This is a genomic window from Seonamhaeicola sediminis (assembly GCF_004358095.2).
Taxonomy (GTDB): domain Bacteria; phylum Bacteroidota; class Bacteroidia; order Flavobacteriales; family Flavobacteriaceae; genus Seonamhaeicola; species Seonamhaeicola sediminis.
Window position 1 is genome coordinate 1 of record NZ_SMZJ02000012.1, and the last position, 53845, is coordinate 53845.

Below are 53845 nucleotides of genomic sequence, written 5' to 3' on the forward strand. Positions count from 1 at the left end.
CTTAGTCTGTAGATAGGTTATGTCTGCTACCCAAAGCTGTTCTGGTTTATTGAGATTAAAAGATTTTGTGAGATTTGGATACTTTTTCATCCAATGTTTAGAGTTTGTGGTTTTTGTATATTTTCTTCGCTTTCTTACCAGTAGCCCTTCCTGCCTTAAAATGTCAAAGAGCTTATCCCTTCCCACTTTTATGCCTTGACGCTCTATTTTTGGCTGGATTAAATGATAGAGTTTTCTTGTGCCTAATCGAGGTAGTTTACATCGTATATCTATAACCATAGACTTAACTTGAGCGACAACAAAGCTTTGGTGTAATTGTTTGTTCTCTCGCTTATAATAAGCTTGTTTGCTATAACCAAGTAATTTACACATGCCATTGATCGATAACCGATTCTGCTGCTGCGTATACTCTTGAACTACTTGGTGCCAGACTTTTTTACAATCTTAATCTTTAGTTCTCGCTCAGCGACTTTGATAAAGTGCTTGAAAAAATCCAACTCCTGATCTTTCTTTTTTAACTGTGCTTCTAGCTCTTTTATGCGTTGTTTATCCGGATTTTTCATCGGTCGACCAATACTTGTGTGATTTGGATAAGTAAAGGTACCATATTTTCGTAACCAATTGGTAATGCAACCATTGCCTCGAATATCATATTTACGTTGCAGCTGGTCTTTGTTTAAAAAACCTTGCTCGTATTCAGATACAACCAAACGTTTGAAGTTCTCACTGTAATTTCTTGGGGGCTCTTGCTTTTTTCTTAACTGCCTTTTGTTTCCCATTGTTCTAAATGTTATGGTCAACTTTTTTCAGGACGAGACAATACTGTCAAAAGCCACCTTTAAAGGGTGGCTTTTTTTGTTACATTTGTGTTATGCAATTACATTTTTCTTTTATAATTCCCGTATATAATAGACCAGATGAAATAGAAGAACTTTTACAAAGTTTTTTGGCTATGGAAACTACTACGGATTATGAAATTGTTATTGTAGAAGATGGTTCGTCAATATCCTCAAAGGAGGTTGTTAAACGTTTTTCAGAAAAACTTAATATTTCATATTACTTTAAGGAGAATTCTGGACCTGGAGATTCTAGAAATTTTGGAATGCAACATGCCACAGGTAATTATTTTATTATTTTAGATAGTGATGTTATTTTGCCTAAAAACTACTTAGCTGAGGTTGAGAAAAGTTTGTCAGATTTTTATGTAGACTGTTTTGGTGGCCCCGATGCAGCTCACGAATCGTTCACCAACGTTCAAAAGGCTATTAATTTTACCATGACTTCGTTTATAACTACAGGGGGAATAAGAGGTAATGAGAAAAGTATAGATAGGTTTCAGCCCAGAAGTTTCAACATGGGAATATCCAAAAAAGCCTTTGAAGCTTCTAAAGGTTTTGGACGTATACATCCAGGAGAAGACCCCGATTTATCTATTAGACTCTGGGATTTAGGCTTTAAAACCAAACTAATACCAGAAGCTGTAGTCTATCATAAACGCCGAATTTCTTGGTCTAAATTTTATACACAGGTAAATAAGTTTGGTCTAGTAAGGCCAATTTTAAACAAATGGCATCCTTCAACAAAAAAAATAACTTACTGGTTCCCAAGTTTGTTTATAATAGGATTTGACATATCAATTTTGTTAGCAATTTTTGGTTTTAACAAGTTCTTGTTTTTATATATTTTGTACTTTTTCGTAGTATTTTTAGTAGCTCTATTTACTACAAAAAATATAAAAGTAGCTGCTATGTCTTTGTTGGCAATTTGTATCCAGTTTATGGGATACGGGCTAGGGTTTTTAGAATCTACTTGGGCGTTAACTATTTTAAATAATGATCCTGAGACACATTTCCCAAAGTTGTTTTTTAAAGAAAAATGATAAGAAAATTAAAATCGAAAATATCGGCATCATTTAAGAGTAAACGAATCAATGTTTTTCTATTATTCTTACTCTGTTCTTTTTTAATTTTAATTTTTTCAAAGCTTTCAAAAGAGTATACCAAGACCGTAGCCTTTGAAATTGAAAAACTTAACCTTCCAGAAGAAAAAGTTATTTTAAGAGATTCTATACTGATTAATATAACGCTTAAAACGCATGGTTTTAGATGGCTTAAGTATTCCTTTGATAAACCAAAAATTAAAATAGATTTCTCCAAAGATGTTATTCAAAAAGAATCGGTCTATGTTTGGAATAAGTCTGTTGCTTATCTTAATAATACACAGTTTGATAAACAAGTGCAGTTGTTGAGTATAACTCCAGACACATTGGTGTTTAGATATGGTGTGAATATGGTGAAAAAGGTTCCTGTAAAGTTAAATGCAGATATTAAGTTTGGAGCTGGATATAATACTATAAATCCTATTGAGATAGAACCTGATTCTGTTTTGGTTATTGGTCCACATGTGTTGGTTTCAGAAATTGACTTGTTAGAAACAGAGGACGTTATCTTAAATGATATTAGAACAGATTTGAATGTTGAAACCAAATTGAAATTACCTAAAAGCAGTACAGATTTAAAGTTTTCAGATGCCAATATAACACTAAAGGCCAATGTTGAAAAATTTACAGAAGGAACTTTAAAAGTTCCTGTAAGAATCATTAATGTTCCTAATGGTATCAATTTAAAATACTTTCCTAAGGAAGTAAACGTATCTTATTATGTTAGTTTAAAGAACTTTAAATCTATTAAGTTAAACGATTTTAAAGTAGTTTGTGATTATTCAAAAATTATAGAAAATCAGTCGTTTTTAGTACCAGAACTATTACAGTTTCCAAAAACGGTAAAGAATGCCAAAATTAATCAACAGCAAATAGAATTTATAATAAGTAAATGACTATTGTAGGACTTACAGGTGGTATAGGCAGTGGGAAAACTACTGTTGCAAAAGAGTTTAAAAAAATTGGAGTTCCTGTTTATATAGCTGATGAAGAGGCTAAGCGGCTTATGAATAGGTCTAAGGTTATTAAAAGGAAACTGATTGATTTATTTGGAGAAAATGCCTATATAGATGATAAACTTAATAGACCATTTATAGCAGATATTATTTTTAATGATACCATGTATTTGCAAAAAATGAATGCTATTGTTCATCCAAAGGTAGCAAGACATTTTGAAAAGTGGACTTTAAAACAAAATGCGCCATATGTTATAAAAGAAGTAGCTATTTTATTTGAAAACGGAGGGCATACACAATGCGACTATATTATAACGGTAATTGCTCCAATTGAAGTTAGAATCCAACGGCTGTTAAAACGCGATGATACTACAAAAGATAAGATTAAAGCTATTATGAAAAACCAATGGTCTGATAAGGAAAAAGTGAAGTTGTCAGACTTTGTAATTGAAAATATTGAGCTTCAAAACACTATTATTCAGGTTAATGAAGTTCATGACAAAATACTTCAAAATATAGCATAATTCGTAATTTTAACATTTTTGTTAATGTAAGGTTAAAACATAAGTGCGCTAAATGTTAAAATGTTAATTTTGAGTAATGAGCAAAAGAGTATTTATCCTATTGGTGCTTTTAATGAGTCTATCTTTAATAGGGATAATTTTCGTTCAGGCTTATTTTATAAAGAGTTTTGTTGAGAATGAAAAAAAACGGTTTCATTCAAGTGTATTGACCACCTTGCATAAGGTTTCTAATGATATTGAGGAAGATGAGTACAACTCAAAATTTGAATCTTATCAAAAATTAATCACCGAAGAAACCGAAGTTGATTCCAGTGCTGTGTCTCAGTTATTTATTTATCAACAAAACAATAAAACAAAAGACAGACTAATTTATAGTAGTGGTGTTTTAGAAGAGAACTATAAATTATCACAATCGCTCTTTGACATTGGTTTAGATAGTCTTGAAATTCAAAGATTAACAGGCACTTCGAGATTGGAATTTTATCAAGGAGATGATTTAATTGATAATAAAGATTTAGGTAGCAGCCCTATTGTTAACATACTTAATAGTGGCAGGCTTAAAGAAGCTGAGAAAAACTATTTTGAAAAGAATTTTAAAGCCTACGTAAAAACTTTTCCCATTCATAAGCGAGTTTCCAATGAAACTATTAATGATTTCATGAAGTTGAAACTAGCAGAAGAAGGTATTGATTTAGACTTTGAATTTGCAATTTATAGTAATGAACTGGCAACCAAAGTACAAAGTGAAAACTTTGAATACGACTTGGAGTCTACTTATAAAGTGCCTATTTTTTATGATGAAAACAGACAAACACCTTATAAGTTATTGGTAAACTTCCCTAAGGATAGTAAGTTTATTTTAGCACCTATTATTGGTATGATTTTGCTGTCCATTGTATTTACATCAATTATTGTAATAGCTTATACAAGTGCCTTGTATCAGCTTATAAAGCAACGTAAAATTTCGCAAATAAAAACAGATTTCATTAATAATATGACACATGAGTTTAAAACACCTATTGCTACTATTAATCTAGCATTAGATGCCATTAAAAACCCAGCTATTATTGATGATAAAGATAAAGTGAAACGCTACCTTTCTATGATTAAGGAGGAAAATAAACGTATGCACGCTCAAGTAGAGAACGTTTTAAGGATATCTAAACTAGAAAAAAACGAACTAAATATAAGTAAAGACCGAGTAAAGTTACATGATATAATTGATACTGCCATTGCACATGTTGAGCTTATTGTGGAAAATAGACAGGGGTATATAAAAACTTTTTTTGAGGCTAATAAATCGTCTGTTCTAGCTAATGAAACTCACTTTATCAATGTAATAGTAAACATTTTGGATAATGCTATAAAATATTCACCAAACGCTCCAGAGATAGAGGTTTATACAGAAAATATTGGCACCAACATTATTCTAAAAATAAAAGATCATGGTAGTGGAATGAGTAAGGCAGCTGCCAAACGTGTGTTCGAGAAATTTTATAGAGAACACACGGGTAATATACACAATGTTAAAGGTCATGGTTTAGGCTTGGCGTATGTTAAGCGTATTGTTGATGATCATCAAGGTTATGTATCAGTAGAAAGTGAAAAAGGAAAAGGAAGCACTTTTATAATAAAGCTTCCCTTAATATCATAAATATGGAAGAGCAAAAAAAACGAATTTTATTAGTAGAAGACGATCCTAACTTCGGAACCGTTCTTAAAGACTATTTAATGATGAATGATTATGAGGTTACTCATGCAAAAAATGGAATGGAAGGCTTTGAGAAATTTAAAAAAGACGATTTCGATTTATGTATTTTAGATGTCATGATGCCCTATAAAGATGGTTTCACATTAGCCAAGGAAATACGAGAAAAAAATACCGATATACCAATTATTTTCTTAACCGCTAAAACTATGAAAGAAGATGTTTTAAAAGGCTATAAGGTAGGTGCAGATGATTATTTAAACAAGCCTTTTGATAGTGAAGTTTTATTAATGAAGATTAAAGCTATCATTCAACGAAAAGCAACTGAAACTATTTCGGATAGCAAGCAGTTTGAATTTAAAATAGGCAAGTTTCATTTAAACTCAAAGTTACGTTTCCTACGCTTTAATGGTGGAGATCCGGTTAAATTATCACCAAAAGAAAACGAGTTGTTACGTTTGTTAGCACTTCATGAAAATGACTTAATGCCTCGTGAATTGGCACTAACAAAGATTTGGAGAGACGATAATTACTTTACTTCTAGAAGTATGGATGTGTACATTGCCAAATTACGTAAATACCTTAAACCCGATGAAAAGGTTGAAATACTTAATATCCATGGAGAAGGGTTTAGATTGGTGATAAATGAATAACAACAGAATTCAATTTTATTTGTAAGCCAAAATCAACTTTTCGTTGTTTTAATATTTAATACAACAGTCGCATATAGGTCCGATCATAAAAACAGAAAAGCTTGAAATAATTTAAATACGTTCCTTTAACCAATTATTAAACTCAAAAAAGTTTTGAGGTGAAACACCATGGCCAACAGGAAATTCAGAGTAGTGGTGCTTGATGTTTAAGCTTTTTAAAAATGAGGGAGTTTGTCTAGCCCAATCTACAGGAATTACTTGATCTACATTTCCATGCGAACAATAAAAATCTAGATTAGAATAATCCTTTTTATTTAAATCTTCAGGTAAAATATCATGATATACATAACCGCTTAAAGCAATCACGTTTTTTACTTTTTCAGGGTAATTAAAAGCTATACCATAACTTAAAATACTACCTTGACTAAAACCTAAAAGCGTAACATTGTCTTTATTTACAGGGTAATTTTCAGTTGCTTCATCAATAAAATTCGCAATTAAATCTCTTGATGCCTCGGCTTGTTCTTTATCGTTCCATTTACCGCGTTCAGCATCAAAATTAATAGTATACCAAGCATTACCATAAGGAGCCATTGGATAGGGAGCTCTTACTGAAATAATAAAAAGCTCATCTGGTAATTCACTAGCAAAAGAGAATAAATCGTTTTCATCACTACCATAGCCATGCATCATAATTAATAATGGAGCATTTTTAGATAAACTAGAAGGTCTGGTTAAATGATATAGGGCAAGTGAATTGTTCATTATATTATCTGCCTAGGTTAGCGAATATTTTTTGATATAAATCACCTACCAAAGGGACCTTTTGAGTTTTTTCAGTAATGGCCGATGAAAAGCCATAGATAAAAAGAACTGAAAAAAATAAATAGAACCCAGAAGTTACCAACCAACTGTCAAAACTCCCGATAATATATCCTAAAGCCCAGAAGGTTAACCAAAGCCCTAACGATTGCCTTATGTGAAAACTGGCAAAAGCACTTTTTTTATGCTCTTCGTTATTTAGAAAATAAGCTATAATTACTCCAAAAATAGTGATATAACTAATTATGGCGTTTTTCTTTCCGCGTTCAATATCTTGTTGCGTCATTTTAGTTATTTAGGTGTAATTTGTTATTTGATAAAATACCGTAAACAATTCCTTTAAGGTTAGAACCCAAAAAAATGCTGTTTTTTGAACGGGATTTTATATGCCCTTTCTCAAAGGTGTATTTAGCATCTGGATTAAAAAGTGTTATATTAGCTTCACTACCTATATTTATTGAAGATTGTTTAACACCAAAATGCTGTTTTCCTTTGGTTAGAAGTTCTATGGTTTTTTTTGTAGTAAAGACAGTTTGTAAAGCTCCAAAAGCACTTTCTAAACCTATGGTGCCGTATTCAGCATGATCAAACTCTACTTTCTTCTCTTCAATATCGATGGGTGAGTGGTCTGAAGTAACCATATCAATGGTACCATCTTTAACACCTGTAATTAGCGCCTCTATATCTGCTTGAGTTCTTAAAGGTGGTAATACTTTTGAGTTAGTGTCAAAGTTTGTTAAAGATTCGTCTAGAATGCATAAGTTATGAATGGCAACACTACAAGTAACATCTAATTTACTTTTTTTAGCTTCTCTAATCAAAGCCACCGATTTGGCTGTTGAAATAGTAGGAATATGTAATTTACCTCCAGTATATTCTAGTAAGAACAAATCACGGGCCACTTGTAGTTCTTCAGCTAATGAAGGAATACCTTTTAAACCTAGTTTGGTACTTGTAATGTTTTCGTTCATCACACCATGTCCTGAAATTTTATTTTCCTGTGGAAATGAACATACTAACCCGTTGAAATTAGATGCATATTGAAGTGCAATTTTCATGAGATTTGGGTTAGAAACAGGTTTCTTATAATCATAAAATGCAACGGCTCCTGAAGTGCTCATATCGTAAAGCTCTGCTAAATCTTCACCTTTACTTCCAATGGTTAATGCACCTATAGGAACTACTGTTACGGCATTATTATTAGCTTTTGATGTAATAAATGTAATATCAGCATTGGTATCTATAACAGGATTGGTGTTTGGGTTTAAAGCAATGGTTGTAAAACCAGATGAAGCAGCTACTTTTAGTCCATTCTTTAAGGTTTCTCGCTCCTCATAACCAGGTTCTCCAAAACACACACTACTGTCAAACCAACCTTGTGAGACATGTAGGTTTTCTAATGTTATTTCTTCGTAATCGTTAGTGTTTTTAATGTTTTTAGAAATCTTTAAAATCGTGCCGTTTTCAATTAAAATGTCTTGAATAGTATTGTGAAACTCACTTTTGGGATCTATTATGGTGGCAGATTTTATAAGTATGGTCATTTAAAATATTTTAAGATGAGCATTTCAGTAATCAATAACATCAGTGCAAAAATAACAAACCATTTCCACAAGGCATTAACTTTTGTATCACTTTTTATGGTGTTAAAAACATCAGGTATTGAATTACTCAAAATTACATGTTTATAATTTGAAAAGTTTTGATACAATAAATTACTTTCACTTCTATTGTAATTAAAACTTACATTTTTTATAGTTTGAACTTTGTTGTTTATACTGTAAATATTTGCAACATCAGGCGTTTCAGATGTGTTGATAATCACTTTATTGTTAAAGTATTTCTGTCTTGGTATAATATTAATGCCATTATTAACAAGAGATAAAATATCATCTTGCTGTAGTTGTGTTTCTACTTCAAATTCATTTTCTTTTCCAATGGTATAGTACAATTCGGGTGTTTTAAAACTCTGTTTTGCAATGTTGTAAAGTGTTGGTACTATTAATGGTGAGTTTTTGAAATTGGAATTATTATTATTTAAAGCAGCAGTAAATACAAACACATTATTTTGTTGGTAAAGAAAGGGCTTACCATCTTCAAACCTTAAAACCCAAGCATAACTGTTAGATGCCACTTCATAAAAACTTTCCACTTTTGGATATTGGAAGTTTGAGACCTGTTTTTCAAAAACGCCTTTTTTATAAAGCGGATGTGCATAATTTATTGAGGTGATGCGTTTTTCGGAATCTATTTGCGTAGAAAAACTTGAATTGAAATGATTCAATAACAGGTTATAAGACTGTATATTAACTTTTTTAGAAGGAATCACAATAACAGAACCACCTTGAGAAACAAAATGCTTTAAGGCAGAAGCTAAGGCATTGGGAATGACGTCTATTTCATTTAAAACAATAAGGTGTTTTTTTTCTATAAGACTGTAATTCAATTTATTAACAGAGGTTGAAGTTAAATTAAATTCCTCATTTGAAAAAATACGGTTTAAAAAAGCACCATCAGCATCATTCACAGCTAAAGCATTAATTTTTGAACCATAATTAATATTGAAAAACAAGTTGTTATCAAACCTTAGGTTAGTGTCATCAATAGTTATTTTACCGTTTATGATCTCATTGGTAGGTAGCGTAAATGAAGTTTCTGAAATTTTATCAATTTCTAATGATGTTTTAGCAATTAAATCTTCACCATTATAAACTGAAATAGGCACATTATCTATCGGATTACCACTATTTTTTAAAATGACCTTTAGTTGGTAGTTAATAGGTGTAGTTTCAGAAATAAAAGCAGTGTCAATTGAAATATTATTTGTGTTTATAGGTTTTAATTGAATTAAATGTAAATTGGTAAGTGAATCTAAATCGGGATTAAATGCAGTATTATTTTGTTGAAAATCTGATATAAAAACAAGGTTTTTAAGCAAGCCTTTTTTCTTGCTGAAAAGCGTTTTGCTTTTTAATAATGCAGCATCTAGTGTTAATTGGTTTGGTGAATAATTTAACTGTAATAAATTATTCTTTATAGCTTTAATGGTTGTGTTTTTAAAAGAAGCATTATTAGTTATAACAGAAATGTTTTCGCTTTCGGGTATGTTAACAACTAAATCCTGTAAAGCCCGCTTTAGTAGTTCGCCCTGACTTCCTTTAGCCTGCATACTAAAAGAATTATCAATGTAAATAACAGTTTCCTTTTCAGTTTTAAAACGGTCATTTTTTGCTGTGAATGGTTGAGTAAATGCTAGTACAATAGCTGTTAAAAGCAGCAATCTTGTACAAAGAATAAGCCATTTTTTAATTTGTGAACTTTTACGAGAGTTTTCTTTTATTTCCTTTAGGAAAGCAACATTGGTAAAAGGTTCTTTTTTAAAACGTCTTAATTGGAAAAGGTGAACAACAATAGGAATGAGTAGCAGCAATAAGGCGTAAAGAAGTTCGGGGTGTTTAAATTGCATTCCTTTTTATTGATTAATCAAAATTACATAATTTTCAACAAAAGAAAATGAAATCTTTTATAGGTTCAAGATTAAGTTTAGTTAAATGGCTTCTTATTTGCTTTTGAGCCTTCTTATTTGCTACAGTGATAAGGCTTTGTGAGTTTTTTATGGTAGCCAAGGTTTCAAAACTCAATAGCCTTTTTCCATAAATATCACGACCAATTTTATTGGGGTTATCACAAATCCATTCAAAAGAAATATGGCGCTCTAAAAAGATTTTAGCCATTAATTTACCTTTGGTTCCAGCGCCCCATATAACAGGTGTTTTATTTGGATTATAATCTATATCCAAATAATGATACACTTTTAAGTTAGTAAAATGGTTTTGGGCATAGTGAATATGTGTTCTAGAGGTTCTAGTAGTATAGTCTCGCCATTTGTGAATGATTGTGTTACAGGGTATACACTTAAAGTGGTGCTTGTAAAACCGGAATGTTAAATCATAGTCTTCTGGATAAATATTGGGGTTAAAGGCGTCACAGGAAACTAAGTCATCTCTATGTATCATCCAACATGGAGAAGGTATCACACATTCCTTATATATCTCATCATAATTATTACCTGTTTTTGTTAAATGATTTAACCAAGTTTCATAACTTTTATATCCAGGGCCTACACCTTGATTACTAAAATATTCAACTAAGCCAACAGCAACATGTTTTTTTCCATGAGTCATTAAATTGTTTGCTAATATTTCCAATTTTTTAGGTAACATAACATCATCACTATCCATGCGGGTTATAAATTCTCCAGAACTATTTTTAAAAGCTAGTTTAAGTGCAGTAATAATACCTTTTCCTCTGTTTTTTAATAATTTTATTCTACTATCCTTTTTGGCATATTTTTCAACACGAGAGTAACTTTGGTCAGTAGAATGGTCATCAACAATAAGTAATTCCCAGTTTGTATAAGTTTGGTTTAATATAGAGTCTAAACATTCATTTAAAAAAGCTTCTGTATTTTTAAAAGGTGTTAGAATACTAATTAGGGGCTTTTCCATATAACGAATATACTATCTTTTAACAAAACCTTAAGAGCAGTAATTGTAACATAGTAGTATTTTGCACGTCATTTAAAAAACTTTAAAAATCACTGTTAATGAATAATAAAATTCTTGTTGCTGTATTCGCTAGTATTTTAATGATAGGTTGTGGTTCCTCAAAAAAATCTACCAATGATTTAGCAATAAACTTACCTATTGAAACCGCTATTAATTTATCTGCTGTAAAAAATGATAAAGCTCCTGTAACCATAAATCCTGGAAGATTTACAACTGAAACGGTTACTTACAGATTGCCCAAAGTAGTTCAAGGAACGTATTCTGTAAGTAATTTTGGGAAGTATATTGATGATTTTAAAGCTTTCAACTACAAAGGAGATGAAATGACAGTAACCAAAATTGACGACAATTCTTGGACTATTGCCGATGCCAAAAACCTAGACAAAATAACATATTGGGTTAACGATACTTATGATGTTGAATCTGAAGGAGGTATAGGGAAAGATGTACCGTTTTCGCCTTCTGGAACTAACATTGAGCCGGAGAATTACGTGTTGAACTTGCATGGCTTTATTGGATATTTTGATTCATTAAAAAACAACCATTACAAATTAGATGTTACGGCTCCCACCAATTTTGTTAGAACATCAGCACTTCAAACTGTGAATACAAAATCTAGTGAAGACAGTATAAATACCACGACAAGTTATTACGCTCCGCGCTATTTTGATATTACAGATAACCCAATGATGTATGGAAATTTAGATGTTGAAGAATTTCAGGTTGGTAGTATTAAAATTGTGTTGAGTGTTTATTCTCCAAACAAAATGCATTCTGCAAAGTCTTTAAAAGAAACCATTTTTAAAATGATGGAAGCTCAAAAAGCTTATATGGGAGATATTAATACCACACCACGTTATGATATTTATGTTTATCTGTCTGAAGGAAAAGAAGGCTCGCCTAAAGGGTTCGGTGCTTTAGAGCATCATACATCTACTGTAGTAGTAATGCCGGAGGATATTCCAGCAGATGCCCTAGAAGAAAGTATGATAGATGTGGTGTCTCATGAGTTTTTTCATATTGTAACACCACTAAGCGTGCATTCTGAAGACGTACATTATTTTGATTACAACAACCCAACATTTTCAAAACATTTATGGATGTATGAAGGTGTAACTGAGTATTTTGCAACCTTGTTTCAAGTGGATCAAGGGTTGGTTGATGAAGCCGAATTTTACAACAAAATTATGGGTAAAATACAGGAAGCTTCAAGAATGAATGATGCCATGAGTTTTACTATTATGAGTGAAAACGTATTAAAAGCACCATATAAGGATGAATATTTAAATGTTTATCAAAAAGGTGCTTTAATAGGTATGTGTATTGATATTTTAATGCGGGAAGAAAGTAACGGAAACAGAGGTATTCTGTCGTTAATGAAAGAATTATCAAATAAATACGGGAAAAATAAGCCTTTTGAAGATGACGCTTTAATTGATGAAATAGTTGCTATGACTTATCCTTCGTTGGGTGATTTTTTTAGAACGCATGTAGTTGGAGATTTACCAATTGACTATAATGAATTTTTTGAAAAAGTAGGTCTGGAAATAGGAGAGGGTAAGATAAAAACCAACTTTATTTTATTAAATGGCGTACCCATTGTTAGTGGCGATGGTCAAAAAGGCACCATATTTTTTACAGATGCGGCATTACAAAATAGTTTCTGGAAAGAACAGGGCGTTCAAGCCAATGATGTTATTAAATCTATTGATGGCAATACCTTAACACTCCAAAATGCTAACCAAGTATTACAAGAGGTATTCATGTGGAAACCTGGAAAGGATATTGAAGTTGTATTAGATAGAAATGGTGAAGAAATATTTGTAAAAACTACTACTACACAACCTTATACTACTGGGGAAATGATAGTTGAAAAATCAAATGCAACTGAGGCTCAAAAAGATTTAAGAAAAGCATGGTTGAAAGGGTAAGTGTTTTTCAAGTTTTGAAATAAGAAAATGGTAAACTTTAGTTTGCCATTTTTTTAAAATCCCTCAAAAGCTCCTAGGCCAAAAAGCGCAAAATCATATTTAACAGGATCATGTTTATCGAGTTTTCTCAGAGCAGTATCTAATTCTAATAGTGCTTTAGCATCATTCTGTTTTCTATTCAGCAAGCCTAGCTTTCTGGCAACATTACCAGAATGTACATCTAGTGGACATGATAAAATTGAAGTTGGAATATTTCTCCAAATACCAAAATCTACACCATTATTATCATTGCGCACTAACCATCTAAGCATCATATTAATTCTTTTACAAGACGAACCTTTATTTGGGTCTCCAACATGTTTTTGAGTTCTCGATTCATGGTCTAAAGAAAAAAACACTCTTTTAAACTCATGTATAGCTGGCTGAATACTGTTATCGGTAATATTATTTTGAAACACAGTTTCCATACCACCATGATTGGTGTATATGTTATTCAGTGCCTTGATGAAATATTTGAAATCTATTGAATTAAAAGTACGATGCACAAACCCATCAAGTACATCTAGGTCCCTTTCTTTAAGATTCATAACAAAGTCATACGGGGAATTACCAAGTAGTTCCATCATTCTATCCGCATTATTTATAATCATCTTACGGTTACCCCATGCTATTGAGGCAGTTAGAAATGATGCAATCTCAATATCTTCCTTAAGCTGATAACGGTGCGGAACTTGTATAGGGTCACTATCAATGAACTTAGGATTATTGTATTGAGCTACCTTAGATTCTAAAAATTCTTTTAATTCTGATTTATTCAATTAATTGCCTTTGAGCACAAAGGTAATATTGTAAATACAATTTTATGGTGTATATATTTGTACCGTTAAACATATTTATAAACTGGACTAATTGTGTTTTACCACATCAGAATATGACATTAGTGTTTCTTATGATATTTAAATAAACCGTTCCATAAATTAATCTCAAACTGACCAATATCATTGGCTGTTAGTTTTCAAATGGTTAAATTATTTTCGCAAAAATTAGATTCATTAAAACTAAATTCTTTAGGTATGAATTCAATTACAAAACACTTAAAACTAATTGCCATTATACTTATTACTCCGTTTTTAGTCCAAAGCTGCACCATTTACAAATCGGCAAACGTAAGTCTTGAAGAAGCAGCCAAGTCTGAATCTAAAACTAAGATTGTAAAAAAAGATGGTAAAAGGGAAAAGTATTCAAAAGTTTTGCTTTTAGATAGTGGAGAGCTCTATGGTGTAAATTGGGTAAATAGAAAACAAACAACTGATAGTATTTTTATAGATGCCAAAACAGTTAAAAAAGTTAAACTGGAAAACAAAAAACTTAACTCAAATATTGAAGGGGTTATTTGGGCAATTTCTTGGATAGGAGGTTTAACTTTAGCTATAGTTTATGTTTATCCTTGGATGTTTGGAGTATGAAGCAATATAGACACAATATTTATACCACCACATTATATTAAATCACATCTGTTGATGTATGATGTGGAATCAAACATCTTGCCGCCTAAATTATATGATTAAACATAGTGAAGCGTTTTGCGGCAGAGTCTTTCAAGGGGTTACTTATATGCTTTAAACTCTTTATAAACTGAAGACAATCATCGCCATTGAAAGTACGGTGAACAAATGTGCTTAACTTTTCCAGATCTGTAGCTTGATGATTTATAACAAAATCATATGGTGCATCATCTAAAAGGTTTATCAGGCGTTTAGCATTATTTATGATACTTTTTCGGTTTCCCCAGGCTATAGTGGCGGTTAAAAAACCAGCAATTTCAATGTCTTCTTTTTTTGAGAATAGGTGAGGTATTTGAATTGGATCAGTTTCTATAAATCTTGGCTGGTTGTATTGAGTTACTTTTAAATCTAAAAATTCTCGTAATTCATTTTTATTTAATTTCATCTATCAAAAACAATATTGATGTTCATTAGGATACTTTAAAAATATAAAGCCTAAGCAAATTTATAAACATTTGATTGAAATAGGTATTGGTATGCTTTATGTTTAATAAAATTATTTTGAATATATTCTCTAATATAAAATTCTGTAACTGGTTACATGAAAAATTTAAAAATCATCGACGAAATATGTATTTTTGTTCTTATAAGAGATTTAAGTAATAAAAACTATAATTAAAAGAAAATAAAAACGTTAATTAGTAATAAATTAGATAGTTATGAGAAAAATAATTGCCCTAGCACTCATTGTCTTATCCGTATCATGTCAAAAAGACAAAACACCATTAAACGATTCAGGTCCAAGTGATGAGGCTAGAACTTTCTACCTAGAAAGTTTTAATGAATACAACTTAGCTAATCAAGTTTTTCAAGATCTTGTTAATATTAAAGGAGATATAATTTTAAATGCTGAAAATTCATTAACTGGAAAAACCAGTAGCAGTAAAATTGATGTTTCAGTTTCCATAGAACCTTCAGATTTGGAAACTTTTCCTAAAACAATAACTGTAGATTTCGGTCCTTCTGGAACAGTTGGTCGAGATGGTGTCTTTCGCAGGGGAGTTATTCGTATAGTATCTACTGGATGGTTTTGGGAGCAAGGAAGTGTCCATACAACGACCTTTAGTAACTATTTCCATGATAATTTTAAAGTGGAGGGAACTCAAATCGTGCAGAATTTTGGTGAAAATGAAAATGGTTTTATAGAGTTTGATGTTGAAGTCAATAACGGAGTTGTTTCTCATTCAGATGGCTTAAATATTACTTTTGATGAAGCGTCTACCAGAACGTGGATTGTTGGTTCTCAAACTCCGTTTAATATTTGGGATGATGAGTATATAATTGACGCTGTTCAATCTGGGTTCTTTTCTGATGGTACTTCATATTTGTTAACTTTCGATGAACCATTACATTATGTATTACTACCCAGGGCTGTTAGATCTGGGATTGTAAATTTGGTAATAGGTGGCTTCACTGGTTTTGAAATCAACCATAATAATCGGACTACCACGATACTGGGTGTGACGAGTACATTCTAACGGATTTGAAGATTTTGGGATATTATCTGAATTAAGTTTTTTTGGATAGTCTGTATAAAACTTACTTGCAAAAAAAGAAACTTAATTAGATTAATACGTTTCCGTCCTTCATTACTAACTTACGGTCAGTCATATTGGCCAGCTCTTCATTGTGGGTAACAATTACAAAAGTTTGTCCAAATTCATCACGGAGTTTAAAGAAAAGATTATGCAAGTTTTCAGCAGATTCACTATCTAAGTTTCCAGAAGGTTCATCGGCAAAAATTAAATCAGGATTATTGATTAAGGCTCTGGCAACAGCAACTCGTTGTTGTTCTCCTCCTGAAAGCTCACTAGGTTTATGATCATACCTTTGGGATAATCCTAAAAAATCTAATAATTCTTTAGCTCTTGTTTCGGCTTCATATTTTGAAATCCCTTTTATAAATGCTGGTAAGCAAACATTTTCTAATGCTGTAAATTCTGACAATAATTGGTGAAATTGAAAGATAAAACCAATATGCTGGTTTCTAAACTTCGCCAATTCTTTATCTGAAAGTGATTTTAAATTAGTACTGTTTATATTGAGCTCAAAAGGTTCTTGTTTTGAAGCATTCTCCAATGTGCCTAAAATCTGTAAAAGTGTTGTTTTTCCAGCACCAGAAGCTCCAACAATAGAAACTACTTCACCTTTTTCTACCATAATGTCTACACCTTTTAATACGTGTAAATCGTTATAGTATTTATGAATGTTTTTAGCTTGAATCATGTGCTTAATTTCATGGAATGAAAATACTACTTTAACAGGTAATCAGCAAAATTAAAATAATTGCTTTTTGAAAGTAGTCTTCAGAAATTTAGTCTGGTTTTTTTTAACTATTTTTAGTTAATAATAAAATAACAATATGCCTTATAAAAAGTTTGAAGAATACAATATACAAGTGACCGATGATGTTAAAGACCGTTACAAAAAAATTATTGAAGATTTAGGAGAGGATACTAAACGTGACGGACTTGTAAAAACTCCAGAACGTGCTGCTAAGGCTATGCAATTCTTAACTCAGGGATATCACCAAGACCCTATTGAGATTCTTAAAAGTGCTATGTTCAAAGAATCTTATGATGAAATGGTAATTGTTAAAGATATAGAACTGTATTCGCTTTGTGAACATCATATTTTGCCGTTTTTTGGTAAGGTTCATATAGCTTATATACCAAACGGACAAATAGTAGGGTTGAGTAAATTACCCAGAATAGTGGACGTTTTTGCCAGAAGACTACAAGTTCAGGAACGCTTAACTGAACAGATTCTAGATTGTATCAATGATACCTTAAAACCGCAAGGTGTAGCCGTGGTTATTGAAGCTTCTCATATGTGTATGATGATGCGCGGTGTACAAAAACAAAACTCTATTACTACCACCTCAGGGTTTAGAGGACAGTTTGAAAAAATTGAAACTCGAAATGAGTTTTTAAAATTAATTGGTAAATAGATAGTACAATAAATTTGGTATATTTCTTGTTATCAGTTTATTATAAAATTATTCTATGAACAAGTATAAAAAATTAGCTTTAAGCGTGCTTTTAGATGCGCTTGGGTATGTATCCATTATTTTTCCTCCTTTCGATTTTGTTTGGGCGCCAGCATCAGCCTTAATTATGACCAAACTGTATAAAGGAAGGGAAGGTAAAGTGGCCGCAGTTGTTTCATTTATTGAAGAAGCACTTCCTTTTTTAGATGTTATTCCAACATTCACAATCATGTGGTTGTACTCTTATGTTGTAAACCCTAAAAAAGAAGAAACAATTATAGAAGTATAAAAAAATCCCTTTCACATTAGAAAGGGATTTTTTGTTACAAACTATAAGTTATAGCAAAACTAACATTTCTGCCCATATTAAAAATTCCATCAGGTTTTAACCTTGACAGATGATGTATATAGGTGCTGTTAGCTAAGTTAGTTCCTGAAAGTGAAAAGGACATTTCGTTATTAAAAAGATTAAATGAACCACCAAATCCAGCGCTTAACAAACTATAACTATTAGTAGGTGTTTCAAAGTTACTAACGTTATCTTGCCTAAAAGTAGATTTCAACTTAATAAATGCATAACCATTTTTAAGTGTATTGGTTTCAAATTCAGCTCTTAATATATTAGTTAAACTGTTAGCAGGAATAAGTGGTAAAAAGTCATTATTTTCTTGTTTTCCTGTAACTGTTTCAAAACTAGATTCAAAATGTAACCAGTCTAAAGGATGTGGGTGTAAATGAAACCCAAACTCTCCACCGAATAATTTAGCATTGCCTTGAAGGTAACTGAAAACAGGTGCGCCATCTATTTCATTGCCATTTGGAGATAAAAAAATGTAATCGTTTATGAGGTTATAAAAACCGTTAGCAAAAACTTCCACATGTTCTGTTTGGTATTCTAGGGCAATGTCTGTTTGGAAATTTTGCTCACTTGATAAGTTTTCATTACCAATTTCATACCTGTTTGTTCCGTGATGTACACCATCTGAAGTTAATTCTGCCAAATTGGGTGCTCTAAATCCTGTTGCTAGATTAATTCGAGCAATGAAATTATCCGAAAGGTTGGTTTTGAATCCTATAGCTCCATTAAAACTGTTAAAGTTTTTGTCTAATACTGAAACTACAGTAATGTTTCTATTGTCAAATCTTAAGCCTAGCTGGATATCTGCATTAGTAAAATGAATGTGTGATGTAGCGAACATTCCTATATCATTTACGTTGGCATTAGGAATTAGTACTTCTTCACCATAATTAATGTTGCTCTGTGTTAAACCTTGAGCCCCAACTATAGTTTCAAACTTCCCTATTTCAGGTAAATAATATTTTACATCATAGTTAAAAGTTTTTAGCTTCATATGAAGTGTAGCTTCTTCAATTTTTTCAATTTCTTCATCATGTTCGTCATGCTCTTCCTCATGCTCTTCCTCATGTTCATCTTCATGATGATGTTCCTCAAATTCTTTTCTGTTGTTATAGGTTAAACCAAAATTTACATCTAGTTTTGAATTATTAAAAAAGATTGTAGATTTAGAACTCATCACATGATTAGTAATTTGCTGAAAGGGTTCTAAAGGCGTAACTAAAGTTGATGGCTCATCAATTTCTTCAGGTATACCTATCTTAGAATTATTTACGTTGTAACGTAGTTCTGTTTTAAAATGAGTTGCTTGATATCCTACACCTGCCTTAAAGTCTTTTTCAGTAAAGCGTGTGTTAGTAACACGGTAAGCATCAGTTTTATAATCAGCATGTTCGGCAACGCTTCCTCTAAATAAAAATTTAAAATTATCAGAAGAATGTTTAACACCAGCGTTTGAATTAAAGCCCTGTGTATTACTAAAATAATTAGCTGAAATATCAGCATTCGTGGTGTTTGATTGTGCAAATTTCTCAGGATTAAAATAGAGCACACCACCTAAAGCATCACTACCGTAGAGTAAAGAAGCTGGTCCTTTTATAACTTCTACACTTTCTATACCAGAACTGCTTAAACCTAATCCATGTTCATCTCCAAATTGTTGATTTTCTAGCCTAATACCTTGCGTATAAACTAGCACACGGTTAGCGCTCAATCCTCTAATTACTGGTTTACCTATGCCCAACCCTGTTGTTATACTCTCAACACCAGCAAAATCTGATATACCGTTAGATAAATTTATAGCACCTTCAGCATTTAAATTGCTTATTTTTTTTTGCTCTACTTTCATAACATTTTCACTTTGTAATTTATGAAACGGTGTAGATACAATTATGTCTTCCATCTCAATAACTGAAGGAATCATTTCTATATTTAACATTGTATTATCAGGAAAACTTACATTGAGTGAAATGGTTTCATATCCCAAGTACGTCACTACAATCTTATGAGTTCCGTTTGGGATATTCGTTATATTAAAACTTCCATTTTCTTTTGTTGAAGTGCCTTTTTCTAGTTGTGGAAAATAAATATTTGCTGAAGGAATGGGTTCTTGATTGTTTTTATCAACAACAATACCCTCTAATTTGTTTTGAGAGTAAATAGGTAATATTGCTAAAAATAGCAATACATTAAAAATATGTTTCATCTTTATTTTTATTAATTTAATTCGTGACATATCGGAATTGATAATTCCGAATAAAAACTAGATTAAATTAATAGCCGGTGGGCCCCGAAGCGAAAAATGTAACTGTTGGTATTTACTAAGGAATACGTATAATGATTCAATTTCAGAAAGAGGTTCTTTTTCTGAAAACAAATCGATACTATAAGAAGTAAGAGATTTATTGTTACTTAAGGGAAATTTTAGAAACTCACAGTCTAAATCTACTTTATGAATGTGTTCAGATTTTCCACCAATACAAACTTCATGTTCATGATGTTCAAAAACATGAGCAAATTTAATAGCTGTTGGTGTAAAAATTACAGCAACTAAAAGAAGCATAATAGCTTTTATGGCAATATGATCTTTTAGTTTACTCACCTAATCACCAATTAATCTTTTTAAGCCTAACCGTTTAAGCATTTTCTTTTCAAACTCCCAGAAAAATTTATATTGACCAAACAACCAGCCAAATAGTACCAATAAAAACTGATAAACTATGAATAACAAAAGAATACGAATAAACCAATAACCAAAAGCACCTAAACTTTCTGAAGTAATATTTAAGAAGCGAAGAATGGGTTTTCCAATGTAAGAGGCCGTAGATCCAGTAACAGCAAATACAATAAAAATTATTGCAATTTGCCAATTAGATTCAATACCCCAACGTTGTTTTAATTTATTCACAGCAACTAAATTGTTGCTGCAAAAGTAATGAAATCCATTAGAATTCCTAAATTCTTACGTTAAAAGGTCCTAATCTTTGATTGTACTTCATTTGAAAATATATGAAGTAGTTATAGAGTTTATAATTTACTTCGTAACCATAATCTATATTTGGGTCATAATCAACCTGAAGCTCATATAAGTTTGGGTTAAACCTTGTAGGCTGTAATACTCTTTGGTTCCATTCTACTACATAAATGTAATTTCTTTTTTCCATAAACTGCTGGGAATAGAATCCCTCTGGTCTAGCCATAGAAGTTAACCAAATAGAAAAACCAGGATCAATGATAATGATTTCATATTCTAATTCTTCGTTGGTAATTTTAACCGTGTCATTTACTTTCACAGTTTCAGTTTTTTCATCCGTATTTGATGAAATCCTTTTTGTGGAATTACAGTTAAAAATAAAGAATGAACATGCAATAAGTATGTAAAGTATTTTTTTCATGACAAATAATTTCCAATTCATACTTCAAAATTACATCAGCATTTAATCACTATAAAGTACTTTTGAGGTAACTATCATTATTAATGAGTAAACGCACCAATTGTTATTCTTAAAGTTACAAAAACCATTCAGTAAAGCCCTGTTTTTAAAGTGTTTTTAACAAAAAAAGACTGTCGAAAAAAGTGTTTTTTACAATCTGAAATGTTTTATCAGCTTTAATCCTCTTTTTTTGACAGTCTCTTATCTTTTTTTAAACAATGTGTTACTTACCAAAGAGTCCTCCAAGTAAACCTCCAAGGCTACCTTTCTTTTTATTGCCACCTAAAACCATACTAGCAACATCATCAACTACACTGCCATCTCCATCAGCATCTAAAATAGACTCTAAAAAGCTTTGTTCTTGTTGTGGGGAGTTTCCGCTTATTAAACTACCCAATAAACTTTCTATGCCACCTTGATTTGTAACTTTTTGTTGTCTGGTTTGTTTACCTAAAAGCCCCATTAAAATTGGAGCGGCTATTTTTAGTATTTGGGCAACAGAACTCGCATCCATTCCAGATTTGGCTCCCAGTATATTAGTAACGTTTTGTTGTTTGTTTCCTAGTACATGCCCTAAAATTTTATCACCATCATTAAGTACGTTATTATCTACACCACCACTAAATAAACCGCCTAAATTATCTAAAATGCTGCCATCATGTTTGTTGTTAATTGCTCCCAATAAGCCTTCGGCACCTTTAGGTGTTGAAGCATTACGCTTCATGGCTTGCATTAATACAGGTAAAGCCATGGTTAATACATCCTGTGTTTTATTTTGAGGTTGATTAGTCTGACCCGCAACACCGTTAATAATTGTTTTCCCTAGGTCACTGTTTAATAAATCTAAAATTCCTGACATGATATTATATTATGAGTTAAAAAAATGAATGTTGAAGGTACAAAAAAAGTCCTAACATATATTGTTAGGACTCAATTATAACATTTAGGTCACATTAAAATGTATTACCCAAGAATACTTATAATTTGTGAAGCTAATTCAGTACCAATTCTGTCTTGTGCTTCGTTAGTGGCAGCACCCGTATGAGGTGTTAAAGATAAAGCTGGATTCATTAGTAACTGTACTTCTGGTTTTGGTTCTTTTTCAAATACATCAAGTGCAGCTCTGGCTACTTTGCCACTTTCAATGGCTTTTACTAGTGCTACTTCATTAACTACACCACCACGAGCAGCATTTGCTAAAATAACACCATCTTTCATCATGTTAAATTCTGCTTCGTCAATTACATAGTCTTTTTGAGCAGGTACATGCAATGTTAAGAAGTCTGCTTGCTTTAAAACCTCTTCTTTTGAAATAGTTTCAATATCAAAGTTCACTTTTTGACCATCAAAAAACTCTAATTCTAAGTTAGTTTTTTCAATAAATGGATCAAAAGCAACTACTTTCATTCCAGCACCCAAAGCTACTTTTGCTGTAGCTTGACCAATACGCCCAAACCCTAAAACACCTAGAGTTTTCCCTTTCAGCTCAGTTCCTTTAGCATAAGCTTTTTTCAAACCTTTAAAGTTGCTGTCTCCCTCTAATGGCATTTCACGATTGGCATTATGTAAAAAACGTGCTAATCCATATAGGTGACCAAATACTAATTCAGCCACAGAATGCGAAGAGGCAGCTGGCGTATTGATTACGTGTTTACCTTGCTCTCTGGCATATTCAACGTCAATGTTGTCCATACCAACACCACCACGACCGATGATTTTTAAGTTTGGACAAGCATCAATTAAATCTTTTCTTACAGTTGTTGCACTACGTACTAATAATACGCTAATATCGTTTTCATTAATGTAGTTTATTAACTGTTCTTGTGCTACGGTTGTGGTACTTACTTCGTATCCTGCTTTTTCTAGAGCTTCAATACCACTTTTTGAAATACCGTCGTTTGCTAATACTTTCATTGTTTTTAGTTAAAAGTTTTAAGTTAAAAATTAAAAGCTTTAAAAACTATTATCCTTAACTTATAATTATTTTAAATTTTTAGTAAGCAACTGCAGACTGCCATTGCTTACTATTCCCAATAGCTATTGGGACTTTTTTATGCTTTTCTTTCTAATTCGCTCATTACTTCAACAAGAGCTTGAACGCTTTCTATTGGTAGTGCATTATACATTGATGCTCTATAGCCACCAACACTTCTATGACCATTAACAGCGCTGATGCCAGCTTCCTTAAGCATGGTATCAAACGTTTCTTTTAGGTTTTCATTTTCTAAAGTAAATGTGGCGTTCATGGTAGAGCGGTCTGCTTTAGACGCAAAACCTTTGAATAACGGGTTTAAGTCTATTTCAGAATACATTAAGCGTGCTTTCTTTTCGTTTTCCTTTTCAATGGCAGCTATACCTCCTTTTTCCTTTAACCATTCTAGTGTTAGCATAGAAGTATAAACAGCAAATACAGGTGGTGTATTGAACATACTGCCTTTGTCTATATGTACTTTGTAATCCATCATTGATGGAATTTTTCTAGATACTTTTCCTAATACGTCTTCTTTAACAACAACTAAAGTTGTACCTGCAGGTCCCATGTTTTTTTGAGCTCCAGCATAGATAACGTCAAATTTTGTAAAATCTAAACTTCTAGAAAAAATATCACTACTCATGTCACACGCTACAGGTATTGGTGAGTTAGGAAACTCTTTCATTTGAGTTCCGTAAATGGTATTATTTGACGTGCAGTGAAAGTAATCATAATCCTCAGGGATTTCATAGCCCTTTGGAATGTAATTATAGTTAGCCTCTTTAGAAGATGCTACTTCATAAATATCATCATAAATTTTAGCTTCCTTAATTGCTTTGGCAGCCCAAGAACCAGAATTTAAATAACCAGCTCTTTTTTCCAAAAGATTAAGAGCAACCATTAAAAATTGTGTGCTAGCTCCTCCTTGTAAAAATAATGCTTTGTAACCTTTACCTTCTAATCCTAAAAGTTCTAATGCTAAGGCTCTGGCATTTTCCATAATATCTACAAAAGCTTTACTTCTATGAGATATTTCAAGGATAGATAAACCGCTATTGTCTAAATCTACAACTCCTTGAGAGGCTTTTAATAAAACTTCTGGTGGTAATATACTAGGTCCTGCACTAAAGTTATGTTTTTTCATTGTTATGTGTGGTAAAATTTAAAGATGCAAAGTTGGTAATTAATTCACGAAAACAAGCTAAAAAATCAATAATTTTTTTAAGAAATTGATATTAAAAATTCAACAGAATTAACACTATCCGCATAATCCCAAAGTTGAGGTTTTTGAGTAGTACCAAACGGCACTTCGTTTTCAAAAATCCCTTTAGAAACAATACATTGTATTTGTTGGGAATCTACATTTAATTTTTCCTTCAAAAGGGCAATGTCTTCGTAATACTCATAGAATAAAGTAGCTATTGGAGAAGCATAACTAGTATCTTCTTTTATCATTAAAAAACCGTTTTCCAGCATATCAAATTCACTCATTAAATACACAGCTTTGTTATAGTCATAATTATTGGCGTATTTAGTTTCTTCGATGATAGGATGCCAGTGGTAAACAGACTCAAAAAAAACATCAAAATTATAGCCCTTTGGCACAAATAGTTTTGATACGTTTCTACAACCTAAACCATAATATCTAAAAATGTCTTCAGAAAGTTTTTTTAAATCGTCTAGTGTTTCATTTCCTGTTAAAACAGCTACCGAATTTCTGTTATTTCTAATAATTGATGGTTTCCCTTTAAAATAGTATTCAAAGTAGCGTGCTGTATTATTACTTCCAGTTGCAATTACGGCTTCAAAATTCTCTAGTCTTTCTTCAGTAAAAGAAATACACCCTCTAAAATTAGGTTCAGCATATTCTAGATATTTTGCCAAATAGGGGAGCAAGTGTTTATCATTTGAAGATTGTTTTACCAAAACATGGTGACCAGTAACTAACACGGTTAAAAAATCATGAAAGCCTACCAGAGGGATATTTCCAGCCATGATAATGGCAATCAATTTGGAATCTGATTCTTGAAAATCATAGGGCTTTAACCACTTGTTAAGGTTGCTTAGTGTTAATGTCTCTGTCCAGCTTTTTAAAGAGAACCTGATATTCTCTTGAGTGAACCAGCCATTATGCTCTTCGGCTAGTTTTAACTGGTGTTTAAAACCATCAAAAAACAAATCATTAAATTCAACATTATCTTTTTTAGTAATAACTTCATTAGAGAATTGACTTAAAAATTCTCCTAGTTTTACAAAAGCATTAATTCTTTCTTGTAATTGCATGCTTAATTTGGTTTTGATAGGTTTAGGCGTTACTTTTGCGATTGCAAATTTAAGGAAACAAAAAGAAAAATACGGTATGGCAATTATAATAACAGACGAATGTATAAATTGTGGAGCATGCGAACCAGAATGCCCAAACACTGCAATTTATGAAGGCGCCGATGACTGGCGTTATAAGGACGGTACTAGCTTGGAGGGTACTGTAGTTTTAACAAATGGAACCGAGGTTGATGCTGATGAGGCTCAAGAGCCTATTAGCGATGAACTTTATTATATTGTTCCCGATAAATGTACCGAGTGTAAAGGTTTTCATGATGAACCTCAATGTGCTGCGGTTTGTCCGGTAGATTGTTGTGTGCCAGATGAAGACCATGTAGAAACTGAAGAGCAGTTGTTGGCAAAGCAACGCTTTATGCATCCAGAAGATTAATTGAAAATCGATATTAATTTATATTAAAATCCCAAGTGAAAGCTCGGGATTTTTTGTTGGTATTTATTTCTTATTTAGAAAGTTTTAACTTTTAAATTTATTGCTAAGTGTGATTAAAGGCTTTTTAACTTTGATGATAAGTTCCCCCATAAAATGCCAAGATATGAGATTGTTTATAGTTCTAAATTAATCTAACAATCTAATTATCTAATCCGTCTAATTAACTACATTTGCATTCGCAAAAATCATAAAAAATGAAAGCAGGAATTGTAGGATTACCAAATGTGGGAAAATCAACTTTATTTAATTGTTTGTCAAATGCAAAAGCTCAAAGTGCTAATTTCCCATTTTGCACAATAGAACCTAATATTGGAGTTGTGAATGTGCCAGATCCTAGGTTAGAAAAGTTAGAAAGTTTGGTAAACCCAGAAAAAGTAATTCCTGCAACTGTTGAAATTGTTGATATTGCTGGATTAGTAAAAGGAGCAAGCAAAGGCGAGGGATTGGGTAATCAGTTTTTAGCCAATATTAGAGAAACGGATGCTATTCTTCATGTATTGCGTTGTTTTGATAACGATAATATAGTTCATGTAGATGGAAGCATAGACCCTATTAGAGATAAGGAAACTATTGATATTGAGCTACAACTGAAAGATTTAGAGACTACCGAAAAGAAATTAGATAAAGTAAAAAGGGCAGCAAAAACAGGAAATAAAGAGGCTCAAGCTGAGGAAGCTGTGCTACTTAAAATTAAAGAAGGTTTGGAAGCAGGACAATCAGTTAGAGCATTAGAGTTTAGCAATGAAAATTATGAAGATTATGTGAAACCCTTACAATTTATTACCGATAAACCTGTGCTTTACGTTTGTAATGTAGACGAAAGTGCCGCTGTATCTGGTAATGATTACGTAGAGCAAGTAAAAGATGCTGTGAAAGGAGAAAATGCTGAAGTTTTAGTACTTGCCGTAGGGACTGAAGCTGATATCAATGAATTAGATGATTACGAAGAGCGCCAAATATTTCTAGAAGATATTGGTTTGGATGAACCTGGATCTTCTAAATTAATTCGTGCAGCTTATAATCTACTAAAGCAGCAAACCTATTTTACTGCGGGTAAAAAAGAAGTTAGAGCTTGGACTGTTGATTTAGGCGCTACTGCACCGCAAGCGGCTGGGGTTATTCATACAGATTTTGAAAAGGGATTTATTAGAGCTGAAGTTATTTCATATAATGATTTTGTGTCTTATGGTAGTGAAGCCAAAGTAAAAGAAGCAGGTAAAATGCGCGTTGAAGGTAAAAATTATATTGTTGCTGATGGTGATGTGATGCATTTTCTTTTTAATGTTTAGGGGCATTGAAAAAATAATTAGAATTTTTGATACAGAAAATTAATATTACCTGTAAGTAACAATCAACAAGAATTAAATTAAAAACAGATTTATATCAAAAGTAGTATAAGTCTACTAAGCACGGAATAAATTAATTACCTTCTTATTAGTTTTATTTTAGTTAAATGTAAAAAATTGGTTAGATTATTTATCCAAAACAGTCTGTGTTTTCATGGGAGTTACAGGTTTAATATCGGATATTTTTCTGGAATATTTTCTACCATTTAAGAACCTGCCAATAAAAGTAGCTCTAACAAAATAATGATACGTGACAAAACATATAATACCAGAAGTAATTAGAACAAACAACATCTTAAAAGTAGATGGAATAGCCCAATCAACAATAAAACTCGGAACCAATGCTGTTAGTGTAACGTGTACTAAATAGACCCAATACGATGAATCTGATATATAGCGCATTCTTGCAGAATGATTACTAGTATAGCGAATAAATACACCTGTAATTCCAAAAACAAATAACCAAACCATTATAGACTTTATGATGATTAAAATGTCATTGTTAAGTATGTCTCGCATGAAAAAGTATATTGAAAATAAACCTATACCCAATACGATGTTTATCCAATCATGTTTCTTAAAAACATGTAAAAGATGTTTAGACTGATATAATATCCAGCCAATGCTATAAAAAGCGAAATAGTAAATAAAGGTATTAAAGTCTGGAACAAATGAGACCGAAGTGTTTACAGAATAGGTGCCCATTATAACATATACTAAAGCAGTTATAGTAGCCAAAATCAAAATGCGAAATATTGGTTTTTTAATGGTCCAACTAAATCCGTTTGAAATTTGAAGCGACACTCTAGGGAGCTTTTTAAACATAAACCCTAGAATTACAGAAACAAACGTTATTAATACCAAATAATACAAAAACCATAAGTGGTATGTACTTTTAGGTACAAATACCTCTAAGTTGGAAAATATGGACAAAGTATCTTCCAATGCAGTATCAATACCTCTAAAAACGTTACTTGTATAGCTAAAAGCAAATAAAATGGTAGGCCATAGCAAAATAACAAAAACCAAAAAAGGGTACAATATCCTTTCAAGACGATTTTTGATCATTTTTACAGGTGTGCGTTCAAAAAATAACATGGCTCCAAAAAATCCTGCGACTACAAAAAATATTTGCATTCTGAATGCATGAATTAAACCAAGAATATAGTCGTTTGAAATGTGAGTAGCGTTTGGGTCTTGAATTTGCCAAACCTTATAATCAAAGGTGCCATAAGTAATAACGGAGTGAATAACCAAACCCAGAAGCATCATGATAGCACGTAGAGAGTCTAGCGAATGAATTCGTTCTGTTTTACTAAGCGTGGTTTTCATATTTGGCTGGTGTGTTACACCTCCAAGTTACTTATTTTTTTTATATAGCGGAATACGATACCCTAAAGTGTAGCTGTAACCAGCACCAATACTGGTACTGTCATAGGTTCTGCCATACCCAGGAACATAGAGGTTTTCAAAATTGTTTGGTTGGGTGTCACTTACTAATAATTTTAACTGCACATTAAGACCCATATAAAGGTTATTAAATAATTCTACCTTCATTCCTAAAATAAGTTCTGTCCAAAAGGCTGTTAAACCATTAAACTCCTCTAGTTCATTAACCGATAACTGAGGCGCCCAATATTGATTGGTACTATAAATATTAAAACTATTTCTGTTGTGGCTAAAGGAACTGGCTCCAACTCTAAACCCAGCATATACCATGTTGTCCATGTCCAGCCAATTGTCGTACATATTGTAATCAATACCTGCCTTTAAATAAGATCCAGACGTATTTACATCTAAATAGTCTGTAATGGTATTTTTTTCCTCAAATCCCAATTCTCCAGCTATATATAGGTTTTGTTTTATTCTAAAATCTGCAGCCACTTCAAAACCAGTGTAATCATCGTCTAAAAAAGATCGAGCAAGTTTACCAATATCGCCAGCGATCCTAAGACCATATTTTTGTTTTACCACCAATGAATCTGAAACAGGTTTAGGAATACTATCGTTTTGTGCTTTTGCAGACACATGTACCAATAGTATGGTTATAATACTAATGCAGTATGTTAAAATGTGTTGCGCTTTCATCTTCAATAGGTTCGTTATTTGTTAGGTTTTCGGTAGATAATATCCAGTTATCTCCATCTGCTTCGGGTACAATTTCTACACTTTCATAAACGGTTTTATATCCACAGGCACGAGATACATAAACTTCTTTCAAGGCATAATTTATTATCAAAATATCTTGGTTTCCTCCAATAATGTCATCACTGGGGTCATCGGGTGTGCCGTTATCATTAAAACTAAAATCTTTATGAAGCACATATCTTGTTGGAGAACCATCTGTTTTTAAAGGAAGTATCAACTGACTTGAACTTACCGAATTATAACCGGGTAATATATTCTCGTTGTCTTCTCCAAAAACCACTAAATTGAAGGCACTCTTCTTGTTTTCAGGATTTTCGGCATCGTATAAATCTATAATTAATCTGGGTGTTGTTGGTGTGCTTTCGGGGCAAATATCATCGCGTTCGCAACTTATGGAGATGACCATTACAAGGGTAACAATTGAGATGATACTATTTCTTATATATTTCATTAATGGGTTTATTCGTTTAATTAAAACGTTTATTCTTTTTCCAGAAGTAGTACGGTTTCAATATGCGCCGTATGCGGAAACTGATCTACTAAACTGAGTTTTTTTATGTTGTAGCCTGCAGCTGCAAAATGCTCTATATCTCTAGCTTGAGTTGCTGGATTGCAAGATACGTAAACCAAACGTTCTGCATTTAGGTTTATTATTTTTTTAAGTGTCTTTGGAGTAATACCAGCACGAGCAGGGTCTAGTATAATAGTCCTTATTTTTCCAATATATTCTGGATGTTCACTTAAAAACTTTCCAACATCTGCGGCATAAAATTGTAGTCCTTGAATATTATTTCGCTTTGCATTTTCTTTGGCATCTTCTATAGCTGAAGCTACAATATCTACACCTATTATTTTGGTATTAGTAGCTTTAGAAGCCAATATTTGTCCAATTGTTCCAGTACCGCAAAATAGGTCTAAAACCACTGTATTGTTTATAGCTTCTTTATTCTCTAGCGCATAGTCTATGACTTTACTATAAAGCTTTTCGGCTGATTTTGGATTGGTTTGAAAAAAGCTTTTCATGCTAATTTCAAAATTTAAATCTAGCAATTGTTCTACAATTTTATCATCACCGTGTATAAGATTGAGACTTCCAGTGGTAGCTATGGTGCGGTCTCCAATTTCATCATTAATAGTATGTAGAAATCCAGCAATTCTATCGCCAAATAGTTCTATAAGATAATCGGCAAATTTGTTGAGGTTGAATTTTGGTAAATCATAAGACGTAGTAACAAGATTAAAAAGTAGTTTATTGGTTTTGTATGATTTTCTAATTACCAAATACCTAAAAAACCCTTCTTTTTTTGGACCATGCCAAGGAGGTAAACCTGTTTGCTCACAATAGTTCCTTATGTTTTTGAGGTTATCTTCCAGTTGAGCATCAAATAGGCCACTATCTTTGTTTAAATTTTCACCACACCACCATAGCCCTCGTCTTTTAAAACCTAATGTAAAAGCATCAATATCGGTTTTTTTAATTCTGTCATAACCAATAGCAGAAAAGCCATATTCCATCTTATTTCTATAATGAAATGTACTAGGGGAGCTTACAAATTCATCAAAATACGTTTCAATATCATGAATTTTACCAATGCGTTTAAAAAGTTCTAAAGTACTGGTTGTTTTGTAGGCGTGTTGTTTTTTAATGGGCAGATTGATGTATGGTGCCCCAGGAATATCTTGGTAAGGAACTTCAACTTCATCAACAGATTGTTTGATAACCTCTAATAATTTACCTTCAGCATATTTTTTACTGGATTTGTTAATTTGAGTTTTTACCGTTTGACCAGGAATGGTGTTGGGAACAAAGACTACAAACTCACCATATTTGTTTCTAAGGCGTCCAATACCTTTACCTCCAAAGGCATAATCCTCTATGAGTAACTCAATGATTTCTCCTCGTTTAACAAACTTATTTCTTTCTCTTCGTGGCATCGTGCAAAAATAATAATAGCCACAAATAAATAACGCTTAATTTGGTTTAACTTTAATGGTTTTTAGTTTTCATTTAAAAAAATGAACCTTTTTAGAATTTTGTAGTCTTTTATATGTGTGTAGGTTTTTAATTAATGCGTAAAAGTAGTTATCACATAGATGCCAAATTGATTTTAGATTATCAATCTGGAGATAATTTGGCTTTAGAAAAGCTTGTAAAAAGATGGCATAAAACATTTTGTAATAAGGCCCATTGGATAGTTAAAGATCCTGATGTAGCCAAAGATATTGCTCAAGAAACCTGGAATACCATTATTAGCAAAATAGATGATTTAAATGATCCAAAAACGTTTGCAAGTTGGTCATTACGGATTGTTTGTAACAAATCTTTTGACTGGATAAAAAAGCAAAATAAAACTAAAGAACAATTGAAAACCTATCATCTTGAGAGTAATACGGAAGCAATAGAAGAAAATCACGAAACTGAGTTGTTACAAAGAAATTTATTGAATGCCATAAAAAAGTTGCCACTACATCAACAAATGGTTATTAGGCTGTTTTACGTAGAAGATTATTCATTAAAAGACATCAGTAAGAGCTTAAATATTTCAGAAGGAACTTCAAAATCTAGACTATACCATGCTAGAGAAAAATTGAAATTAATATTAAAAAACAGACATTATGAAAAATAACATGGAAGACATAGACAAATTAATCAAGGAAACATTAACTAAAGAAGAAGCTAAATTCTATGATCAATTAGATGAACAAAATATATTCCAGATGTTAGGAGGCCTCTTTAAGGGAAAGAACTTATGGTTGACATTGATTATGAATTTCATGACAGCCATTGTTTTTGGTTTACTAATCTATTGCATTATTCAAACTTTTGATACCCAAAAGACCAACGACTTAATTCTTTGGGTAGGAGGTGTATTAATTTGTTTTTTATATATAAGTATGATAAAAATATACCTATGGATGCAAATGCATAGAAATGCACTTACAAGAGAGATAAAACGGTTAGAACTTCAAATTTCATCATTATCAAGTAAAATATCTGAATAAGTTATAGGATAAAACAGCGTAATATTTGTTAACTTGCATACCTATCCAGGGATGATTTCTCTCCCACGCTGAATTTTCGTCCCCTATACCATTATTATTGGGATTCCGAAAGGATAAAGGTAGAGCAGGAATGGTTATTTTAATCGCATAGCGAGATTAAATTATTTAGTGTTTGAATCTTTTAAGAAACAAACGGTGCCAGAGTATGTTTTACTAAGGCATTTAACCTTAAATTTTTTTAAAATGGCTGTTTTACAAAAATTAACATCGCAGCAAGCAATTGATTTAGAAAAAAAGTATGGCTCTAACACCTATAAACCACTTCCTGTTGTTTTGAGCAAAGGTGAAGGCGTTTATGTTTGGGATGTTGATGGCAAGCGATACTACGATTTTTTATCAGCTTATTCTGCAGTAAACCAAGGACACTGTCATCCAAAAATTATTAATGCTTTAACAGAGCAATCAAAAACTATAACGCTTACCTCCAGAGCTTTTTATAACGACAAATTAGGGCTTTACGAAAAGTATACTTGTGAATATTTTGGTTTTGACAAATTACTTCCTATGAACTCTGGTGCAGAAGCTGTTGAGGCAGCTATAAAGGTTTGTAGAAAGTGGGCTTATGAGGTTAAGGGTGTTGCAAAGAATGAAGCCAAAATAGTAGTATGTAAAAATAATTTTCATGGGCGTACCACCACTATTGTATCGTTTTCAAGTGATAGTACTTCGTACACCAATTTTGGTCCGTATTCTAATAGTTTTATTAGTATTGATTATGATAATTTAGAGCAATTGGAATCTGTTTTAAAAAACAATCCTAACATTGGTGGCTTTTTAGTAGAGCCTATACAAGGTGAAGCAGGTGTTTATGTGCCTTCTGAAGGGTTTTTGGCAAAAGCTAAGGCTTTATGTGAAGCTTATAATGTTTTATTTATTGCCGATGAAATTCAAACCGGAATAGCTAGAACAGGGAAACTATTGGCGGTACATCATGAAAATGTAAGACCAGATATTTTAATTTTAGGAAAGGCTTTAAGCGGAGGCGTTTACCCTATAAGTGCAGTTTTAGCAGATAACCACATTATGGATGTTATGACCCCAGGTACTCACGGAAGTACTTTTGGCGGCAATCCTTTGGCTGCTGCTGTAGCAATTGCAGCTTTAGAGGTAATTAAAGAAGAAAATTTAGCCGAAAATGCAGCAGTTTTAGGAACCATTTTTAGAAGTGAATTAAATAAATATATTGCAACTAGTAATATTGTGACTTTAGTTAGAGGTAAAGGTTTATTAAATGCGGTAGTGATTAACGATTCTGAAGATAGTGAAACTGCTTGGAATATTTGTTTAGCTTTAAGAGATAATGGATTAATAGCGAAGCCAACCCATGGTAACATTATTCGTTTTGCGCCACCTTTGGTTATGAACAAAACACAGTTATTAGACTGTATTGACATCATTACAAGAACATTTAAACAATTTGAAAAATAATTTATGGAAGAAAAATCGGCTTTTGAAAGTTTTGAACTTGGAGTTAATCAAGAAATTAAAGGGTATTTAGAAGAAATATCAAAGTGGTCTTACTTTTTATCTATATTAGGTTTTGTAGGTATAGGTTTTATGGTATTTGGTGGAATTGCCGTAGCTATTACAGGAGCGGCTAGTTCTGGATTAGATGGTTTTTATGGAACGGGTTATACCACAGGAATGGCACTATTTTATATACTTTTGGCACTTCTCTACTTTTTTCCGGTGTTGTATTTGTTCAAGTTCTCTAAAAATATGAAAAGTGCTTTAAGATTAACAAATGGCCAAGATTTTAAAGTTGCTTTTTCTAATTTAAAGTCACATTATAAGTTTATAGGAATATTTACAATAGTAATTATATCATTATACATCTTGGTTTTAATTGGAGTAGCAACAGGAGCTGCACTTTTTTAAAAGAATAGCATTATTAGATAAAAAAAGCGACCAAATTTGGTCGCTTTTTTTATAGGTTTAGGTGAAAAATTATTGTCCCATCATTTCTTGCATTTTTTGTTGCATTAACTCTTGGTCTTGTAAAGTTTCCCAACCAAAAGTCATAACAGCCCAAACTATTAATAACAAATAAAGAGCACTTAATACAATACCAATAATCGACAAAATTTTACCAGTTCTTACATTTTGAATTCCAGTATAGTTTTCTGGGTTTTCATTATAAATTTTTGTGGCCTTTGAAGCTAGTACAATAGCTACAATACCTAAAATAATACCAATACCATAAAAGCAACATCCAAGAATTGATAAAATTCCAAAAACTAAGATAAGCGTTGCATTGGGTAATTTTTGTTGTTCCATGAGTTTAAGATTTTTGATTAAATAAATTTAAATATGTAGCTAGTAAGCATGATAGCTGCGTTTAGAATTGCCAAAATAAGAATAATTTTATTGGCATTTTTAAAATTTTTAAAGGCATTAAAAAAAATTACCCCAAAAAGTAAAAGAAGTGAGTATACAACTGGGTACATATAGAAGGCTTCCAGAAACTCACCTTTAAAAATTAAGACTACAGATCTTTGTAAACCACATCCGAAACACTCTATTCCAAAGAGTTTTTTGTTTAAGCATGGTAACATATATTCTTCCAAAACAAACTTATTTAATATCAGGGAGCTAAAATATTAAAAGGATATTGATTGATATTCCGTAATACCCAATACAAAAGAATAACCACTAATAAACTAATTGTTATAGCTGGTTTATGAAGCAAGTTACTAAATTTTCTTTTTAATAGAACATTTAAAAACTTGATGAATAAATCATAAATAATAATTAAAACTAACAATACTATTAAAAAATTATGCCTCAATCCAGTAATAATATTTCCGTTTAGTATTTGATGTATAGCTCTTTGGCTTCCACACCCCGGACAATAGGTTCCTGTAAAAGCATAAAGTGGACACTTAGGAAATAAGCTATTTTCTAAAGGATTGTATAAAAAAAATAGTGATAGGATTATTATGACTCCTATCACCATTAATATTATAAGACTTTTTTTAGTGTTTTTATGCATTTGATAGAGCAGTAGCAAACATAGCAGCTCCAAAAATAAGATAAATAATCCAACCTAATGCGGCTATTCCAACACCTATTAAACCCCAAAGTTTAGCATTTTTAGAGGCTTTGTTAGCTTCGTCATACCTTCCATCTTCATATGCGCTGTTTACTTTAGTAGCATAAATAATACTCACTATACCAGTTGGTAAACAACATAATATTGTACTAATAATGGCAAGGGCTAAATAGCTACTGGGTCTTGCGGGTTTGTTTTCTTCCATGAAAGTTGATTTTAATTTGGTTATTAAATTGATGAACTAAAGATAGCAAAAACACTGGCTAAAAATGAAAGAAATTTTTTCTTAGTTGTATATCACCACTTTTTTGGTAATTATTTCACCGTTTTTAAGGTCGATTTTTTATTATAAACACCAATATTAAATGGTATAGTAGAAAACATATATTCTTTTATCCTACATTTTTTTCTGAAGTCGAATAGCAGAGTACTACCCTAACTGCTGCAGCCTTTCATTGTAAAACTTTATAAAGGATTTAGAGGGTGTGATTGTATATGTATCCATCTAGAATACTCATTAATAGAAGTAAATTTCCAAATTCATTAAGGCTCAATAATTGAAGGACTTGTAGTATCATTCCAATTAGAGATAATCTAATACAAATTAATTTAACTTGTAAACCAAAATGATATGTTTAATTTTACGACTGTTTGAGATTTAATTTAAATTACACTTGATGAAGTATTTGAACTATATTTTAATTGTTGTAGGCGCTATAGTGGCTTTATATGCTAATGGCAGTAAGGAACAAAATCAATATATATTAATTACTGGCATTGTATTGCTGATGGTAGGTATTTACAGGTTATCAAGAACTATACCCAGTAAAAGAGATAAAGATAACAAGTTAAATTCTGATGAATAATGGGCTTAAAGGTAGGTGATTATGTTTTAGTTTTAGATGAAGATTTAGCTGGTGTTGTAAAGCATATCGATATAAATATAGTTTCAATTGAGACTAAAGATGGTTTTTTATTAGATTTTCCTAAAGAAGCTTTGGTTAAAAATAAGCCTAATTCATTTAAGAAAGATATTTTTTCTCACTCCAGCTTAAATGTTGTAGTATCAGAAAAAGAACAATTTAAAAAGCGAAAACCATCTAAAATTAAAGTAAAAGAGCGTTTTCAACCTACAATGGAAGTAGATTTGCATATAAACCAATTAGTAAAATCTACTAAAGGTATGACAAAGCATGATATGTTAACGCTTCAGTTAGATACGGCTAAAAGACAATTGGAATTTGCCATGAGCAAACGCATTCAGAAAGTGGTATTCATTCATGGGGTGGGTGAAGGTGTTTTAAAACTTGAATTAGAATATCTATTTGGTAGATACAATAATGTTAAGTTTTATGATGCCAATTACCAAAAGTATGGTTTAGGTGCTACCGAGGTGTATATCTATCAGAACGTTAAGCCTAATTAAATTCTGGGGTAATGGATTGGGAACCACTGGTGCCAGAACCTTCAAGAATTCCAAAATCTAATGACTCTTGTTTTAATTCAGTAATTTCAATATCCCTAATAGTAACAGTTACATTAAAGGTTTGTGTAAAAGTATGTGCCCTGTATTTTACTGCAGGAAGCACATCGTTTACTTCTGGATTTAAATAATCTGGACCAACATCAGGATTGGTGATATCATTACCTAAGTTTTGGTCTTGAGTTCCTTTTTCTTCGTCTCTGGTTAAGGTACCATCACCATCGTCATCATTATCTAAATAATCAGGTGTACCATCACCATCGGTATCTTGTGCATCACTCACATTTCCATCTTCATTAGGGTCTGGATTTTCGTCTTTAGTTAAAACATTATCACCATCATCATCGGCATCTTTATAATCTGGTAATCCATCACCATCCGTATCCTGTGCATCATCGTAAATACCATCACCATTGGGGTCTGGGTTTTCTAGTGCCGTTGGTACGCCGTCATTGTCATCTTCAATCAAAGTAGTTGAAATAACTACGGAGCAATCACTATCGTCGTTCATAGTAATATCAATTTCATCGTCTGGAACATCAGTGCAAAACAAATCTAACTTAGAAATACGTTCATTGCTGTACGTTCTGTAATATAAAGTTCCTGATTTAGTATCGTTTAAAACGCCATCACTATTAACTTCAAAAAGCTCCTCTCTTGTGAAACCATTGATAAAAATTGATAAAGATTCTGAAGGGTCATCTTTGGTTTTATAGAGCACCAAACCGTTAACTCCATCACAGGCTTCAAATGTATCGTCAAAATCTATGTTGAAGGTGATTATATCTCCATCATCACATGAAAAAAAATAGAATATCAAAGAAGGAATTAATACAAAAAGTAACTTACGCATTGGGTACTGATTTTAAGGCAAAAATAATAGAATTGTAATTATAACGTAGGTTATTGATAATAATTTTATTTCAAGTATTTTTACACCTTAAAAAGGTTTATAACCTTAAACACTGTAAAATGAAAACTGTTTATTTTGATAATGCTGCCACTACGCAAATACGTGAAGAGGTCATAGCTTCTATGCTTGAGGTTATGAATGGTAGTTACGGAAACCCATCATCTTCGCATAGTTTTGGGAGATCATCAAAATCTTTGGTTGAAAGTTGCAGAAAATCAATTGCTAGTTTCTTTAATGTGACTGCTAGTGAAATTATTTTTACTTCAGGTGGCACAGAAGCCGATAATCTGGTGTTACGAAGTGCTGTTAGAGATTTAGGGGTTAAACACATTGTGACTTCTAAAATAGAGCATCATGCCGTTTTGCATACACTGGATCAATTAGAAAAAGAACATCCACTAAAAATTAGTTTTGTTAAGGTTGATGATAGAGGGACTATTGATTATGAGCAGTTAGAAAGCCTTTTAAAAGGTGAGGAAAAAATATTGGTAAGCCTCATGCATGTTAATAATGAAATAGGTAACCTTTTAGATATAGAACATGTTGCTAATTTATGTAAGGCCAATAATGTTCTATTTCATACCGATGCAGTACAAGCTATTGGTCACTATCAATTAGATTTACAAAAGATTCCAGTTGATTTTTTAGCGGCCTCAGCTCATAAATTTCATGGTCCAAAAGGGGTGGGGTTTGCTTTTATTAGAAAAAATACCGGCTTAAAACCTCTTATTTTTGGAGGTGAACAAGAGCGTGGACTTAGAGCCGGAACAGAAAGTGTTCACAACATTGTTGGTATAGCGTCTGCACTAAAGATAGCCTATAATAACCTGGAAAAGGAAGCCACCTATATAAAGGGATTAAAGCAATATTTTATTGAAAATTTATTGAAAGCAATTCCGCAAGTAAAGTTTAATGGGCTTTCAGCCAATATGGAAAAAAGTACATATACTTTGGTTAATATTTGTTTACCTGTAGACCCCAAAAAAACAACCCTGTTATTATTTCAGTTAGATTTAAAAGGGATTGCTTGCTCAAAGGGAAGTGCTTGCCAAAGTGGGACTTCTCAAGGCTCACATGTGTTAGCTGAAATTTTAAATGATGAAGATTTAGAAAAACCGTCTATTCGATTTTCTTTTAGTGTTTATAATACAAAAGATGAAATAGATTATGTGGTGGAGGTTTTAAAAGACTTGTTAGAAACTTAATAAGACACATGTCACCTTTTAATTTATTAGGGGGTATAGATTGTATTTATTATACGTCTACTTCGTGATTTAAATAATTTCGTTTTTTTACCAAAAAAATTAAAACTTCATCGTAGTTCTAACATTAAACACTCTAGGTGTTAAATAATTAGGAATAGCAAACTGACGTTTACTATACACATCTCTAACCCATGTATTGGTAATGGAGTTTTGAACATCAAAAATGTTGAAAATCTCAAAACCTAGTGATAATTCTTTAAAAGGCTTTTTCCAACCACGGTTAAATTGCTTTTTGTCATCCACCAACACAAGTTGTAAACCAAGGTCAGCTCTTTTGTAATCTGGTAATCTAGTTTGATAGATGTAGGGGTCTGCGTAACTTGGTGAACCACCAGGAACACCCGTGTTATATACCAAATTTAAATACATTTTAAGGTTTGGCATATTGGGCACATAGTCTTGAAATAAGGCCGCAAACTTCAAGCGTTGGTCTGTTGGTCTTGAAATATAACCTCGGTTTTCAATGTTCTCCTCTGTTTTTAAGTAGCCAAAACTAAACCATGACTCTGTTCCGGGCACAAATTCCCCATTCAATCGCATATCCAATCCGTAAGCATATGCTTTTGCACTATTATTGGCTCTATAACGAATTCTAACATTTTCAATGGTATAAGGATTTACATTTGATAGATTTTTGTAATAAACCTCAGAGGTAAGTTTAAAAGGTCTGTCCCACATTTTAAAACTATAATCATTACCTAAAACCAAATGAAAAGATTTTTGGGCTTTTACATTGGGTTGAACCGTTCCAGTAGCATCACGTAACTCTCTATAAAAAGGTGGTTGATAATAAATACCTGCCGCAGCTCTAAAAAGCATGTCTCTTTTCCAACTAGGTTTTATAGCAAATTGTGCCCTCGGACTAAACACCGTTTGGTTTGTAGAGACAATACTTTCACCCTTTACAGACCAATTGTGTACTCTTACTCCAGCATTATACCACACATCACTATTCCCTAAAGTAGAGCGTTTACTCCATTGAGCATAAGCTTGTATACGGTTTATTTGTGTGAAATTAGTTGCTCGTACATTTTGAAAGGGTTCTAACGGACCGCTGTATGGTATATAAGGCTGTTCATTGGTTGGAATGGTTCTTGGAGGCCTTATTGAAAAGCCGGCAGAATCAATGACTTCCCATTCTACCAAGCGATCTCTGATATCTTCATTAGTGTATTTTACAGACCACTCAATTCGGTTATCATCTAGCTTTATATCCCCTTTGTGTTCAATATTAGTGATAAGGGCATCTAAATCATTTCTACCATGGTTTAATTGACTGCCTATACCTTCGCTAAATTCCACTTCACCAATATCTTCATCACCAATGTTAGTGTTTACTTCGCCTAATCTGTATTGTGCCAGTATATCGAAATACTCTTCCTCTGTGGTATGATAGGTTGAAGCAATCAGTTTTAAAGTTAAATCATCATTTGCAAAATAGGTTCCTTTAAAAGCACCAAAGTAGGTTTGGTATTGATCTTCTTCTTGACCTTCATAAAACACCAATAAAGCTATGGGATCACTTAAAGTACCAAAATTAGTCTGACGTGTTTGTGGTTCATAACTATAAAGGTTTATAGAGGCATTTCCTAAAAAACTTAAGTGAAATTTATTGGTGAATTTATAAGTAAAAAAAGCTTGTAAATCGGCAAATGTAGGGTTGAAGTTCGTTTCGGTTTCTTTTGCATTCACCAATAAACTGTTATCGCGGTAGCGCGCACCAACAATACTGGTGAATTTAGAATCTTTATTTATGTTCTCTAAGGAAATACTACCACCTAATAAGCTTAAATCTGTATTTACTTCAAATTGGTAAGGCGTTTTGTAAGTAATATCAAGTACGGAGGATAACTTATCACCATATTTTGCCTGAAAACCACCCGATGAAAAATCAACATTTTGAACCAAATTGGTATTAACAAAACTCAATCCTTCTTGCTGACCAGACCTAATTAAGAAAGGTCTATAAACTTCAATATCATTTATATAGACCAAATTTTCATCAAAATTTCCACCTCTTACTGAGTACTGTGTACTCAGTTCGTTGTTGTTACTAACCCCTGGAAGTGTCATTAAAAGGTTTTCAACACCGGCATTGGCACCGGGAATTTTTCTAATAACTTCTGGTTGAATATTTATGATGCCTTCAACTTCTTTTCGTCTTGTAGTATTTATGGTTACTGTAGAAATTTGTTCTACCGAAGTTTTTAAAACGGGATTAAACTCTAATTCTTCACCATTTTTTAAATTGAAAACGCTTGAAACCTTTTTAAATGAAAGATGTGTAAATTCAATAGTAATATCTGTGTTTGAAGGTATTTCTAAGAGATAAAACCCGTTTTCGTTAGTTTGGGTTCCTAAGTCATCGGCTTTAATATTCACACCTTCAATGGGTTGCTTATTTTCATTTAAAATGATACCTCTAATTATCGATGTTTGTGAAAAGCTTTTGAAAGCTATGAATGAAAGTAAAACAAAGAAAAAGAATTTTGGTTTCAAAAGTAGTTACAATTTATTTTCGATAGAACAACGATTCAAAAGTAGAATTATTTCCAACATTATCAGTAACAATTATTTTTAAAATGTTTTTGGTGTCGGTTACAATACCATCATTGAAATCAAAAGTTATAGTTTTGTCTTTATAATTATCACGTTCCATTAAAATCCATTTTCCATTAATGGTTGCCCTGTAATTTGATACACCAGAGCCTTCGTCATCAATTTTAATTTTTAGATAGCGATACTTACTAAGCCATTGTCCGTCTTTAAAGTTAACAGGTGTGATGGTTGGTTTTATAGTATCTGTTGCTAAGGCAAAAGTACCAAGTGTTTTTGTAGAAGCTGTAAGTATATTGCCTCTCCTTTGGGTATACGTATATGATGAAAATTTATTGTAGCCCAAAAGACGCGCAATATAAAGCTTACTTTTGTCTGCTTCTTTGTAATTACTAATATCATAAGTAATGTTGAAGTTCTTTTTAGCAGCTATGACATCTTCATGAAGTTTTAAAGTATCACTATTGACTTCAAAATCTAGGTAAAAATCTTCATAAAAAGTGTCTTGGTAAAAGTCTACTGAAATTTTCCCCTCTTTTAGGTTAACCGCTTGGTCAGCTTTAATAAAATAGGGTGTAGTTTTTGTTTGTATCGGTGTTGTGATATTGTTTTTAGATCCTTTTAAGTTAAGCGTTACCCAAGTCTCATTATTTTTAAAATCAGCCACGCGAATTTTGTAAACTAAATAAGTGCTATCCTCAATTTTTATCACACCGTCGTTTATAACAGATTTGAAAATACTAAGTGGGTTGTTCTTTTTGTACAATTTTTGAACGCGCTCTTTTTTTGTAACGTAATGTTCGTAATCAATTAATTGATTGATGTGTTTGGTTTCGGTAAACGAAAATCTTTTAAAATCTAATTCAAAATTTTTATTACCATTTACAAAAGTTTGTATGTTGTAAACACCGTTTGAATTTGCAGCCAAATTTTGTCTGTCATTTGTTTCAATACCAAATCCTATGTTTCCAATGGCGTTCACATTTTTAATTACATAGTCGCCACTTTCAATTGGAATTAAACGGAGCTTTTGTTTTTTGTTAGAATTATTTACGAAAGAGTTTTCATCTAATGGGTAGGCATAAATAGACTTTACAAAAGGCATAGTACTGTCAGCTATGTCAATGCCAAATAACATAGGGTTTATGGGGCGCTGTGCATTATCTCTAATTTCAAAGTGCAAATGCGGACCACCAGAGCCACCAGAATTTCCACTGTAAGCTACCAAATTACCTTTTTTGACAGGAAGTGTTTCCGCACCTGGAAACATTTCTATTTCGTATGACTCCTTTTTGTATTGATGCTTTTTTACATAAGCTTCAATTTCAGGGGCAAACTTCTGTAAATGGGCATACACCGAAGTGTAACCGTTTGGGTGTGTAATGTATAATGCCTTTCCGTAGCCATAAGCTGATATTTTAATTCTACTCACATAACCATCAGCAATGGCTTTTACATTTAAACCTACACGTTGCTGCGTTTTGATATCTAAACCAGAATGAAAATGGTTGGAACGTAATTCTGCAAAGGTTCCAGAAAGTATTAAAGGAATGTCTAACGGATTACCAAAATAGTCTTGTGGGTATTGATTTTGGGCATTGATTAAAAAAGGGAAAACTAAAACAAAAGCAAGTATAAATCTCATAGAAATGTATTACGGCTAAAATATTAATTTGAGGTGAATATGCCAAGACCAAAAAAAAAAATCAAGCCAATGTTTTTTTATTGTTTGATAATGAGGTAATTCAAAATTTTATAAAAAAACAATTGTAATTTATAAGCAGGTATGTTAACTTTGTGAGATAAGTATTGAATTTTTAAATGAGTAATATTGAAGATATTGTAGATTCTCTTGAAAACAAAATTAGCAAAGTATTACATAAAGTAGCACTTTTAAAACAGGCTAATTTGAAATTACAGGAAGAATTAAACGCTTCAAAAAAACAAGTTCGAGACCAAAAATTGTTGATAACAGATTGGGAAGAAAAACATAATGCTCTAAGAATAGCAAATACAATACTTGGTAGTGACGATAACAAAAGAGAAACTAAGCTTAAAATAAACGCATTAATAAGAGAAATAGATTATTGTATAGCACAACTTTCAGATTAATGCCGCATATATTCAATGTCAGAAAAGCTTAAAATAAAGCTATCTATAGCTAATAGAGTATACCCTTTAACTATTGAAGCAAGTCAGGAAGAAGGGTTGCGCAAGGCGGCTAAGAATATTGAATATATGATTAAACAGTTTGAGCAAAGTTATTCTGTGAGAGATAAACAAGATGTTTTGGCTATGTGTGCCTTACAATTTGCATCTCAAGTTGAACAGAAATCTATTGATAAAGAGCATGTGAATGAACATGTAGAAATTAAGCTTAAAGCGCTTAACGAGCTATTACATTCGCATTTAAACTCTTAACGTTCTTTAAAATAAACTAAAAGTTACTGCCTACATTGGTTATTTTTTTTGATAAACTCAACGTTAATTCTTTAAAAAGGGTGAGTTTAAGTTGTAAAAGCATGCTGCCTTAGTCGCAGATCCTTGATCAGCTTGTTAGCCCTAAACTTGTTTTTAAGGAGTTTATACAGAATGCACAACTGATGTAGGCTTTTTTTATATATAAATCAACTAAATTTAAGAATGGACAACTCAATTATATTGGCAGTAGGAGGTGCGGTTGTAGGCCTAATATTAGGCTTTATTATTGCAAAGGTTTTAGAAAAGAATAAAGCCTCTAAACTTATCAAAGAGGCTAAAAAAAGTGCTTCCCTCATATTAAAAGAAGCAAATAGCGAAGGCGAAACCATAAAAAAGGATAAAATACTTCAGGCAAAAGAAAAGTTTATCGAACTAAAGGCAGAGCATGAAAAAGTTATTTTTGCCAGAGACAAAAAAATGGCTGAGGCCGAAAAAAGAACCAGAGATAAAGAGTCTCAAGTATCAAGCGAACTTTCTAAAGGAAAGAAACTAAATCAAAGTTTGGAAGACAAAATTAAGGATTACAACCATAGGCTTGATGTACTTGATAAGAAACAGGAAGAACTTGTTAAGCTTCATAAAAGTCAGGTGCAACAGCTAGAGGTTATTTCTAGTTTATCAGCCGAGGAGGCCAAAGAACAGCTAGTAGAGTCTCTAAAAGGTGAAGCAAAGAATGATGCCATGGCATTTATTCAAAGTTCTTTAGAAGAGGCTAAATTAACCGCAGAACAAGAGGCCAAAAAAGTCATTATTAATACGATTCAACGTATTGGAACTGAGGAAGCTGTAGATAACTGTGTGTCAGTTTTCAATATAGAATCTGATGACGTTAAAGGACGTATTATAGGGCGTGAAGGTAGAAATATTCGTGCCATTGAAGCCGCAACAGGCGTTGAAATAATTGTTGATGATACTCCTGAAGCTATTATTCTTTCTTGTTTTGATTCTGTTAGAAGAGAGATTGCGAGGTTATCATTACATAAATTGGTTACAGATGGGCGTATTCATCCTGCTCGTATTGAAGAAGTGGTTAAGAAAACCAAGAAACAAATTGAGCAGGAAATTATTGAAGTTGGTAAGCGTACTGTTATAGACCTAGGTATTCATAATTTAAATCCAGAATTAATTAAAATGGTGGGACGTATGAAGTATCGTTCCTCTTATGGGCAAAACTTGTTACAGCATTCTCGAGAAGTTGCTAAACTTTGTGGCGTTATGGCGGCTGAACTTGGTTTAAACCCCAAACTAGCTAAACGCGCTGGACTATTACATGATATAGGAAAAGTGCCAGATGCTGAAGCTGATATGGAAACACCTCATGCTATTTTAGGTATGCAATGGGCAGAAAAGTACGGTGAAAAACATGATGTATGTAATGCTATAGGAGCCCACCACGACGAGATTGAAATGAAATCATTATTAGCACCTATTATTCAGGTTTGTGATGCTATTTCGGGAGCGCGTCCTGGAGCACGTCGTCAAGTTTTAGATAGCTATATTCAACGTTTAAAAGATCTTGAAGATATTGCATTTGGCTTTACAGGAGTTAAAAAAGCCTACGCTATTCAAGCAGGAAGAGAACTCCGTGTTATTGTTGAGAGCGAAAAGGTAAATGATGATATGGCAGCTGATTTATCATTCAATATTTCTCAAAAAATTCAAACCGATATGACGTATCCTGGTCAGGTTAAAGTAACAGTTATTAGAGAAACTAGGGCAGTTAATATCGCTAAATAAAACTTTTATTTTTTTGTCACACCGAGAGCAGTCGAAGTGTAAATAGAAGTAGATAAAATTAAAGTCCAGTGTACACTGGACTTTTCTATTTCCTAGGATGATATTTTTCAACGACCTTGGTTAGATGACTTTTATCAACATGTACGTAAATTTCGGTGGTAGTGATACTTTCATGCCCTAACATGAGTTGTATGGAGCGTAAATCGGCATCATTTTGTAGTAAATGTGTAGCAAAGGAATGTCTAAACGTGTGTGGTGATATTTTCTTTTTTAAGCCTACTTGTTCAGCTAATTGTTTCACAATATGGAACACCATAGCTCTAGTTAGCTGTTTGCCCCTTCGGTTTAGAAATAGAGTATCCTCAAACCCTGGTTGAATGCGTAAATGATTTCTAATATGTTTTTTGTATATATTGATATACTTTTGCGTAGAAGCAACAATGGGTACAAACCGCTGTTTGTCTCCTTTACCAGTTACTTTTATAAAGCCTTCATCAAAATATAGATCAGATATTTTTAAGTTAACAAGTTCACTTACACGTAAACCACAGCCATAAAGGGTTTCTAACATGGCTCTGTTGCGCTCTCCTTCGGGTTTACTTAAATCTACAGCAGCTATAATGGTATCAATTTCTTCTTCTGAAAGTGTATCGGGCAATTGTCTTCCTATTTTGGGCGACTCAATAAGTTCTAAAGGATTATCCTTTCTGTAATCTTCAAAAACTAAATAACCAAAAAAACTACGCAAGCCTGATATAATTCTAGACTGCGAACGGGCATTAATATCTTTTGCGATTTCGTAAATGAATTGCTTGATAACCTCTGAAGAAATTGAAATAGGAGAGAGACTTAAATTCTTATCTTCCAAATACCGAATCAATTTTTTTACATCTCTAGAATAGTTATCAATGGAGTTATCAGATAATCCACGTTCTATCTTGAGGTAAAGTTGATAATCTTTCAGAGCATGCTGCCATTTCATAATTTAAAAATAAGATAAAAAAAAAGACCACTAGGATGTGGTCTTTAAATACAGTACATTACTTTTTCTAAAAATTACCAGATAACATATTTATTAAGTCAATTATCCACCAAATACCCAATCCTCCTAGTGTTAAAATAAACACTATGTTCCAAATGACTGGTTTGCCGTAATACCATCTGTGTGCAGCTAAACCTCCTAAGAAAAACCATAATAATACACCAACAACTAAGTCTTTCTGTGCAGCTATAGGAGTAGCTAGAGTTTCTACAACCTCAAGAGTTGTATTGACTTCGGTATTGGTTGATGTAGAAATTGTTCTTTTAACAGGAAAAGAAGCATAACTAGCACTATACATTAATAAAGTGACTAATAAGGAAAATAATAATTTACTTTTCATAATTAATTGGTTTATGTTTGTATAAATGTAAAAAAAATATTTTTGAAATGAGTAAAAAGTTTCTATTTATTAGTCTCATTTTATTTACGCCATTATTTTGTTTTTCTCAACAGGGATATGAGTATTTTGGCGGATTGATACTAAATGATTCTACCAGTATGACTTATAAATTGAGTTTAACAGAAAGCAAAGGTGAAGTAAAAGGATATTCTATTACTGATTTAGGAGGCTTATATGAAACAAAATCGACCGTTTTTGGAGAGTATGATAACGTTAATAAAGAGTTGAATTTTAGAGAAGTTCAAACAATATATACCAAAACACCCTTAGAGAAAGATTATGATTTTTGTTACGTAAATACCACAATAAAAAACTTTTCTTTTGAAAAAACTGAAAAATTCAAGGCGAATTTTGTGGGTCTTTTTGAAGATAATAGCCAATGTATCAATGGTGAGTTGTTTTTAAGTATTGCACAGGACATAGAGGATAAGATGATGAAGGTAAAAAAGAAGATTGATAGGATGAAAAGAATTCCTGATAGTGTAAAACAAAAGTTTCAACCTTTAAAAATGATGGACTCACTAAACATGAATATTTTAAGAAAAAATCAAACGTTAAGTGTTTTTTCTAAAAGTAAGAACGTTAAGTTAATAATTTATGATGGAGGTAAGGAAGATGGCGATAAGATTACAGTATCTGTAAATGGGAAAGTAATACGGCAAGGTTTTAAAGTAAGTAATAAAAAAGAAATTATTGTATTAAGTTTAAAGGAAGATGTAACATCTGTAGCAATTAAAGCAATTAATGAAGGCGAGATTTCTCCAAATACAGCTGTTGTTAAGTTAGAAGATTTAAATAACAATATTAAAGCCTTATCTAATTTGAAAACAGGAGAAATAACTACTATAGATATTTTAAAGGTGAAAAAATAATATCTTTATCCTATGAAAAAAATAATCATCATTAACGGACCCAACTTAAACTTATTGGGTAAGCGTGAACCTAATATTTATGGAAGCTTGACTTTTACAGAGTTTTTGGATGAAATAAAAGTAAAATACCCAAATGTAAGCATTGAATATTATCAATCTAATATAGAGGGAGAACTTATTGATAAACTTCATGAAGTAGGTTTTAGCTATGATGGTATTATTTTAAATGCGGGAGCCTATACACATACCTCTATAGGAATAGGGGATGCAATAAAAGGTATTGAAACCCCAGTAGTTGAAGTACATATTTCAAACACTTTTGGAAGAGAAGAATTTAGACATCAATCTTATATATCACCCAATGCTAAAGGGGTTATTCTCGGTTTCGGATTGCAGAGTTATGAATTAGCGTTAGAAAGCTTTCAGAAAAGCCCTAAATAATGAAAATCTTTGCGCTTTGGATTCTAGTATTTTCTTCTGTAAGTATTTCGTTAAGTGCGCAATCTAAAGTTAATTTTGGAGTTAAAGGTGGTTTCAACTATACGTTTTTTAAAATAAAAGAATCTAGTTTTGGTTTTGACCAAGACAATGAATCTGGGTTTTATAGTGGCGTATTTTTAGATTTAGAAGTTGATGAAAGTTATGGGCTTCAACCAGAATTACTATTTATATCTCTAAAGGATTTTAAGTTTTTAAATGTACCACTTTATATACGATATGAAGTAGCAAACAGGATTAATCTATTGGTAGGTCCTAGTGTAAACTATTTCTTCGATTTCTTTTCTAATAAATTAAAGATCAGAGCAGATTTAAGTAGTTCTTATGATATAACTTCAAATATAGATATACACGTAAAATATGCCTTAGGCTTTAAGGAAATTACTCCCAATAGCCTATTTATTGGTGTTGGTTTCAAAATATAAGGTACTAAGGATTAAAGTATATTTTGAAAAACAAAAAAGTTCCGAGAAATCGGAACTTTTTTATCTATAAATCTAACTTGTATAAGAAGTCTAGATGTGGATACACTCATCGTAAGCATCAGCAACAGCTTCCATAACTGCTTCACTCATAGTAGGGTGAGGGTGCACTGCTTTTAATACATCATGTCCGGTTGTTTCCAGTTTTCTGGCTACTACGGCTTCGGCAATCATATCGGTTACGCCAGCTCCAATCATGTGGCAACCTAACCATTCACCGTATTTGGCATCGAATATTACTTTTACAAAACCGTCTTTATTTCCACCGGCACTTGCTTTACCTGATGCAGAGAATGGGAATTTTCCAATCTTGACGTCTAATCCTTTATCTTTGGCTTGTTGCTCTGTTAAACCAACTGATGCAATTTCAGGTGAGCAATAGGTGCAACCAGGAATATTTCCGTAATCCAAAGTTTCAACATGATGCCCTGCTATTTTTTCAACACATAAAATACCTTCAGCAGAAGCTACGTGAGCTAAAGCTTGACCAGGTGTTACATCACCAATGGCATAGTAACCAGGAATATTAGTTTGATAGAAATCATTAACTAATATTTTGTCTCTATCAACTACAATACCTACCTCTTCTAAACCAATATTTTCAATATTCGTTTTAATTCCCACAGCAGATAAAACCACATCTGCTTCAAGAACTTCTTCTCCTTTTTTAGTTTTAACAGTTGCCTTAACACCTTTACCAGAAGTATCTACATTGGTAACTTCGGCAGACGTCATGATATTAATGCCATTCTTTTTAAAAGAACGTTCTAATTGTTTAGATACATCGCCATCTTCTACAGGAACAATATTTGGTAAATATTCTACAATAGTTACTTCAGTACCAATGGAATTATAGAAATAAGCAAACTCAACCCCAATAGCACCAGAACCTACAACAATCATTTTTTTAGGTTGTTTTGGTAAGCTCATAGCTTCACGGTAACCAATTACTTTTTTACCATCTTGAGGTAAACTAGGTAACTCACGAGAACGTGCTCCGGTAGCAATAATGATGTGGTCTGCGCTATAAACAGTACCATCAACATCAATCTTTTTACCTGGTTTTAAAGTACCATAACCATTTATAACGTCTATTTTGTTCTTCTTCATTAAGAACTCAATACCTTTACTCATTCCTTCAGCAACACCACGACTGCGTTTTACAACCGCATCAAAATCGTGCTCAGCGTCTTTAACTTTTAAACCGTAATCTTCAGCATGCTTCAGATACTCAAATACTTGCGCAGATTTTAATAAGGCTTTTGTAGGAATACATCCCCAATTCAAACAAACACCACCTAAGCTTTCTTTCTCAACAATGGCGGTTTTAAAACCCAGTTGAGATGCTCTAATTGCTGTTACATATCCACCAGGACCACTTCCAAGAACTATAATATCGTATTTACTCATGTGTTAAAATTTAAGGTGCAAATTTACGAAATCGATTTTTAATAAAGAATTTAGAACCCTATAAAATTTGTATGATTTATTACCTTTGTAAAGCAAGTATCATTATATGAATATTCCCAGAACAAGTTATCCCAGAGTTGTTATTATTGGCGGCGGCTTTGCAGGTATAGCTTTAGCAAAAAAGCTTTCAAAACAAGAAGTTCAGGTTGTTTTATTAGATAAAAACAATTACCACACATTTCAGCCATTACTGTATCAGGTTTCTACCGGTGGATTAGAGCCAGATTCCATAGCTTACCCTATAAGAAAGGTTTTAAAAGATTTTCCCAATTTTTATTTTAGGTTAGCTAATGTTGAAGAAATTGATACAGCGAAGAATAAGGTAAAGACCAATATTGGCAATTTAAAATTTGATTATTTGGTCATTGCCTCAGGTTCAGTAACCAATTATTTTGGAAACTCAGACATTGAAAAGCACAGTATGGCGATGAAAACCATACCCCAGTCACTCAATTTAAGAAGTTTAATTCTGGAGAATTTTGAAGATGCTCTTTTAACGTCCGATTTAAATGAGCGTAATGCTTTGATGAACTTTGTAATTGTTGGTGGAGGACCCACTGGCGTAGAACTTGCTGGGGCTTTGGCAGAAATTAAAAAAGGAATTTTACCCAAGGACTACCCAGATTTAGACACTCGTTTGGCGCAAATTCATGTGGTGCAGTCTGGTGATTGTATCTTAAAAGGTATGAGTGCCAAAGCTTCTCAAAAGGCAGAAGATTTTCTTGAAAAACTTGGGGTTAATATTTGGAAACATGTAAGAGTAACCAATTACGATGGAAAAACAGTTACTACTGATACTGATTTAACTTTTGAAACTGCCACACTTATTTGGGCTGCTGGAGTGAAAGGAGCTACAATTAAAGGCTTAGATAGTAGTGATTTTATTACTAGAGGTCATCGTATTGATGTGAATGCCTTTAGCCAAGTAAAAGGCTTTCACCATATTTTTGCCATAGGAGATGTGGCATACATGCAAACTAAAGATTTCTCTGATGGTTTACCAATGATGGCGCAACCAGCCATTCAACAAGGAGAACAATTGGGTGATAATCTATTAAACTTAATTGAAGGTAAACCTTTAAAAGCGTTTACTTACAAGGATAAAGGTGCCATGGCTACCATTGGTAGAAATAAAGCCGTTGTAGATTTAAAAAAATGGAAGTTCCAGGGAGTTTTTGCGTGGTATGTTTGGATGTTTGTCCATCTGTTTTTTTTAATAGGTTTTAGAAATCGTATGGTGGTTTTTATAAACTGGGTGTATAATTATGTGCGTTTTGATAGGGAAGCACGATTAATTATTCGTCCTTTCAAGAAGAGACATCCTTAGCGCTTTTTATGGATTCCATATGTTTTTTTTTGATGTTCATACTATTAATCTGTTAATTTTCAGATATTTTGATTAAATTAATAAACTATTAACCAATCAAATTTATTCAAAATGAAAAAACATGTAATTATTATCATGCTACTTTCTGTGGCAGTAATGTATTCTCAAAAAAAGAAAAACGGAACCGTTTACATTGAACATCCAGCTATTGAAATAGTTGAAGCTATGCAACAAGCTGATATTGCAGGCGATGTTGACAAAGTAGCATCTTATTTGGCAGATGATTTTATGTCTGTTAGTGGCACTACCAGAAATAAAAATGCCAAAGGAACCAACAAAGAGCAATTTCTAAAATGGGTAGAAAATAAAACAAAGTGGACTGCTTATGCAAGTTTAACTAGACATGGTGAAGCTTACCCCGATGCCATAGAATACAAAGATGGTAAAACATGGGTGCAAACTTGGAATTATTTAAAAGGAGTTCATGATGCCACAGGCGTTAAAATAGAAATGCCATTACACAACTTGTATAGACTTAATGCTGATAACAAAATTGAGTTAGAGATTTATTATAGTTATCCCGTTGGTCAAGATATAAGAGCTGGCTTTACAGAAAGAACTAATGGAACTATTTATAATGAGCACCCACATATTAACAAAGTAAGACGTATGATGGCAGCTTTTGAAAACATGGATTTAGAAAAGGCGTACAGTTATTTTGATGAAAACTGTTCATTCTCAAGTCTTGAAATGCCTGTTGGAGAAAGTATGGATTTAGACGAGGTCAAAGAAAGCCATAAAGGGTTTTATGATAAATTTGAAATATCTAGCATTGATGTGGTTGGATATCCAGATTTGTTACATTATGAAATTGGTGGCAATGACATGACGGTTCAATCTTGGTGGAACTTCAGATTAATAAGAAAGTCAGATAAAAAGAAGATAATTATGCCCGCCATGTATACTCATGATTTTAATGATGACGGAAAGGTTGTAAGATCTATTGGTTATTTTAGTACTAAGGTATTAGATGCAAAGTAAAGTTTCTTTTTATATGAAAGCAAAAAAACTCCTGAAAAGGAGTTTTTTTGCTTATAAATCATCAGTAAAATGGCGTTTACCTTTTTCTTTATTAAATTTTTCCTTGTTGTAGGTTTTTGATTGTCCTTTTGGAATTGAAAGAGAACGCCATTCTTCTGATTTAATAAGTTTACCTAAAAAAACAATTTGTCCAACATGATAGGCATAATGAGCTAATTGACGGTTAATGGCTTCTGTAACTGTATGTCCTTGATTTCTGATGTATATAATATGTTCTAAATCTTTGTCCTTTAAAAGTCCGATGGCATCGAACAAGCAACTCCAACCTTTGTTCCAATCATTAATCCAATAGAATTCCCCGAGGCTTGCCTCGGGTGTAGAAAAGGAAAAGTATGAAAAACGGTTGGTTTTTCATAACGCTTTGAAAAAGTGTATATTTCGATTGTGGAAGATGAGCATATATACAAGAGCCATAACAAG

Annotated in this window: 58 protein-coding genes, 1 other RNA gene and 3 pseudogenes; 28 read left to right on the forward strand and 34 right to left on the reverse strand. The window is 32.4% G+C overall.

Going from position 1 to position 53845, the window contains the following annotated elements:
* Together E1J38_RS13535 and E1J38_RS13540 are read right to left on the reverse strand one after the other, a co-directional pair.
* Positions 1–372 (reverse strand): annotated as a pseudogene (locus E1J38_RS13535) (IS3 family transposase); the annotation flags it as partial.
* 44 nt (positions 373–416) lie between these two features.
* Positions 417–779 (reverse strand): transposase, encoded by a 363-nt coding sequence (locus E1J38_RS13540; protein ID WP_133357330.1) that lies wholly within the window; start codon positions 777–779, stop codon positions 417–419.
* Between the two features lie 92 nt (positions 780–871).
* Here E1J38_RS13540 and E1J38_RS13545 point away from each other — a divergent pair, with 92 nt between their 5' ends.
* The 5 genes from E1J38_RS13545 (at position 872) to E1J38_RS13565 (ending at position 5780) form a co-directional block, all read left to right on the forward strand.
* A complete protein-coding gene (locus E1J38_RS13545) occupies positions 872–1879 on the forward strand; it encodes a glycosyltransferase family 2 protein (protein ID WP_133357431.1) in 1008 nt (335 codons plus the stop codon).
* Complete coding sequence (locus tag E1J38_RS13550) at positions 1876–2835, forward strand: CdaR family protein (protein WP_255449902.1); 960 nt, start codon at positions 1876–1878, stop codon at positions 2833–2835. The genes E1J38_RS13545 and E1J38_RS13550 overlap by 4 nt, the downstream gene beginning before the upstream one ends.
* The gene (gene coaE, locus E1J38_RS13555; RefSeq protein ID WP_133357430.1) at positions 2832–3419 is read left to right on the forward strand and encodes a dephospho-CoA kinase; all 588 of its coding nucleotides are present in this window, start codon (positions 2832–2834) and stop codon (positions 3417–3419) included. The genes E1J38_RS13550 and coaE overlap by 4 nt, the downstream gene beginning before the upstream one ends.
* Before the next feature lie 76 nt (positions 3420–3495).
* Positions 3496–5073, forward strand: coding sequence for a sensor histidine kinase (locus tag E1J38_RS13560; RefSeq protein ID WP_186525875.1), 1578 nt, complete (start codon positions 3496–3498; stop codon positions 5071–5073).
* Positions 5074–5075: 2 nt separating this feature from the next.
* On the forward strand, positions 5076–5780 hold the full coding sequence (locus E1J38_RS13565) for a response regulator transcription factor (protein WP_133357429.1): 705 nt from the start codon (positions 5076–5078) through the stop codon (positions 5778–5780).
* Positions 5781–5891: 111 nt separating this feature from the next.
* Here the strand turns inward: E1J38_RS13565 and E1J38_RS13570 are convergent, their stop codons facing one another.
* Genes E1J38_RS13570 through E1J38_RS13590 form a run of 5 tightly spaced genes read right to left on the reverse strand, consistent with a single transcriptional unit; the run spans position 5892 to position 11110 of the window.
* On the reverse strand, positions 5892–6545 hold the full coding sequence (locus E1J38_RS13570) for an alpha/beta hydrolase (RefSeq protein ID WP_133357428.1): 654 nt from the start codon (positions 6543–6545) through the stop codon (positions 5892–5894).
* Positions 6546–6549: 4 nt separating this feature from the next.
* Positions 6550–6888, reverse strand: a complete 339-nt coding sequence (locus E1J38_RS13575; protein WP_133357427.1) for a hypothetical protein — start codon at positions 6886–6888, stop codon at positions 6550–6552.
* A gap of 1 nt (position 6889) precedes the next feature.
* Positions 6890–8146: a dihydroorotase gene (locus tag E1J38_RS13580; RefSeq protein ID WP_133357426.1), complete on the reverse strand. Its 1257-nt coding sequence runs from the start codon at positions 8144–8146 to the stop codon at positions 6890–6892.
* On the reverse strand, positions 8143–10068 hold the full coding sequence (locus E1J38_RS13585; RefSeq protein ID WP_133357425.1) for a BatA domain-containing protein: 1926 nt from the start codon (positions 10066–10068) through the stop codon (positions 8143–8145). The genes E1J38_RS13580 and E1J38_RS13585 overlap by 4 nt, the downstream gene beginning before the upstream one ends.
* A gap of 34 nt (positions 10069–10102) precedes the next feature.
* Positions 10103–11110 carry a glycosyltransferase family 2 protein gene (locus E1J38_RS13590; protein ID WP_133357424.1) on the reverse strand — a complete coding sequence of 336 codons (1008 nt, stop codon included), beginning with the start codon at positions 11108–11110 and terminating at the stop codon, positions 10103–10105.
* Between the two features lie 98 nt (positions 11111–11208).
* Here E1J38_RS13590 and E1J38_RS13595 point away from each other — a divergent pair, with 98 nt between their 5' ends.
* The gene (locus tag E1J38_RS13595; RefSeq protein WP_133357423.1) at positions 11209–13101 is read left to right on the forward strand and encodes a M61 family metallopeptidase; all 1893 of its coding nucleotides are present in this window, start codon (positions 11209–11211) and stop codon (positions 13099–13101) included.
* A gap of 53 nt (positions 13102–13154) precedes the next feature.
* Here E1J38_RS13595 and E1J38_RS13600 read toward each other — a convergent pair whose 3' ends face one another.
* Positions 13155–13919, reverse strand: a complete 765-nt coding sequence (locus E1J38_RS13600; protein ID WP_133357422.1) for a TIGR02757 family protein — start codon at positions 13917–13919, stop codon at positions 13155–13157.
* 255 nt (positions 13920–14174) lie between these two features.
* On the opposite strand from E1J38_RS13600, the gene E1J38_RS13605 reads away from it, so the two are divergent.
* Positions 14175–14567 (forward strand): hypothetical protein, encoded by a 393-nt coding sequence (locus E1J38_RS13605; RefSeq protein WP_133357421.1) that lies wholly within the window; start codon positions 14175–14177, stop codon positions 14565–14567.
* A gap of 139 nt (positions 14568–14706) precedes the next feature.
* On the opposite strand, the pseudogene E1J38_RS13610 reads toward E1J38_RS13605, so the two are convergent.
* Positions 14707–15051 (reverse strand): annotated as a pseudogene (locus E1J38_RS13610) (DUF2400 family protein); the annotation flags it as partial.
* A 274-nt stretch (positions 15052–15325) separates the two neighbouring features.
* Here E1J38_RS13610 and E1J38_RS13615 point away from each other — a divergent pair.
* Positions 15326–16144: a hypothetical protein gene (locus E1J38_RS13615; protein WP_133357419.1), complete on the forward strand. Its 819-nt coding sequence runs from the start codon at positions 15326–15328 to the stop codon at positions 16142–16144.
* An 85-nt stretch (positions 16145–16229) separates the two neighbouring features.
* Here E1J38_RS13615 and E1J38_RS13620 read toward each other — a convergent pair whose 3' ends face one another.
* Positions 16230–16892, reverse strand: coding sequence for an ABC transporter ATP-binding protein (locus E1J38_RS13620; RefSeq protein WP_133357418.1), 663 nt, complete (start codon positions 16890–16892; stop codon positions 16230–16232).
* 136 nt (positions 16893–17028) lie between these two features.
* Here E1J38_RS13620 and folE point away from each other — a divergent pair, with 136 nt between their 5' ends.
* Positions 17029–17616, forward strand: coding sequence for a GTP cyclohydrolase I FolE (gene folE, locus E1J38_RS13625; protein WP_133357417.1), 588 nt, complete (start codon positions 17029–17031; stop codon positions 17614–17616).
* Positions 17617–17671: 55 nt separating this feature from the next.
* On the forward strand, positions 17672–17944 hold the full coding sequence (locus E1J38_RS13630) for a hypothetical protein (RefSeq protein ID WP_133357416.1): 273 nt from the start codon (positions 17672–17674) through the stop codon (positions 17942–17944).
* 34 nt (positions 17945–17978) lie between these two features.
* Here E1J38_RS13630 and E1J38_RS13635 read toward each other — a convergent pair whose 3' ends face one another.
* From E1J38_RS13635 to E1J38_RS13670, 8 genes are all read right to left on the reverse strand, one after another.
* Positions 17979–20216 (reverse strand): TonB-dependent receptor, encoded by a 2238-nt coding sequence (locus E1J38_RS13635; protein WP_133357415.1) that lies wholly within the window; start codon positions 20214–20216, stop codon positions 17979–17981.
* A 57-nt stretch (positions 20217–20273) separates the two neighbouring features.
* A complete protein-coding gene (locus tag E1J38_RS13640; protein ID WP_133357414.1) occupies positions 20274–20612 on the reverse strand; it encodes a hypothetical protein in 339 nt (112 codons plus the stop codon).
* Entirely contained in the window at positions 20613–20918 is a 306-nt protein-coding gene (locus E1J38_RS13645) for a DUF6787 family protein (RefSeq protein WP_133357413.1), read from the reverse strand.
* A 46-nt stretch (positions 20919–20964) separates the two neighbouring features.
* Positions 20965–21405 carry a DUF6146 family protein gene (locus E1J38_RS13650; protein WP_133357412.1) on the reverse strand — a complete coding sequence of 147 codons (441 nt, stop codon included), beginning with the start codon at positions 21403–21405 and terminating at the stop codon, positions 20965–20967.
* 262 nt (positions 21406–21667) lie between these two features.
* Positions 21668–22303, reverse strand: a complete 636-nt coding sequence (locus E1J38_RS13655; protein WP_133357411.1) for a DUF937 domain-containing protein — start codon at positions 22301–22303, stop codon at positions 21668–21670.
* Between the two features lie 104 nt (positions 22304–22407).
* The gene (locus E1J38_RS13660; RefSeq protein WP_133357410.1) at positions 22408–23358 is read right to left on the reverse strand and encodes a D-2-hydroxyacid dehydrogenase; all 951 of its coding nucleotides are present in this window, start codon (positions 23356–23358) and stop codon (positions 22408–22410) included.
* A 137-nt stretch (positions 23359–23495) separates the two neighbouring features.
* A complete protein-coding gene (serC, locus tag E1J38_RS13665; RefSeq protein ID WP_133357409.1) occupies positions 23496–24560 on the reverse strand; it encodes a 3-phosphoserine/phosphohydroxythreonine transaminase in 1065 nt (354 codons plus the stop codon).
* Between the two features lie 77 nt (positions 24561–24637).
* Complete coding sequence (locus E1J38_RS13670) at positions 24638–25699, reverse strand: acyl-CoA reductase (protein WP_133357408.1); 1062 nt, start codon at positions 25697–25699, stop codon at positions 24638–24640.
* A gap of 76 nt (positions 25700–25775) precedes the next feature.
* Between E1J38_RS13670 and E1J38_RS13675 the strand changes: the two genes are divergently transcribed.
* Positions 25776–26129 carry a 4Fe-4S dicluster domain-containing protein gene (locus E1J38_RS13675; RefSeq protein WP_133357407.1) on the forward strand — a complete coding sequence of 118 codons (354 nt, stop codon included), beginning with the start codon at positions 25776–25778 and terminating at the stop codon, positions 26127–26129.
* 254 nt (positions 26130–26383) lie between these two features.
* Positions 26384–27478 carry a redox-regulated ATPase YchF gene (gene ychF, locus E1J38_RS13680; protein WP_133357406.1) on the forward strand — a complete coding sequence of 365 codons (1095 nt, stop codon included), beginning with the start codon at positions 26384–26386 and terminating at the stop codon, positions 27476–27478.
* Between the two features lie 183 nt (positions 27479–27661).
* On the opposite strand, the gene E1J38_RS13685 is transcribed toward ychF, so the two are convergent.
* The 4 genes from E1J38_RS13685 to rlmD are packed head-to-tail and all read right to left on the reverse strand — an operon-like array spanning position 27662 to position 31618.
* Positions 27662–28867: an acyltransferase family protein gene (locus E1J38_RS13685; protein WP_133357405.1), complete on the reverse strand. Its 1206-nt coding sequence runs from the start codon at positions 28865–28867 to the stop codon at positions 27662–27664.
* Positions 28868–28894: 27 nt separating this feature from the next.
* On the reverse strand, positions 28895–29623 hold the full coding sequence (locus E1J38_RS13690) for a DUF6048 family protein (protein ID WP_133357404.1): 729 nt from the start codon (positions 29621–29623) through the stop codon (positions 28895–28897).
* On the reverse strand, positions 29589–30134 hold the full coding sequence (locus E1J38_RS13695) for a DUF6452 family protein (protein WP_133357403.1): 546 nt from the start codon (positions 30132–30134) through the stop codon (positions 29589–29591). The genes E1J38_RS13690 and E1J38_RS13695 overlap by 35 nt, the downstream gene beginning before the upstream one ends.
* A gap of 29 nt (positions 30135–30163) precedes the next feature.
* Positions 30164–31618: a 23S rRNA (uracil(1939)-C(5))-methyltransferase RlmD gene (gene rlmD / locus E1J38_RS13700; protein WP_133357402.1), complete on the reverse strand. Its 1455-nt coding sequence runs from the start codon at positions 31616–31618 to the stop codon at positions 30164–30166.
* A 134-nt stretch (positions 31619–31752) separates the two neighbouring features.
* On the opposite strand from rlmD, the gene E1J38_RS13705 reads away from it, so the two are divergent.
* The 4 genes from E1J38_RS13705 (at position 31753) to E1J38_RS13720 (ending at position 34624) form a co-directional block, all read left to right on the forward strand.
* The gene (locus E1J38_RS13705; RefSeq protein WP_133357401.1) at positions 31753–32310 is read left to right on the forward strand and encodes an RNA polymerase sigma factor; all 558 of its coding nucleotides are present in this window, start codon (positions 31753–31755) and stop codon (positions 32308–32310) included.
* On the forward strand, positions 32300–32686 hold the full coding sequence (locus E1J38_RS13710) for a DUF6768 family protein (protein ID WP_133357400.1): 387 nt from the start codon (positions 32300–32302) through the stop codon (positions 32684–32686). Before E1J38_RS13705 ends, E1J38_RS13710 begins: the two co-directional genes overlap by 11 nt.
* 243 nt (positions 32687–32929) lie before the next feature.
* Positions 32930–34174 carry an ornithine--oxo-acid transaminase gene (gene rocD / locus E1J38_RS13715; protein ID WP_133357399.1) on the forward strand — a complete coding sequence of 415 codons (1245 nt, stop codon included), beginning with the start codon at positions 32930–32932 and terminating at the stop codon, positions 34172–34174.
* A gap of 3 nt (positions 34175–34177) precedes the next feature.
* Positions 34178–34624, forward strand: a complete 447-nt coding sequence (locus E1J38_RS13720) for a DUF5362 family protein (protein ID WP_133357398.1) — start codon at positions 34178–34180, stop codon at positions 34622–34624.
* Between the two features lie 69 nt (positions 34625–34693).
* Here the strand turns inward: E1J38_RS13720 and E1J38_RS13725 are convergent, their stop codons facing one another.
* The 4 genes from E1J38_RS13725 to E1J38_RS13740 are packed head-to-tail and all read right to left on the reverse strand — an operon-like array spanning position 34694 to position 36003.
* Positions 34694–35023: a CCC motif membrane protein gene (locus E1J38_RS13725; RefSeq protein WP_133357397.1), complete on the reverse strand. Its 330-nt coding sequence runs from the start codon at positions 35021–35023 to the stop codon at positions 34694–34696.
* Positions 35024–35040: 17 nt separating this feature from the next.
* Positions 35041–35301: a DUF2752 domain-containing protein gene (locus E1J38_RS13730; RefSeq protein WP_186525876.1), complete on the reverse strand. Its 261-nt coding sequence runs from the start codon at positions 35299–35301 to the stop codon at positions 35041–35043.
* A gap of 29 nt (positions 35302–35330) precedes the next feature.
* Positions 35331–35702: a DUF2752 domain-containing protein gene (locus E1J38_RS13735; protein ID WP_255449903.1), complete on the reverse strand. Its 372-nt coding sequence runs from the start codon at positions 35700–35702 to the stop codon at positions 35331–35333.
* A 28-nt stretch (positions 35703–35730) separates the two neighbouring features.
* On the reverse strand, positions 35731–36003 hold the full coding sequence (locus E1J38_RS13740) for a CD225/dispanin family protein (RefSeq protein WP_133357394.1): 273 nt from the start codon (positions 36001–36003) through the stop codon (positions 35731–35733).
* Between the two features lie 472 nt (positions 36004–36475).
* On the opposite strand from E1J38_RS13740, the gene E1J38_RS13745 reads away from it, so the two are divergent.
* Together E1J38_RS13745 and E1J38_RS13750 are read left to right on the forward strand one after the other, a co-directional pair.
* Entirely contained in the window at positions 36476–36664 is a 189-nt protein-coding gene (locus E1J38_RS13745; protein ID WP_255449904.1) for a hypothetical protein, read from the forward strand.
* Complete coding sequence (locus E1J38_RS13750) at positions 36664–37224, forward strand: DUF8465 domain-containing protein (protein ID WP_133357393.1); 561 nt, start codon at positions 36664–36666, stop codon at positions 37222–37224. Before E1J38_RS13745 ends, E1J38_RS13750 begins: the two co-directional genes overlap by 1 nt.
* On the opposite strand, the gene E1J38_RS13755 is transcribed toward E1J38_RS13750, so the two are convergent.
* A complete protein-coding gene (locus E1J38_RS13755) occupies positions 37217–38134 on the reverse strand; it encodes a hypothetical protein (RefSeq protein WP_133357392.1) in 918 nt (305 codons plus the stop codon). The genes E1J38_RS13750 and E1J38_RS13755 overlap by 8 nt on opposite strands.
* Before the next feature lie 119 nt (positions 38135–38253).
* Between E1J38_RS13755 and E1J38_RS13760 the strand changes: the two genes are divergently transcribed.
* A complete protein-coding gene (locus E1J38_RS13760) occupies positions 38254–39399 on the forward strand; it encodes a cysteine desulfurase family protein (RefSeq protein ID WP_133357391.1) in 1146 nt (381 codons plus the stop codon).
* A 99-nt stretch (positions 39400–39498) separates the two neighbouring features.
* On the opposite strand, the gene E1J38_RS13765 is transcribed toward E1J38_RS13760, so the two are convergent.
* The gene (locus E1J38_RS13765) at positions 39499–41958 is read right to left on the reverse strand and encodes a TonB-dependent receptor (protein ID WP_255449905.1); all 2460 of its coding nucleotides are present in this window, start codon (positions 41956–41958) and stop codon (positions 39499–39501) included.
* A gap of 13 nt (positions 41959–41971) precedes the next feature.
* A complete protein-coding gene (locus E1J38_RS13770) occupies positions 41972–43660 on the reverse strand; it encodes a M23 family metallopeptidase (RefSeq protein ID WP_133357390.1) in 1689 nt (562 codons plus the stop codon).
* Between the two features lie 176 nt (positions 43661–43836).
* On the opposite strand from E1J38_RS13770, the gene E1J38_RS13775 reads away from it, so the two are divergent.
* From E1J38_RS13775 to rny, 4 genes are all read left to right on the forward strand, one after another.
* Positions 43837–44127, forward strand: a complete 291-nt coding sequence (locus E1J38_RS13775) for a hypothetical protein (RefSeq protein WP_133357389.1) — start codon at positions 43837–43839, stop codon at positions 44125–44127.
* A gap of 15 nt (positions 44128–44142) precedes the next feature.
* The gene (locus tag E1J38_RS13780) at positions 44143–44436 is read left to right on the forward strand and encodes a cell division protein ZapA (protein ID WP_116040024.1); all 294 of its coding nucleotides are present in this window, start codon (positions 44143–44145) and stop codon (positions 44434–44436) included.
* Between the two features lie 55 nt (positions 44437–44491).
* A non-coding RNA gene (ssrS, locus tag E1J38_RS13785) (6S RNA) lies at positions 44492–44600 on the forward strand.
* Positions 44601–44658: 58 nt separating this feature from the next.
* Complete coding sequence (gene rny / locus E1J38_RS13790) at positions 44659–46233, forward strand: ribonuclease Y (RefSeq protein WP_133357388.1); 1575 nt, start codon at positions 44659–44661, stop codon at positions 46231–46233.
* Between the two features lie 85 nt (positions 46234–46318).
* On the opposite strand, the gene xerD is transcribed toward rny, so the two are convergent.
* Together xerD and E1J38_RS13800 are read right to left on the reverse strand one after the other, a co-directional pair.
* Positions 46319–47215, reverse strand: a complete 897-nt coding sequence (xerD, locus tag E1J38_RS13795) for a site-specific tyrosine recombinase XerD (protein ID WP_133357387.1) — start codon at positions 47213–47215, stop codon at positions 46319–46321.
* 67 nt (positions 47216–47282) lie between these two features.
* Positions 47283–47615 carry a TM2 domain-containing protein gene (locus tag E1J38_RS13800; RefSeq protein WP_133357386.1) on the reverse strand — a complete coding sequence of 111 codons (333 nt, stop codon included), beginning with the start codon at positions 47613–47615 and terminating at the stop codon, positions 47283–47285.
* A 47-nt stretch (positions 47616–47662) separates the two neighbouring features.
* Between E1J38_RS13800 and E1J38_RS13805 the strand changes: the two genes are divergently transcribed.
* Genes E1J38_RS13805 through E1J38_RS13815 form a run of 3 tightly spaced genes read left to right on the forward strand, consistent with a single transcriptional unit; the run spans position 47663 to position 49470 of the window.
* Positions 47663–48547, forward strand: coding sequence for a hypothetical protein (locus tag E1J38_RS13805; protein WP_133357385.1), 885 nt, complete (start codon positions 47663–47665; stop codon positions 48545–48547).
* 12 nt (positions 48548–48559) lie between these two features.
* Positions 48560–48988, forward strand: a complete 429-nt coding sequence (aroQ, locus tag E1J38_RS13810) for a type II 3-dehydroquinate dehydratase (protein WP_133357384.1) — start codon at positions 48560–48562, stop codon at positions 48986–48988.
* Positions 48988–49470: an outer membrane beta-barrel protein gene (locus E1J38_RS13815; RefSeq protein WP_133357383.1), complete on the forward strand. Its 483-nt coding sequence runs from the start codon at positions 48988–48990 to the stop codon at positions 49468–49470. The genes aroQ and E1J38_RS13815 overlap by 1 nt, the downstream gene beginning before the upstream one ends.
* 90 nt (positions 49471–49560) lie before the next feature.
* On the opposite strand, the gene lpdA is transcribed toward E1J38_RS13815, so the two are convergent.
* The gene (lpdA, locus tag E1J38_RS13820) at positions 49561–50937 is read right to left on the reverse strand and encodes a dihydrolipoyl dehydrogenase (protein ID WP_133357382.1); all 1377 of its coding nucleotides are present in this window, start codon (positions 50935–50937) and stop codon (positions 49561–49563) included.
* A gap of 106 nt (positions 50938–51043) precedes the next feature.
* Here lpdA and E1J38_RS13825 point away from each other — a divergent pair, with 106 nt between their 5' ends.
* On the forward strand, positions 51044–52324 hold the full coding sequence (locus tag E1J38_RS13825) for an NAD(P)/FAD-dependent oxidoreductase (protein ID WP_133357381.1): 1281 nt from the start codon (positions 51044–51046) through the stop codon (positions 52322–52324).
* Positions 52325–52435: 111 nt separating this feature from the next.
* Complete coding sequence (locus E1J38_RS13830; RefSeq protein WP_133357380.1) at positions 52436–53365, forward strand: nuclear transport factor 2 family protein; 930 nt, start codon at positions 52436–52438, stop codon at positions 53363–53365.
* Positions 53366–53416: 51 nt separating this feature from the next.
* Here E1J38_RS13830 and E1J38_RS13835 read toward each other — a convergent pair.
* Positions 53417–53710 (reverse strand): annotated as a pseudogene (locus E1J38_RS13835) (DUF1572 family protein); the annotation flags it as partial.
* On the reverse strand, positions 53656–53845 hold a 190-nt coding region (locus E1J38_RS15175; RefSeq protein WP_222428244.1), incomplete at its 5' end, for a hypothetical protein. The pseudogene E1J38_RS13835 and the gene E1J38_RS15175, both read right to left, overlap by 55 nt.

Coding starts and splice junctions, on each gene's coding strand:
- E1J38_RS13540 (WP_133357330.1), bottom strand. CDS start 779: ATGGGAAACAAAAGGCAGTTAAGAAAAAAGCAAGAGCCCCCAAGAAAT.
- E1J38_RS13545 (WP_133357431.1), top strand. CDS start 872: ATGCAATTACATTTTTCTTTTATAATTCCCGTATATAATAGACCAGAT.
- E1J38_RS13550 (WP_255449902.1), top strand. CDS start 1,876: ATGATAAGAAAATTAAAATCGAAAATATCGGCATCATTTAAGAGTAAA.
- coaE (WP_133357430.1), top strand. CDS start 2,832: ATGACTATTGTAGGACTTACAGGTGGTATAGGCAGTGGGAAAACTACT.
- E1J38_RS13560 (WP_186525875.1), top strand. CDS start 3,496: ATGAGCAAAAGAGTATTTATCCTATTGGTGCTTTTAATGAGTCTATCT.
- E1J38_RS13565 (WP_133357429.1), top strand. CDS start 5,076: ATGGAAGAGCAAAAAAAACGAATTTTATTAGTAGAAGACGATCCTAAC.
- E1J38_RS13570 (WP_133357428.1), bottom strand. CDS start 6,545: ATGAACAATTCACTTGCCCTATATCATTTAACCAGACCTTCTAGTTTA.
- E1J38_RS13575 (WP_133357427.1), bottom strand. CDS start 6,888: ATGACGCAACAAGATATTGAACGCGGAAAGAAAAACGCCATAATTAGT.
- E1J38_RS13580 (WP_133357426.1), bottom strand. CDS start 8,146: ATGACCATACTTATAAAATCTGCCACCATAATAGATCCCAAAAGTGAG.
- E1J38_RS13585 (WP_133357425.1), bottom strand. CDS start 10,068: ATGCAATTTAAACACCCCGAACTTCTTTACGCCTTATTGCTGCTACTC.
- E1J38_RS13590 (WP_133357424.1), bottom strand. CDS start 11,110: ATGGAAAAGCCCCTAATTAGTATTCTAACACCTTTTAAAAATACAGAA.
- E1J38_RS13595 (WP_133357423.1), top strand. CDS start 11,209: ATGAATAATAAAATTCTTGTTGCTGTATTCGCTAGTATTTTAATGATA.
- E1J38_RS13605 (WP_133357421.1), top strand. CDS start 14,175: ATGAATTCAATTACAAAACACTTAAAACTAATTGCCATTATACTTATT.
- E1J38_RS13615 (WP_133357419.1), top strand. CDS start 15,326: ATGAGAAAAATAATTGCCCTAGCACTCATTGTCTTATCCGTATCATGT.
- E1J38_RS13620 (WP_133357418.1), bottom strand. CDS start 16,892: ATGATTCAAGCTAAAAACATTCATAAATACTATAACGATTTACACGTA.
- folE (WP_133357417.1), top strand. CDS start 17,029: ATGCCTTATAAAAAGTTTGAAGAATACAATATACAAGTGACCGATGAT.
- E1J38_RS13630 (WP_133357416.1), top strand. CDS start 17,672: ATGAACAAGTATAAAAAATTAGCTTTAAGCGTGCTTTTAGATGCGCTT.
- E1J38_RS13635 (WP_133357415.1), bottom strand. CDS start 20,216: ATGAAACATATTTTTAATGTATTGCTATTTTTAGCAATATTACCTATT.
- E1J38_RS13650 (WP_133357412.1), bottom strand. CDS start 21,405: ATGAAAAAAATACTTTACATACTTATTGCATGTTCATTCTTTATTTTT.
- E1J38_RS13655 (WP_133357411.1), bottom strand. CDS start 22,303: ATGTCAGGAATTTTAGATTTATTAAACAGTGACCTAGGGAAAACAATT.
- E1J38_RS13660 (WP_133357410.1), bottom strand. CDS start 23,358: ATGAAAGTATTAGCAAACGACGGTATTTCAAAAAGTGGTATTGAAGCT.
- serC (WP_133357409.1), bottom strand. CDS start 24,560: ATGAAAAAACATAACTTTAGTGCAGGACCTAGTATATTACCACCAGAA.
- E1J38_RS13670 (WP_133357408.1), bottom strand. CDS start 25,699: ATGCAATTACAAGAAAGAATTAATGCTTTTGTAAAACTAGGAGAATTT.
- E1J38_RS13675 (WP_133357407.1), top strand. CDS start 25,776: ATGGCAATTATAATAACAGACGAATGTATAAATTGTGGAGCATGCGAA.
- ychF (WP_133357406.1), top strand. CDS start 26,384: ATGAAAGCAGGAATTGTAGGATTACCAAATGTGGGAAAATCAACTTTA.
- E1J38_RS13685 (WP_133357405.1), bottom strand. CDS start 28,867: ATGAAAACCACGCTTAGTAAAACAGAACGAATTCATTCGCTAGACTCT.
- E1J38_RS13690 (WP_133357404.1), bottom strand. CDS start 29,623: ATGAAAGCGCAACACATTTTAACATACTGCATTAGTATTATAACCATA.
- E1J38_RS13695 (WP_133357403.1), bottom strand. CDS start 30,134: ATGAAATATATAAGAAATAGTATCATCTCAATTGTTACCCTTGTAATG.
- rlmD (WP_133357402.1), bottom strand. CDS start 31,618: ATGCCACGAAGAGAAAGAAATAAGTTTGTTAAACGAGGAGAAATCATT.
- E1J38_RS13705 (WP_133357401.1), top strand. CDS start 31,753: ATGCGTAAAAGTAGTTATCACATAGATGCCAAATTGATTTTAGATTAT.
- E1J38_RS13710 (WP_133357400.1), top strand. CDS start 32,300: ATGAAAAATAACATGGAAGACATAGACAAATTAATCAAGGAAACATTA.
- rocD (WP_133357399.1), top strand. CDS start 32,930: ATGGCTGTTTTACAAAAATTAACATCGCAGCAAGCAATTGATTTAGAA.
- E1J38_RS13720 (WP_133357398.1), top strand. CDS start 34,178: ATGGAAGAAAAATCGGCTTTTGAAAGTTTTGAACTTGGAGTTAATCAA.
- E1J38_RS13725 (WP_133357397.1), bottom strand. CDS start 35,023: ATGGAACAACAAAAATTACCCAATGCAACGCTTATCTTAGTTTTTGGA.
- E1J38_RS13730 (WP_186525876.1), bottom strand. CDS start 35,301: ATGTTACCATGCTTAAACAAAAAACTCTTTGGAATAGAGTGTTTCGGA.
- E1J38_RS13735 (WP_255449903.1), bottom strand. CDS start 35,702: ATGGTGATAGGAGTCATAATAATCCTATCACTATTTTTTTTATACAAT.
- E1J38_RS13740 (WP_133357394.1), bottom strand. CDS start 36,003: ATGGAAGAAAACAAACCCGCAAGACCCAGTAGCTATTTAGCCCTTGCC.
- E1J38_RS13745 (WP_255449904.1), top strand. CDS start 36,476: ATGAAGTATTTGAACTATATTTTAATTGTTGTAGGCGCTATAGTGGCT.
- E1J38_RS13750 (WP_133357393.1), top strand. CDS start 36,664: ATGGGCTTAAAGGTAGGTGATTATGTTTTAGTTTTAGATGAAGATTTA.
- E1J38_RS13755 (WP_133357392.1), bottom strand. CDS start 38,134: ATGCGTAAGTTACTTTTTGTATTAATTCCTTCTTTGATATTCTATTTT.
- E1J38_RS13760 (WP_133357391.1), top strand. CDS start 38,254: ATGAAAACTGTTTATTTTGATAATGCTGCCACTACGCAAATACGTGAA.
- E1J38_RS13770 (WP_133357390.1), bottom strand. CDS start 43,660: ATGAGATTTATACTTGCTTTTGTTTTAGTTTTCCCTTTTTTAATCAAT.
- E1J38_RS13775 (WP_133357389.1), top strand. CDS start 43,837: ATGAGTAATATTGAAGATATTGTAGATTCTCTTGAAAACAAAATTAGC.
- E1J38_RS13780 (WP_116040024.1), top strand. CDS start 44,143: ATGTCAGAAAAGCTTAAAATAAAGCTATCTATAGCTAATAGAGTATAC.
- rny (WP_133357388.1), top strand. CDS start 44,659: ATGGACAACTCAATTATATTGGCAGTAGGAGGTGCGGTTGTAGGCCTA.
- xerD (WP_133357387.1), bottom strand. CDS start 47,215: ATGAAATGGCAGCATGCTCTGAAAGATTATCAACTTTACCTCAAGATA.
- E1J38_RS13800 (WP_133357386.1), bottom strand. CDS start 47,615: ATGAAAAGTAAATTATTATTTTCCTTATTAGTCACTTTATTAATGTAT.
- E1J38_RS13805 (WP_133357385.1), top strand. CDS start 47,663: ATGAGTAAAAAGTTTCTATTTATTAGTCTCATTTTATTTACGCCATTA.
- aroQ (WP_133357384.1), top strand. CDS start 48,560: ATGAAAAAAATAATCATCATTAACGGACCCAACTTAAACTTATTGGGT.
- E1J38_RS13815 (WP_133357383.1), top strand. CDS start 48,988: ATGAAAATCTTTGCGCTTTGGATTCTAGTATTTTCTTCTGTAAGTATT.
- lpdA (WP_133357382.1), bottom strand. CDS start 50,937: ATGAGTAAATACGATATTATAGTTCTTGGAAGTGGTCCTGGTGGATAT.
- E1J38_RS13825 (WP_133357381.1), top strand. CDS start 51,044: ATGAATATTCCCAGAACAAGTTATCCCAGAGTTGTTATTATTGGCGGC.
- E1J38_RS13830 (WP_133357380.1), top strand. CDS start 52,436: ATGAAAAAACATGTAATTATTATCATGCTACTTTCTGTGGCAGTAATG.